49 protein-coding genes, 8 tRNA genes and 1 other RNA gene (1 of these 58 cut by a window edge) are annotated in these 54,819 nt (G+C 69.6%); 37 read left to right on the top strand and 21 right to left on the bottom strand.

Features of this window, described 5'->3' with window-relative positions:
- Positions 1-569: 569 nt before the first annotated feature.
- The 4 genes from K4B79_RS43745 (at position 570) to K4B79_RS43730 (ending at position 4,915) form a co-directional block, all read left to right on the top strand.
- The gene (locus K4B79_RS43745; RefSeq protein ID WP_232033021.1) at positions 570-1,208 is read left to right on the top strand and encodes a hypothetical protein; all 639 of its coding nucleotides are present in this window, start codon (positions 570-572) and stop codon (positions 1,206-1,208) included.
- Positions 1,177-2,370: a helix-turn-helix domain-containing protein gene (locus K4B79_RS43740; RefSeq protein ID WP_232033020.1), complete on the top strand. Its 1,194-nt coding sequence runs from the start codon at positions 1,177-1,179 to the stop codon at positions 2,368-2,370. The genes K4B79_RS43745 and K4B79_RS43740 overlap by 32 nt, the downstream gene beginning before the upstream one ends.
- Before the next feature lie 1,193 nt (positions 2,371-3,563).
- A complete protein-coding gene (locus K4B79_RS43735; protein WP_232033019.1) occupies positions 3,564-4,016 on the top strand; it encodes a GntR family transcriptional regulator in 453 nt (150 codons plus the stop codon).
- A complete protein-coding gene (locus tag K4B79_RS43730; protein ID WP_232033018.1) occupies positions 4,013-4,915 on the top strand; it encodes a phosphotransferase enzyme family protein in 903 nt (300 codons plus the stop codon). The genes K4B79_RS43735 and K4B79_RS43730 overlap by 4 nt, the downstream gene beginning before the upstream one ends.
- Positions 4,916-4,920: 5 nt before the next feature.
- On the opposite strand, the gene K4B79_RS43725 is transcribed toward K4B79_RS43730, so the two are convergent.
- Positions 4,921-6,294: a hypothetical protein gene (locus K4B79_RS43725; protein WP_232033017.1), complete on the bottom strand. Its 1,374-nt coding sequence runs from the start codon at positions 6,292-6,294 to the stop codon at positions 4,921-4,923.
- A gap of 574 nt (positions 6,295-6,868) precedes the next feature.
- Between K4B79_RS43725 and K4B79_RS43720 the strand changes: the two genes are divergently transcribed.
- The 14 genes from K4B79_RS43720 to K4B79_RS43655 all read left to right on the top strand — a co-directional run bounded on the left by K4B79_RS43720 (position 6,869) and on the right by K4B79_RS43655 (position 17,530).
- Positions 6,869-7,099 (top strand): hypothetical protein, encoded by a 231-nt coding sequence (locus tag K4B79_RS43720; protein ID WP_232033016.1) that lies wholly within the window; start codon positions 6,869-6,871, stop codon positions 7,097-7,099.
- A gap of 5 nt (positions 7,100-7,104) precedes the next feature.
- Positions 7,105-7,554 (top strand): DUF3307 domain-containing protein, encoded by a 450-nt coding sequence (locus tag K4B79_RS43715; protein ID WP_232033015.1) that lies wholly within the window; start codon positions 7,105-7,107, stop codon positions 7,552-7,554.
- A gap of 93 nt (positions 7,555-7,647) precedes the next feature.
- Positions 7,648-7,938, top strand: a complete 291-nt coding sequence (locus tag K4B79_RS43710) for a hypothetical protein (protein WP_232033014.1) — start codon at positions 7,648-7,650, stop codon at positions 7,936-7,938.
- Positions 7,935-8,813 (top strand): protein spdB, encoded by an 879-nt coding sequence (locus K4B79_RS43705; protein ID WP_232033013.1) that lies wholly within the window; start codon positions 7,935-7,937, stop codon positions 8,811-8,813. Before K4B79_RS43710 ends, K4B79_RS43705 begins: the two co-directional genes overlap by 4 nt.
- Positions 8,813-9,226: an RRQRL motif-containing zinc-binding protein gene (locus K4B79_RS43700; protein WP_232033012.1), complete on the top strand. Its 414-nt coding sequence runs from the start codon at positions 8,813-8,815 to the stop codon at positions 9,224-9,226. Before K4B79_RS43705 ends, K4B79_RS43700 begins: the two co-directional genes overlap by 1 nt.
- The gene (locus tag K4B79_RS43695; protein WP_232033011.1) at positions 9,223-9,426 is read left to right on the top strand and encodes a hypothetical protein; all 204 of its coding nucleotides are present in this window, start codon (positions 9,223-9,225) and stop codon (positions 9,424-9,426) included. Before K4B79_RS43700 ends, K4B79_RS43695 begins: the two co-directional genes overlap by 4 nt.
- A 3-nt stretch (positions 9,427-9,429) precedes the next feature.
- Positions 9,430-9,747 (top strand): hypothetical protein, encoded by a 318-nt coding sequence (locus K4B79_RS43690; RefSeq protein ID WP_232033010.1) that lies wholly within the window; start codon positions 9,430-9,432, stop codon positions 9,745-9,747.
- A gap of 2 nt (positions 9,748-9,749) precedes the next feature.
- Positions 9,750-9,920 (top strand): pRL2-8, encoded by a 171-nt coding sequence (locus tag K4B79_RS43685; protein ID WP_232033009.1) that lies wholly within the window; start codon positions 9,750-9,752, stop codon positions 9,918-9,920.
- 147 nt (positions 9,921-10,067) lie between these two features.
- Positions 10,068-12,197: an FtsK/SpoIIIE domain-containing protein gene (locus K4B79_RS43680; protein ID WP_232033008.1), complete on the top strand. Its 2,130-nt coding sequence runs from the start codon at positions 10,068-10,070 to the stop codon at positions 12,195-12,197.
- A gap of 204 nt (positions 12,198-12,401) precedes the next feature.
- Positions 12,402-12,869 (top strand): hypothetical protein, encoded by a 468-nt coding sequence (locus K4B79_RS43675; protein WP_232033007.1) that lies wholly within the window; start codon positions 12,402-12,404, stop codon positions 12,867-12,869.
- Between the two features lie 91 nt (positions 12,870-12,960).
- Positions 12,961-13,878: a DNA primase gene (locus K4B79_RS43670; protein ID WP_232033006.1), complete on the top strand. Its 918-nt coding sequence runs from the start codon at positions 12,961-12,963 to the stop codon at positions 13,876-13,878.
- A gap of 157 nt (positions 13,879-14,035) precedes the next feature.
- On the top strand, positions 14,036-15,598 hold the full coding sequence (locus tag K4B79_RS43665) for a YfjI family protein (RefSeq protein ID WP_269464668.1): 1,563 nt from the start codon (positions 14,036-14,038) through the stop codon (positions 15,596-15,598).
- A gap of 336 nt (positions 15,599-15,934) precedes the next feature.
- Positions 15,935-16,162 carry a helix-turn-helix domain-containing protein gene (locus K4B79_RS43660; protein ID WP_232033005.1) on the top strand — a complete coding sequence of 76 codons (228 nt, stop codon included), beginning with the start codon at positions 15,935-15,937 and terminating at the stop codon, positions 16,160-16,162.
- 84 nt (positions 16,163-16,246) lie between these two features.
- Positions 16,247-17,530 (top strand): tyrosine-type recombinase/integrase, encoded by a 1,284-nt coding sequence (locus K4B79_RS43655; protein ID WP_232033004.1) that lies wholly within the window; start codon positions 16,247-16,249, stop codon positions 17,528-17,530.
- 62 nt (positions 17,531-17,592) lie between these two features.
- On the opposite strand, the gene K4B79_RS43650 is transcribed toward K4B79_RS43655, so the two are convergent.
- Positions 17,593-17,680: transfer RNA gene (locus tag K4B79_RS43650), tRNA-Ser, on the bottom strand.
- A gap of 72 nt (positions 17,681-17,752) precedes the next feature.
- Between K4B79_RS43650 and ffs the strand changes: the two genes are divergently transcribed.
- The 6 genes from ffs (at position 17,753) to K4B79_RS43620 (ending at position 26,588) form a co-directional block, all read left to right on the top strand.
- Positions 17,753-17,851, top strand: an RNA gene (gene ffs / locus K4B79_RS43645) — signal recognition particle sRNA small type.
- A gap of 46 nt (positions 17,852-17,897) precedes the next feature.
- Positions 17,898-20,246, top strand: coding sequence for a DNA polymerase III subunit gamma and tau (locus tag K4B79_RS43640; protein ID WP_232033003.1), 2,349 nt, complete (start codon positions 17,898-17,900; stop codon positions 20,244-20,246).
- Between the two features lie 166 nt (positions 20,247-20,412).
- Entirely contained in the window at positions 20,413-21,666 is a 1,254-nt protein-coding gene (purD, locus tag K4B79_RS43635; protein ID WP_232033002.1) for a phosphoribosylamine--glycine ligase, read from the top strand.
- A 322-nt stretch (positions 21,667-21,988) separates the two neighbouring features.
- Positions 21,989-23,860, top strand: coding sequence for a hypothetical protein (locus K4B79_RS43630; RefSeq protein ID WP_232033027.1), 1,872 nt, complete (start codon positions 21,989-21,991; stop codon positions 23,858-23,860).
- A gap of 255 nt (positions 23,861-24,115) precedes the next feature.
- Positions 24,116-25,606 carry a N,N-dimethylformamidase beta subunit family domain-containing protein gene (locus tag K4B79_RS43625; RefSeq protein WP_232033001.1) on the top strand — a complete coding sequence of 497 codons (1,491 nt, stop codon included), beginning with the start codon at positions 24,116-24,118 and terminating at the stop codon, positions 25,604-25,606.
- An 82-nt stretch (positions 25,607-25,688) separates the two neighbouring features.
- Positions 25,689-26,588: a phosphoribosylaminoimidazolesuccinocarboxamide synthase gene (locus K4B79_RS43620; RefSeq protein WP_232033000.1), complete on the top strand. Its 900-nt coding sequence runs from the start codon at positions 25,689-25,691 to the stop codon at positions 26,586-26,588.
- 47 nt (positions 26,589-26,635) lie between these two features.
- Here K4B79_RS43620 and K4B79_RS43615 read toward each other — a convergent pair.
- The 8 genes from K4B79_RS43615 to K4B79_RS43580 form a co-directional block, all read right to left on the bottom strand.
- Positions 26,636-26,708: transfer RNA gene (locus tag K4B79_RS43615), tRNA-Gly, on the bottom strand.
- A 23-nt stretch (positions 26,709-26,731) separates the two neighbouring features.
- Positions 26,732-27,340: a response regulator transcription factor gene (locus K4B79_RS43610; protein ID WP_232032999.1), complete on the bottom strand. Its 609-nt coding sequence runs from the start codon at positions 27,338-27,340 to the stop codon at positions 26,732-26,734.
- The gene (locus K4B79_RS43605) at positions 27,337-28,530 is read right to left on the bottom strand and encodes a sensor histidine kinase (protein ID WP_445276267.1); all 1,194 of its coding nucleotides are present in this window, start codon (positions 28,528-28,530) and stop codon (positions 27,337-27,339) included. Before K4B79_RS43605 ends, K4B79_RS43610 begins: the two co-directional genes overlap by 4 nt.
- Before the next feature lie 158 nt (positions 28,531-28,688).
- A complete protein-coding gene (locus K4B79_RS43600) occupies positions 28,689-29,471 on the bottom strand; it encodes an ABC transporter permease (protein ID WP_232032997.1) in 783 nt (260 codons plus the stop codon).
- Positions 29,468-30,433, bottom strand: coding sequence for an ABC transporter ATP-binding protein (locus tag K4B79_RS43595; protein ID WP_232032996.1), 966 nt, complete (start codon positions 30,431-30,433; stop codon positions 29,468-29,470). Before K4B79_RS43595 ends, K4B79_RS43600 begins: the two co-directional genes overlap by 4 nt.
- A gap of 138 nt (positions 30,434-30,571) precedes the next feature.
- A tRNA-Gly gene (locus K4B79_RS43590) sits at positions 30,572-30,644 on the bottom strand.
- Positions 30,645-30,724: 80 nt separating this feature from the next.
- Positions 30,725-30,796 (bottom strand) — tRNA-Gly (locus K4B79_RS43585).
- Positions 30,797-30,957: 161 nt separating this feature from the next.
- Positions 30,958-31,275: a histone-like nucleoid-structuring protein Lsr2 gene (locus K4B79_RS43580; RefSeq protein WP_232032995.1), complete on the bottom strand. Its 318-nt coding sequence runs from the start codon at positions 31,273-31,275 to the stop codon at positions 30,958-30,960.
- Between the two features lie 278 nt (positions 31,276-31,553).
- Here K4B79_RS43580 and purS point away from each other — a divergent pair, with 278 nt between their 5' ends.
- The 4 genes from purS to K4B79_RS43560 all read left to right on the top strand — a co-directional run bounded on the left by purS (position 31,554) and on the right by K4B79_RS43560 (position 35,401).
- Entirely contained in the window at positions 31,554-31,817 is a 264-nt protein-coding gene (gene purS / locus K4B79_RS43575; protein WP_067445574.1) for a phosphoribosylformylglycinamidine synthase subunit PurS, read from the top strand.
- Positions 31,814-32,494, top strand: a complete 681-nt coding sequence (gene purQ, locus K4B79_RS43570) for a phosphoribosylformylglycinamidine synthase subunit PurQ (protein ID WP_232032994.1) — start codon at positions 31,814-31,816, stop codon at positions 32,492-32,494. Before purS ends, purQ begins: the two co-directional genes overlap by 4 nt.
- Positions 32,491-34,749: a phosphoribosylformylglycinamidine synthase subunit PurL gene (purL, locus tag K4B79_RS43565; RefSeq protein ID WP_232032993.1), complete on the top strand. Its 2,259-nt coding sequence runs from the start codon at positions 32,491-32,493 to the stop codon at positions 34,747-34,749. Before purQ ends, purL begins: the two co-directional genes overlap by 4 nt.
- 175 nt (positions 34,750-34,924) lie before the next feature.
- Positions 34,925-35,401, top strand: a complete 477-nt coding sequence (locus tag K4B79_RS43560; protein ID WP_232032992.1) for a hypothetical protein — start codon at positions 34,925-34,927, stop codon at positions 35,399-35,401.
- 27 nt (positions 35,402-35,428) lie between these two features.
- On the opposite strand, the gene K4B79_RS43555 is transcribed toward K4B79_RS43560, so the two are convergent.
- Together K4B79_RS43555 and K4B79_RS43550 are read right to left on the bottom strand one after the other, a co-directional pair.
- A complete protein-coding gene (locus K4B79_RS43555) occupies positions 35,429-36,802 on the bottom strand; it encodes a protein kinase domain-containing protein (RefSeq protein WP_232032991.1) in 1,374 nt (457 codons plus the stop codon).
- Positions 36,799-37,527 carry an FHA domain-containing protein gene (locus tag K4B79_RS43550; protein ID WP_232032990.1) on the bottom strand — a complete coding sequence of 243 codons (729 nt, stop codon included), beginning with the start codon at positions 37,525-37,527 and terminating at the stop codon, positions 36,799-36,801. The genes K4B79_RS43555 and K4B79_RS43550 overlap by 4 nt, the downstream gene beginning before the upstream one ends.
- Positions 37,528-37,654: 127 nt before the next feature.
- Here K4B79_RS43550 and K4B79_RS43545 point away from each other — a divergent pair, with 127 nt between their 5' ends.
- The 4 genes from K4B79_RS43545 (at position 37,655) to purM (ending at position 41,682) form a co-directional block, all read left to right on the top strand.
- The gene (locus tag K4B79_RS43545; protein ID WP_232032989.1) at positions 37,655-38,452 is read left to right on the top strand and encodes a maleylpyruvate isomerase family mycothiol-dependent enzyme; all 798 of its coding nucleotides are present in this window, start codon (positions 37,655-37,657) and stop codon (positions 38,450-38,452) included.
- A gap of 36 nt (positions 38,453-38,488) precedes the next feature.
- Entirely contained in the window at positions 38,489-38,953 is a 465-nt protein-coding gene (locus K4B79_RS43540; protein ID WP_232032988.1) for an META domain-containing protein, read from the top strand.
- A gap of 72 nt (positions 38,954-39,025) precedes the next feature.
- Positions 39,026-40,552: an amidophosphoribosyltransferase gene (gene purF / locus K4B79_RS43535; protein ID WP_232032987.1), complete on the top strand. Its 1,527-nt coding sequence runs from the start codon at positions 39,026-39,028 to the stop codon at positions 40,550-40,552.
- Positions 40,553-40,614: 62 nt separating this feature from the next.
- The gene (gene purM / locus K4B79_RS43530; RefSeq protein WP_232032986.1) at positions 40,615-41,682 is read left to right on the top strand and encodes a phosphoribosylformylglycinamidine cyclo-ligase; all 1,068 of its coding nucleotides are present in this window, start codon (positions 40,615-40,617) and stop codon (positions 41,680-41,682) included.
- Positions 41,683-41,843: 161 nt separating this feature from the next.
- Here the strand turns inward: purM and K4B79_RS43525 are convergent, their stop codons facing one another.
- Together K4B79_RS43525 and K4B79_RS43520 are read right to left on the bottom strand one after the other, a co-directional pair.
- Positions 41,844-42,098, bottom strand: a complete 255-nt coding sequence (locus K4B79_RS43525) for a DUF3073 domain-containing protein (RefSeq protein WP_164434362.1) — start codon at positions 42,096-42,098, stop codon at positions 41,844-41,846.
- 293 nt (positions 42,099-42,391) lie between these two features.
- Positions 42,392-43,501: a Leu/Phe/Val dehydrogenase gene (locus K4B79_RS43520; RefSeq protein ID WP_232032985.1), complete on the bottom strand. Its 1,110-nt coding sequence runs from the start codon at positions 43,499-43,501 to the stop codon at positions 42,392-42,394.
- Between the two features lie 222 nt (positions 43,502-43,723).
- Between K4B79_RS43520 and K4B79_RS43515 the strand changes: the two genes are divergently transcribed.
- Together K4B79_RS43515 and bldC are read left to right on the top strand one after the other, a co-directional pair.
- Positions 43,724-44,566, top strand: a complete 843-nt coding sequence (locus K4B79_RS43515) for a hypothetical protein (protein WP_232032984.1) — start codon at positions 43,724-43,726, stop codon at positions 44,564-44,566.
- Positions 44,567-45,106: 540 nt separating this feature from the next.
- Positions 45,107-45,313, top strand: coding sequence for a developmental transcriptional regulator BldC (gene bldC, locus K4B79_RS43510; protein ID WP_003949541.1), 207 nt, complete (start codon positions 45,107-45,109; stop codon positions 45,311-45,313).
- 455 nt (positions 45,314-45,768) lie between these two features.
- Here the strand turns inward: bldC and K4B79_RS43505 are convergent, their stop codons facing one another.
- The 7 genes from K4B79_RS43505 to K4B79_RS43475 form a co-directional block, all read right to left on the bottom strand.
- Entirely contained in the window at positions 45,769-45,972 is a 204-nt protein-coding gene (locus K4B79_RS43505) for a DUF6274 family protein (protein WP_232032983.1), read from the bottom strand.
- Between the two features lie 137 nt (positions 45,973-46,109).
- Positions 46,110-46,184 (bottom strand) — tRNA-Asp (locus tag K4B79_RS43500).
- Between the two features lie 93 nt (positions 46,185-46,277).
- A complete protein-coding gene (gene hrpA, locus K4B79_RS43495; RefSeq protein WP_232032982.1) occupies positions 46,278-50,237 on the bottom strand; it encodes an ATP-dependent RNA helicase HrpA in 3,960 nt (1,319 codons plus the stop codon).
- A 131-nt stretch (positions 50,238-50,368) separates the two neighbouring features.
- A tRNA-Phe gene (locus K4B79_RS43490) sits at positions 50,369-50,442 on the bottom strand.
- A gap of 24 nt (positions 50,443-50,466) precedes the next feature.
- Positions 50,467-50,541, bottom strand: a tRNA-Asp gene (locus K4B79_RS43485).
- A gap of 35 nt (positions 50,542-50,576) precedes the next feature.
- Positions 50,577-50,649: transfer RNA gene (locus K4B79_RS43480), tRNA-Glu, on the bottom strand.
- Between the two features lie 80 nt (positions 50,650-50,729).
- Entirely contained in the window at positions 50,730-52,313 is a 1,584-nt protein-coding gene (locus K4B79_RS43475) for a metallophosphoesterase family protein (protein WP_232032981.1), read from the bottom strand.
- A gap of 86 nt (positions 52,314-52,399) precedes the next feature.
- Here K4B79_RS43475 and K4B79_RS43470 point away from each other — a divergent pair, with 86 nt between their 5' ends.
- From K4B79_RS43470 to K4B79_RS43460, 3 genes are all read left to right on the top strand, one after another.
- Positions 52,400-52,750, top strand: a complete 351-nt coding sequence (locus K4B79_RS43470) for a metallopeptidase family protein (RefSeq protein WP_067435541.1) — start codon at positions 52,400-52,402, stop codon at positions 52,748-52,750.
- Between the two features lie 153 nt (positions 52,751-52,903).
- A complete protein-coding gene (locus K4B79_RS43465; protein ID WP_232032980.1) occupies positions 52,904-53,428 on the top strand; it encodes a hypothetical protein in 525 nt (174 codons plus the stop codon).
- A 355-nt stretch (positions 53,429-53,783) separates the two neighbouring features.
- Positions 53,784-54,819: the beginning of a DEAD/DEAH box helicase gene (locus K4B79_RS43460; RefSeq protein WP_232032979.1), read on the top strand. The gene runs 1,100 nt beyond the window's last position; 1,036 of the gene's 2,136 nt are visible here — the first part of the coding sequence; the start codon lies at positions 53,784-53,786; its stop codon lies off the right edge, out of view.

Genomic DNA, 54,819 nt, shown 5'->3' with positions numbered 1-54,819 from the left:
CCTCACCCGCCGCCGCGTCGACGTCCTGCACGCCATGCTCAAGCACAGCACCCTCTACCAACCCGGGCACCAACAAACAGCCTGACCAAGCCCACAGACCTTGACCGAACAGATAGAAGCACCCCCCCGGACACCACACACGACGAAGGGCCCCACCGCGAACGGTGGGGCCCTTCGACATCGTGCCCGGTGAGGCACTGGCGGAGGATACGAGATTCGAACTCGTGAGGGGTTGCCCCCAACACGCTTTCCAACTGTCCGCAACGCCGTACGGGAGCGTTCGCAGGGGTTCGCTCGCCAGGTCATGGCCAGTGCGCGCACTTCGGCGAACGCTGGCAGCTGGTGGCGCACTGGACAAAGACCAGGACAACAAGCGGTGGGCAAGGGACCCATGCGTCCGGCCCAGCTGGTCGCGCGCGCGTGGCTCCCGATCGGGGGCTTCGACGTGCGCCCCTTCGGCAGGGGAGCTCTGTCAGTGCCATCTGTTCCACTAGGGATGCCGCCCCACTTCAGGTGGCGCGCGCCACAGAGTGTGGACCCTTAATTTTCCGTGTGATATTTTCGCGCCTATGGTTAATGCCGAGGTGGAGCGGATCTGCGGTGCCATGGCGGATCTGTGCGAACCCCTGCACGACGCGTTTGCGCGCGCAGGCGAAGAGAACAAGAAGCGCAACGGTGACCTGACCGGCCGCGACTACGGTTGGCTCACTACGCACAATGTCCGTGGCCGCGCCCACCTCTACCTGACCGGGGCGGAACTTGGGGTGTGGAGCCTCACCGGCAAGCACCGGCGCAACGGTGAGCTGTGGGTCTCGGACGGCAGCTACAGGGCTCGCGTCCTGCACGCCCCCTCGGAAAGGGACGTACCTCCGCCGGGGCATAACGCCCAGCGGCGTGCCTTCTACGCCAACGAGCCGTTGTCCATCTTTGAGGGCATGGAGCCTCTCTGGGGACCCGCCAATGACCGCCTGCTCGTCCTGTGGCGCCTCGATGCCGAGACGGGAGCGCCGGCGTTCCGTGTGGTGCGCCCGATCGGAGAGTGGAAGTACGGTCGGAAGGAGAAGATCGACATTGACTTCCCGTTGCCCCAGACTGCTTCTGCCATGAGTGATCTGGAGTTCCGGCCTACGGATGCAGGTATCCACCTGGACATCCCTGCAAGCAAGGAGGAGGGCAATGCCTACGGTGCTGGCGGCATCTCCGGGTGAACGCCTACGCACGCTTCGAGAACTACTGGGCCTGACACAGGCCCAACTGTCGAAGATGTCTGGGGTTGGCGCGTCGTGGATTTCTGAAGTCGAGAATGGCTACAAGGAGCACGACGATGCCAAGCTTCAGATGATTTCCGACGCAACCGAAACGCCCTTCGGGTTCTTTTACGTTCAACCGAAGTCTGTTCCCCTCGACTCACTTCGGTTCCGAAAGCTGGCCTCTGCCAAGCGATCGGTAACCAAGCGCGTGCACGCGTTCTACAGCGAGAGTTATCGAGTCGCCGAGGACATGTTGACCTCGGAGAGGTATCCAACCCCGCCTCTGCCGTATGCAACGGCAGATGAAGTAACTGACGAGGAGATCGAGAAGCTAGCCGAAGAGACCCGCCAAGCGCTCCGGCTGGCGCCAGATCTACCTATTCCACATCTGACTCGCGCCCTAGAGCGGGGCGGTATCGCGGTGGCTCCCATCGTGCTTAACGACCCAGCTGGAGGGGAAGAGCAGGCTACTAGTAACCATTTCGGAGTCTCTTATTGGGGAGGCCTAGGGGACGCTGCACTCATCGGTTACTTCCCAGGTAGTCACGGCGACCGTGACCGTTTCACGCTGGCGCATGAGGTCGGGCACCTAGTACTTCATACCTTCCGTCCCCGGGTGGGAGATCCGGAAGGTGAGGCCAACAAATTTGCGTCGGCCTTGCTGGTGCCGCGTGAGCGAGCTGTTGAAGCAATCTCGGAACGTATGACACTGAATGAATATGCGCGCCTCAAAGCGAATTGGGGCGTCTCTATTCAATCCCTGATCATGCGTGGTGCTGCCGTCGGTGTAATCGACGAAACAAGAAAACGCTCACTCTACGTGCAGCTTTCTCAGCGTGGCTGGCGCAAGCAGGAACCCGTTCATGTTGGCCAAGAAGAGCCGCTTCTCTTGTGGACGTTGCTTACTCGTCAATTCGGGATTAAGCCGTATGTTCCGGCTTCGGAGAAGCTAGCTATTCCTCCTGCTGTCCTGCGTTCAATTGCTCCAACTCCCGAGAAGGATAGGATGGGATCTCCCTATCCTTCCAGCACGCATGTCGGGGCAGGTCAGCAGAATGTTGTTGACTTTCGTTCCCGAAAGCCCCGATCGAACTTAGACGTCCCTCGCATGGTCCAGTAAGGGATGTTGCCGCGCGTCGGGTGGTGGTTCTCGATATATAGAGCCTCATATTCTGACACGTGGACGCGCGTAGACAGTCTAGGATCTAGCGAATTGAGCAGAGGGCCCGGACGAACCGTCCGGGCCCTCTGCTCATCTGCGGCACGACTTATCGACCTGGTCCGCTAGGCGGGCCACAAGCTCTTTGGAACGAAGCACCCTACTGCCTGGAGCGACCTTCTTCCATGGCTGCCAAAGCTGCATAACGGGCTATGCGTTCAATAGCAGCATAGTCCCAGCCGCCCCACCCTCTCCTGCAATTCCTGTGGTTGGCGTCGCACACTTCAAAACATGCTTGACGCATTTCTGCATTGAAGCTGTTCGGAGAGTCCTCATCGTATGGATGCCGAAGAGAGCAATCGATGTAACAATCTCCGTAACGCTCGTCGCAGGAACGCCCTCCCCCTCCTCCTCCGTTATTTCGTTGAGCAATTGCGAATGCGGCGCGCACGGCGCGCTCGATGGATTCGCTCTGAGCGCCTTCCTTGGACTGGCTGCGAATATCCTGTCGGCAGTGCTTGCAGCGTACGGCTTGCGCATTGATTGATTCTTTGCAGAACGGGCATACGCCGCCGTGTCCAGGATCTGTCGGCTCCAAGTCAGCCTGACAGTACTTGCAGCGGAGTGCTTCCGCCTTGATCGATTCCTTGCATAGGGGGCACTCGCGAGTGTTGCCTTGGGTCATACCGTCACCCCCCTTAAGGTTGGAGTCCTGCCGTTAGGTATCCCACGGCGGTTTAGGTACGTCAACTGTCTTGGTGAAGCAACCCGGGTCGCCAGACGCCCCAATGGTTTCGAAAGAACTCCCCCGCAACTTCAGTTCGGGATGTTGGTTGCGTGATCACCAAAGGAGCTGCGGCAGATTTAATTTAGATCGGCATCTCTAGGCTGCTCGACGCTAGATACTGGAATGCGAGGATTTTTGGAGGCGGTAGCGGAGTCTGCATCCAAGGGTAAATTGGAAATGATTCTGCGAAGATTTCATGGACTGATGTCGTTCAGTGGAATGGATATGAAGAAACTAGTCAATTCGTCCAGTGTGCTGCGTGGGATAGCGAGGTGTTTGAAGCAGCAGCCAGGCGTGGGCCGGACATGGGAAGCTGGAGGCACGAGTGGGAAGATGTCGACCTGGTCAACGGAGAAGGGGAGGCCACGTGCCGCAGGGCAGTCCACGAGGTACGTACCTAGACGTCTCGGAATCTCTCCGCGAGAAGATCGAGAAGGGCGAGATCACGGAGGCACTGCCGTCTCAGTCGGCACTCATGAGCGAGTACGGCGTGAGCCGCAGCACCATCGAGCGGGCCCTCGCCGCGCTCAAGGCTGAGGGTGTCATCGAGTCGGTACAGGGCGCCGGGTGGTACGTCTCCGGGAGCGGCGATCGCCGGCCGTTGGTCGAGAAGGTCACTGACCTGTTGCGGGCCGATGGGGTCAGGGTTGGCGACCGCTTCCCCACGGAGAAGGAGCTGTGCGAGAGGTTCGGAGCGTCGCGGACTGCTGTCCGCTCCGCCATCGCGCAGATGGAAGGGCAAGGCCTGATTGGCAAGGGCGCCGCGCGTGGGCGGGAAGTTCGTGCGTTGCCTGTCGGACGGGGGACTCAGACGGCATGACGACGACTGAGCGGACCGAGTTCGACGCGGACGCAGCCGCCACCATCCTGCGCAAGGCCTGCGAAGTGGCTGGCGTGGACCTGGACGGAAGCGAGATGTTGAGGTTCGGGGACCATGCGGTGTTCCGTGTGGACGGCGGCCGCATCGTGTCGCGGGTTGGCCGGAGTCCGGATCGGCTCGCCTCCGTGCGGCAGGAAGTAGCCGTGGCGAAATGGCTCGCAGATCAGGCATATCCGGCAGCGCGACTCGTCACGGCAGCCGAACAGCCGGTCGTTGTCGAGGGGCATCCCGTGACGTTCTGGGAAGGGCTCGCGGACGGCGAGGAGTACGCGAGCACGGGCGAGATGGGTGTTCTGCTGCGGCGACTCCATGCATTGGAGCCACCGCCTTTCTCGTTGCCGGTCCTTCAACCCTTCGACAAGGTCGAACACCGTCTGGAACGTGCCGCCATTCCCGATGCCACCCGTGAGTTTTTGCGGTCCATGGCCGACGGTTTGGCCGCTGAGTACGACCGCCTCCAGTTCGCGCTTCCGGCTGGACACCTGCATGGTGACTTCAACGTTGGCAACGTTCTGCACGATGCGGCTGGCCAACCGAAGGTCATCGACTTGGACGGGTTCGTCACGGGTCCGCGGGAGTGGGACCTCATGCAAACGGCCATGTACTACGACAGCTTCGGCTGGCACACGGAAGCCGAGTACGCCGACTTCGTTACCGGATACGGTTTTGACGTGCGGAAATGGTCTGGGTACACCGTTCTCCGGAGCGTCCGGGAGCTGCTGATGGTGACGTGGCTCTCGCAGAATGCAGGCACCAACCCGCGCGCCGCCGAGGAAGTCGAGAAGCGCGTGGAGAGTCTGCGCTCAGGTGGCTCTCGCCGGGATTGGGCGCCCTTCTAGACGCGTCAAGCAGCCTCCTGCCAGAGGCGGAAACCTCGGGCTTGTTCCTCGAACTCACCGAACTCCGCCGCTCGTTTCATCCCGCCTGTGAGGCGTCCTTGAAGCTCCCGCACGTACTGAACGCAGCGAGCTGACTTCAGTCCTTCGCCGAGCCGTAGCGCGCTCAGGGCGAACTCGAAGCCCCGGCCAATCTCGCCTTGGATGATGTACGACTCGGCCTGAACCATCGTTGCGAAGAAGTCACTTCGATTGTTGAGGCCGTCACCGAAGATGGAGCCCGCGCCGCGCTCCGTGGCTTCGACAGACCGCCCCAGATCACGGAAGCAGTGGCCTATCTCGGCTGCAAGCTCCACTTCGTCGAAGTAGGCGATGTATGGCGGGTCGCTGTCGGCGGTCCGCTGGCTGAGCGCGCGTTCCGCCTCCGCAAGAGCGAGGTCGCAGCCACGTGCGTCCCCGAGACGGGCCAGGGCCCGTGCCTCCATTGCCAGATGGTGCGCTGCCATCGTCGGTCCCAGACTGCCGGCCGGACCTGTGTACGCGGCGCGGGCGAGGGTTGCAGCATCCCGGTATTGCCCCAGGAACGTCGCCTGGTGGCTCATTGCAGAGAGAATGCTGCTGCCGAGCAGCCGGTCACCGGCCGCCTGTGCCATGCGTAGTGCCTGGATGAAGTACCGCTGTGCGATGCCGTGCAGGCCGCTGTCGTACGACATGAATCCAGCGAGCAAGAGAGCTTCGGCAACCGCGGAGTGGAGCTGTTGGCCCACGGCATCGGAGTATGCCCCGCTCAGCATCGGCCGGACGTCTGTGTGCAGGTACTGAATCAGGGCACGTCGGGCGTGGCCCCCGCCGAACTTCCCATCGAGCATGCTGAACGCGTCGGCTGTCGAGCGCACCATTTCCACGTCCATGGTGCCAACGGCACGGCTGCCCACTCGGGACAGTTCCCCATCCGGTGGGGCCACGATCCACCGCAACGACGCGGCGGTCCAAGCCGCGGAATCTGGCAGTGCCCGAACCAGCGTTTCGGCGTCGGCCAAGTCGGCACGCCAGAGGTCCGCGACGGTCGCAGCTGTGCTCTCCGGCTTGTCCGCGAAGTCAAGCCCCAACTCTGGCTGTACGGCGGACACTGCCGCGGCACCCATCCCGATGTCGTCGATGGTGAGTTGACGTCCCAGCTTGCGCCCGATCGCGTCTGCGATGAACTGCGGCATGTTGCCGCGTGGGATGGAGCCCTTAAGCCACCTGGACACGTAGGTGTGGTCACAGGTGATGTCCTCACCTGAGCGAGCAGCAGAGGTGACTACCGCGCGGGCAAGCGACTTGTGCGAGAAGTTGGCTTCCTGCATGAGCGCGGCCAGTCCGGCGTTCCGGTCTGCCATCGAACCCCCAGAGAGCGGCCGTAGTACCAGCTTGACTCAACGTCACTCTACGCAGGTCAAGGCCGGGGTGTAGAGGGAACCGTGGGGGAGTGCACGAGTGCACCCCCAAGTACACGCTCCCGAAGTTCCCGCCGTTTGGCGACAGTTGAACCAACACCGCACGGGAAGAGCCGGCGGCCCCGAATCGAAAGCGACGGGGTTGACGGCGCGGAATCTCTCTGCCAACGTGAGTGGTAGGTAATACACACCACGCATTAACAGTGTGTGACACCGACCGTGCAGCGCCCGGAGGAAAGCCCGCAGGGGTGATTACGAAGGAAGTGCCGGTTCCTTGAGAACTCAACAGAGTGCTTTGAGAACGACGGGGCTTGGCCCCGTCCCCGTGGCGGCCGGGTGACGTCCGTCGGCCCCGGTATCCAGCCGTGAGGGCGCGAAATCGACTTTCGCCCGGGGCACTTGGCCGATCGCTGCCTGCGGTTTCGGCCTCTCGTACTGGGTGCGGCGGCACTCCCCGGACAAGGACAACCCGCCGTCCCGGTTTCCCTTCCCGACCTGCTCAAGGAGTGGAAGCACCATGGACCAGCACGACCTGAACGACATCGCCCACCGCATCGCGTCGGCCGCTGCCCAGTTCGGGCCCGGCTACCGGCCCACCGGCGCGCAGAAGGCGGACGCCGCGTCGGTGTTGCGGGACATGATCCAGGCGGCCGAGACGCACGGTGTGACGTTCGCGGACTTCGACGGCGTCGCGGACTTCCCCCGGCTGGCCATCCAGCTGGTGCAGACGCGCGACGCGAGCCGGTGACCGCGATGGAAGCCACCGTCTTCGCCGCTGTGTTCGTTGCCCTGTACGTCGCTCACAGCGTGGGTGACCACTGGGTGCAGACCTCCTGCCAGTCCGCGCACAAGGGCCGTCCCGGCTGGGTCGGCCGCCTTGCGGACGCCCGGCACGTCGCCACCCTGACGCTCACCAAGCTCGCCGTCCTGCTGCCGGTCGCATGGCTGCTGAACCTGCACCTGACGGTGTCCGGCATCCTCGCCGGACTCGGTATCGACGCCGCCACGCACTGGTGGGCCGACCGACGCAGCACGCTGGCCCGGCTTGCCGAGGCGCTCGGACTCGGTGGCTTCTACCGCCTCGGAACTCCGCGCGCCGGCCACGACGACAACCCGAGCCTCGGCACCGGCGCCTACGCGCTTGACCAGTCATTCCATCACCTGTGGCTGCTGGTCGCAGCGCTGATCATCGCCACCGTCTGACCCCCGCTTCTTCGTGGGGCGGTCGCACTCCCGGACAAGGACGCCGACCGCCCCACGCCTTCTTCCCGACGCAGCACTGAGGAGAGATCCACCATGCGCACCTACATCGGCCGCCAACAGGCCATCTCTGCCGAGGACTTCGCGGAACTCGCACTCGGCACCCCGCTTGAGCTGTGGCTCGGCGTCGAGGGCGAGACGCACGAGGAGCGCGCGGCCCGCCTGGACGCCGCCCGCGACATCCTCGCCGACGACCCCGACCTGCCCGACCACCTGATCCGCATGGCGGCGCAGGCCATCGAGGAGCACCCCGACCTGTTCGACGTCATCCCGCTGGCCCGCCCGGTCCGGCGCCGCCGCCCGGCCGCCAAGGGGGTCGCGGCATGAGCACCAAGTCCACCAAGACCGTGTTGCCCGCCGTCGCGATGACGACTGTGTCCATGGTGCTCACCCTGGCCGTGGTCGTGATGTGGCTGGGCACGGCCGTGCCGTGGCCCGTCGCGCTGGTCGTCGGTCTCGGGATCGACGGCGGCTGGCTGGCCACCCTCGCCTACGAACGCCGCCTCGCAGCCCAGGGCGACCACAACCCCGCCGTAACCGTGGTGGGTTGGTGCTTCGGTCTGGTCGCCTCCGGCGTCCTGGTGGCGCACGCACTGACCGCCGAGACGTCCGCCGCCGCGTGGCTGGCTGTCGCCTGGCTGCCGATTGCGGCCAAGGCTCTGTGGCTGGTGCACGGGCTGTGGGAGCGGACCGCGCTGACCTCGATGGCGCTGGACGCGATCCGCGGCATCCAGCAGGAAGCCCGCGACGAAGCGGCCGTGGCCCGCGCCCGGCTGCGTGCCGAAGCCACTACGGAAGAGACCCGGCTTACGGCCGTGACGGCGTCCGGGGCCCGCGTCGCCCGTGTCCAGGCCAAGACCGCAAAGACCCTCGCGGGGGCGTGGTCGACGCTGGAAGAGGCGCGGCAGGGCGAGGACACCTCTCGGGCGCTGACCTGCGTGACGAGCCGAGTCACGCCCGGCGTCACACCCTCCTGGGAGCTTCCCGTGTGGGGTCCCACGGAGCCGGTTACGGCCCTGTCGCTGGAGACGGCGCCCGCGCTCACCGATGCCGCCCTGGACAGGCTGGTCGAGGAGATCCGTACCAGCGAGACGCCTGCCCTGTCCTACCGCGAGATGGCCAAGCGCTTCCGCGCGGCCGGACACTCGGCTTCCGAAGTCCGCCTCCGCGCCGCGTGGAACCGCGTCCTCGGGGTGGCCTGATGCCCACCGCCTACAGCAAGTGCTACGACCCCACTGGCGCCCGCTACGGCATACCGACGTACCCCTGGCGGTACGCCCCGGACGGGTTGGCCACGCGCCGGCAGTTACGGGCCAAGGGGCTGCGGCCGGGCGGTCAGCCCGTCTGCGCTCAGCTGATGATCCGCCACCGGGGCCGCAAGTCCGGCGCGTCGGTCGCCTACCTGTACCGCATCGACCTCGCCAAGCCCGTGCGGCCGATGACCTCGCGCAAATGGGGCGCCCTCGCGCTGGCGATGCTGGCCCGCCGCACCTGCCCCCTCTGCGGCGTCATCTACAGCTACTGCCTGCCGACCTCGCTCGGCTGCTGCGTGCTGTGCGCCCACCCCAACCCTTCTTCCGCTGTTCCGGCTTCTGACCAGGGAGGTCAGCCGTGAAGCGCATCACCTGCGAGACCCGCCGCGAGGACGCCGACCGCACGGAGCGCCTGCTGGACGCCGCCGACCTCGCGTTCGAGTCTGAGCCGCTCTCCGAGCTGCACGCGGACTTCGAAGCGGTCGTCATGGAGGGCCTGCTCACCGACCGGGCCGTGCCGGTCTACCCGCCCGCCGGCCACACCTACCCGCGAAGGGGCTAAGCCATGGCCAAGCCCAACACCCGCCGCCTGGACAAGGAAATCGAGAAGACGCGGGACAAGATCGAAGCGGTTCACAACGACCAGTGGTGGCCGCTGACCGGTTCCGAGCGTCGCCAGATCATGGGCGCTCTCGCGGGCGGCTCTTACCGGGTGGTGCGGGGCAAGAGCACCGACCGCGCGGAACGGAGGCTGGAGTCGCTGAAACAGTCGGTTCTCACTCGGTTGACCACTGAGATGACAGCGTTGCAGACCGAGCGGCAGCGCATCGTCAACGAGTACGCGCAGGCCAAGGCCGCGCGGAAGTCCTCGGGGTGGTGGTGACCATGGCGGCAAAGCAGACGCCTCCGGGTGAGTGCCCGCAGTGCTGGCAGCACGCCCACGATCGCAGCATCCACCGCAGGCTCAAGCCCCGTCAGAACTGCCCGGCGTGCGTGGATCACATGGTCAACGGATGCCCGAACCCCGTGCCGAAGAAGAAGCGGAGTTGGTGGTGAGCACCCCCACCGCGCGTCCCCTGCATGTCGCTTGACCTGCACGTTCCTGCCTTGAGCGTCGGGGCGGCCGTCCCTGCCACGGTCCTGACCGCCCCGGCTCTTTCTCTCAACTCCCGCCCCGTGAGGGCAGTCAGGAGCAGTACCAGCATGACTGAGAACGTCATCAACCTGCACAAGGACACCGACCCGCCCGCGGATGCGGGCAGCGTGACCACGCTGACCGTGGTCCCCGACCCGGCACCGGCCCCGATCGTGCCCTTGTGGGTGCGCTCCGGCCGCGCGATCCGGACCGCCGTCACGCACGAGCGCACCACGACCGCCGCACGCGTCGTCGCCCGGCACGGCCTCTACACCTTCAACGGCGGCCGGATCATCACCCGCCGCGCGTGGGACGGCCGTACCGGGGCCCGCTACGAGCGCATGCTCCGCGCCGCCGAAGCGCAGGGCAACCTGGAGGTCGCGGAGGAATGGGAGGAGCGTCTCCAGCGCTTCCGTGACGCCCGCCACCGCCGCCGCATGGACCTGCTCCACTCGCCCGAGCAGGTAGCCAAGGGCATCGCCGTGGGCACCGGCGTGAGCATCGGTGTCCTGGTCGCTCTCGGGGTCGTGATGGCCCTGAACACGAAGGAAGTCGGGGACGTCATCACGCCGTTGAAGGCGACCATCGAGTTCATCGGCGCCCTGATCCACATCGTTCAGGTGGTCTGGCCGTACGCGGTCGTCCTCGGCCCGCTGGTCGCCTTGCTCGGCATGTGGTCCGTCGGCCGGCACCAGCAGGCGGCACCGCAGTGGGCGCTTCCCGCCAACATCCGCTCCGGCGAGGGAGAGCCGATCACCCCGTCCATCGTGGTCAAGGCCCTGCGCGACCTGGGCGTTCCCGCTCTCCGTAGGGCGATCGACGAGATGGGCGACGTGGGCGCGTCCATGCTGTCGCCGATCGTGATCGCCGGGTGCGGTGTCGAGGTCGACGTCACCCTGCCATCCGGGGTGTCGACGAACGAGGTTCAGAACAAGCGCCGCAAGCTCGCGGAGAACCTCACCCGGCACGAGCACGAAGTGTTCATCACCATCCCGCAAGCCGCCCGCACCGTGCGGCTGTGGATCGCCGACTCCGGCGCCCTCGACGAGCCGATCGGCCCGTCCCCGCTGGTCACCGACGACACCATGACCGCCGACTACGCCAAGGGCAAGGCCCCGTGGGGTCAGGACCTGCGCGGCGACGCCGCCGCCCTGAGCCTGTACCAGCGCCACCTGCTCATCACCGGCCTGTCCAACCAGGGCAAGACCGTCGCCCTGCGCTCCCTCGCGCTGTGGCTGTCGCTGGACCGGTCGGTGCAGTTCCTGATGGGCGACCTCAAAGGCGTAGGCGACTGGGCCATGTTCGACGGACTCGCCGACGTGCTGATCCAAGGCCCCACCGACGAACACGTCATCCAGGTGACCGAGATGGTCGAGAGCGCGGTGGACGAGATGAACCGCCGCATCCAAGCCCCACCCGGCACCCAGTTCCCGCCTCTGATCGTGCTGGTCGACGAAGCACAGGTGGCGTTCATGTGCCCGGCCAAGGACGACGAGAAGCGCCCTTACGGCGGCTCGAAGGCCAACTCCCGGTACTTCATGGCCGTCCGTAAGATCCACAACCAGGGTCGTGCGGTCAACGTCCTGATGTGGCAGGGCACCCAGGACCCCACCAACGAGAACCTGCCCAAGCTCGTACGCGAGGGCGCCCACACCCGCGCCTCCCTCGCCCTGGGGACCGAGTCTCAGGCCCGTATGGCGCTGGGGGACAAGGCCGTCGACGGCGGGGCCGCGCCGAACCTGCTGCGTCCGGGCCTGGATCGGGGAACCTTGGTCGTCGCCTCCGACGGCATCTCGATTCCGGCCGGGCAGTCGTCCATCACGGTGCGCACGCACTACATCGACGATGACGCAGCCGTCGTCATCACCGACCGCGCCAAGGCCATGCGTGACGGCGTCACCACCTTGACCCTCATCGAGCGGGGCGAGGAACGCGACCAGCTCGCCGACATCGCGGCCGTGGTCGGTGACGTGCCCCGGGTGCGTACGCAGGACGTCCTGAAGCGGCTGGCGATGCTCAGCGAGGACGCGTACGGCAAGTGGTCGTTCTCCGACCTCAAGCGCGTGCTCGAAGAGGCAGCGCCGGACGGGCCTGACATCGCCTACAAGTCCGACGGGGTCATGGTCGTCCACCGCGACCGCCTCGCCCGTGCCCTCGCCAACCGCGACGGCGAGGGTTCCGCTTCCGCCTCCGAGTGACAGGGAGGAAAGCCTCTCCGGGTCAGGGAGCCAGGGAGAACTCCCTGAACCCCTCCCTGACCCCCCTCCCTGGCTCTGACCTGCACTAATGATCATTCAGGGAGGCAGGGAGGCGCCCCAGGTCAGACCCCGAAAACCCCCTCCACAGTGCACCCCGAAGGGGGTGCCCCTGCCTCCCTGACCCACGCTCGGAAGGGATTCCGCATGTACCCCGAACCTGCCCGCCCCACGGCCGCTGAGCGGTCCGTGGAAGTCCACCACCCCACCCCGATACAGCCCGTCGTCGTCCCACAGGCGACGCCGATGGTGCCCGTCCAGCCGGGCCACATCCCGACCGTGGCAAGCATCGTCCTGCCCGACGGCCGCGTCGTCACCGGCTACACCATGAACCACGCACAGCCCGAACCGGTCGCCGCCAAGCCGCCTGTCTCCCGCGCGGCGGTCAACGTCGCCCTCGGGGGCGTCGGCTTCGTCGCCGTGTGCGGCGGACTGCTGATGCTCACCACGTTCATCGCGGCCCTCACGGCGCTGATCACTCAGCTCATCACGCTCGCCGCCATCATCTTCGGCGGATACGTCGCCGTGCAGATCTTCAAGGGCAACGGCAGCAAGAGCGGCAACACGTTCCACATCCGCAAAGCCGTCTTCAAGCACAACCACTTCAACGGCTAGCTGTGCCCGAGGGCGGCGGCACTCCCGGACAAGGACAACCCGCCGCCCCCGGCCTCGCTATCCCGACGTAGCAGAACAGGAGATCTCCAGCATGACACCTGACTGCAAGACCCGGCGGCGCGCCAGCGGGAATCACCCGGACGGGAGCCCTCTGGACACTGCCCTGCACCTCGCGGCGGCCGGCGTCCCGGCCCTGCCCCTGCGAGCGGGCAAAGTCCCGTTCGGCAACTGCCGCACCTGCAAGGGGAACGCCTGTGGCGGACGCCCCAACATGAAAGCGGCAGGTCCCTGCCGATGCCCTGCGCCCTGCCACGCGTGGGCCGCCGCGACCACCGACCCGCGCGTCCTCACCTCGCCCGTGTGGGCGGCGGTGTGGCGTGAGGCGGTAGCGGTCGCCTACCACCCCGGCGGGGCCGGACTGACCGTGGTCGACCTCGACAACGCGGCGGCCGTCGCATGGGCCCGCGCAACCCTGCCCGCCACCCGCACCGTGCCGACGACGCGGGGCGAACACTGGCTCTACCAGGGCGCGATGCCGTCGGCGAACGCGGTCCGGCCCGGCGTCGACATCAAGTCCCTCATGCAGTACGCCCGTTGGCTCGGACCCGGCACCGGCCGCATGGCCGTTCTCCCGGCCGCCGTGCGCGCCCTGCTGGTGAAGGAAGACACCACCCCCGCCCGCGGGGAGGTGGCCTCTTCTCTCCCGACGCGCGCCCCGTTGTCGCGTGAGGTGGCCACCGGGTGCCGCCACACCGAACGCTACGTCCGCACCGGCCTGGAACGCGGCCTCGCTCTCGTGCGGGCCCGCACCGAATCCGGCGCCGGATCACAGGCGTTCGGCGTCGCCCGCTTCCTCGCCGCCCAACACACCGCCTGCCCCGGACCCTGCGGCCTCGCGGCCGTCGGTGAGGAGATCGTGACCGCCGCCGTCTCGGTCGGCGTCCCGGAGGCCTACGCCCGCCGCGCGGTCGCCAACGGCCTTGAGGCGGCCGTGGAGCGCGCGGCATGAACAAAGCACCACGAATCACTATGAACAGCTCTCAGGGCGCCGTACAAGGCTCGCCACGGCCGACTGTGGGCGAACCGAAGGGCGTCGCCCGTAAGGGCGTCCTTTCTGCCGTTGGTTCTGGCCCGCACACGGCCACCGTCGAAGGGAGGGCCGCCTCATGACTCCACAGCCTGTGGACAGCCCCGACCTGTGGGCCGGACTGCCCACCCTGCAAGAACCGCCCGGCGAGGACGACGCGGCACCGGACGTGTGGGAGGACCCCATTCCCCTCACCGGCCGCCGCGAGCGGCCGCCGTTCCCCGCCCACGTCCTGCCCGCATGGCTGGGCCAGTTCGTGACGGCCGTCGCGCAGGAGACGCAGACCCCGGTGGACCTCGCCGGATCGATCGCCCTCGCGGTGCTCGCCACGGCGGCCGGCGGCCGGTCCGTGGTCCACGTACGCGGCAACTGGCGCGAGCCCACCAACCTCTACACCGTGGTGGCGCTCCCGCCCGCCAACCGCAAGTCGGCCGTCTTCGCCCTGCTGACCAACCCCTTGTATGAGGCGGAGAAGCAGCTCAAGACCGCGATGCAGCCCGTGATCGTGGAAGCGGAGCTGACGGCACGACTGGCCAAGGAAGCAGCCGACAAGGCCGCCGCGAAGGCCGCGTCCGCTGACGGCGACAAGCGCGACGAGATGGTGGCCACCGCCGTGGGCCTCGCGCAGACCGCGGACACGCTCACCGTCCCGGCCGAACCGGTCTTGCTGGCGGACGACTCGACACCGGAGACGGTCACCTCGCTCATGGCCGAACAGGGCGGCCGGTTGTCGGTGATGAGTGCCGAGGGCGGCATCTTCGACATCATCGCCGGGCGCTACTCCGGCGCCCCCAACATGGAAGTCTTCCTCAAAGGCCATGCCGGGGACCGGCTGAGGGTGAACCGGCAGACCCGCCGCGAGTACATCGACGCCCCCGCGCTGACCATCGGCCTCGCCGTCCAGCCGGACGTGTTGCGGGACATCGGGAAGGTGAAAGGGTTCGAGGGGCGCGGACTGCTGGCCCGCTTCCTGTACTCCCTGCCGGTCTCCACGGTCGGCGACCGCGAGATCATCACCGACCCGGTCCCGGAACAGACGGCCGCCACCTACACCGCGAAGGTCATCGACCTCACCCTGTCCCTGGCGGAGTGGACCGACCCGGCCGTCATCCAGCTCACCCCCGAGGCGGACGCGGCCCTGATCGCCTATCAGCAGCGCATCGAACCGCAGCTCAAGGCACGCGGCGGCAAGCTGGGCCACATCTCCAACTGGGCCGGAAAGCTCGCCGGAGCGACCGCCCGCATGGCCGCACTGCTGCACCTCGCCCACCACGGCGGCAACGGCTACGCCCACCCGGTCACCGAAGACACCATGCGCGCGGCCATCGAGCTGGGGGAGTACTACACCGCCCACGCCCTCGCCGTGTTCGACGTCATGGGCGCCGACCCGGTCCTGTCCCGCGCCCGCAGCGTGCTGGAAGCACTTCGGGACAACGGATGGGAGGACGTCAGCCGACGAGACGTCTTCACGGTTCTGTCCCGCAGCGAGGTCCCCACCGTCGCCGACCTCGAACCGGCCCTCGCGCTGCTGGAAGACCACGGATACCTGCGGTCCTACCAACCCGAGCGCACCGGCAAGCGCGGACGCCCCCCGGCACCCCGCCTACAGGCCCATCCCACCCTGCGCCACGGCGGCCGGTGAGCCCTGTCCGCCCACCCAACCCCTCGCACAAACCGCAATATCCGCAGAAACCCCTGGCAGCCCCGCTGACCTGCGACGGGCCCAACGCCGACCCCGGCCGGGGGCCCGTCGCACAATTCCGCGATATTCCGCAAAAAACCGACGCCACCGCACCCACGGGCGGGCCGACCGGCCGTCCCTGATTTTTGCGGAATATCGCGGGTTTCTGCGGAGCGTCACCCGTCACCAGTCGCACACCGCAACGTCGCAGGTCAACGACCCTCCCCGGGGTTTCTGCGGATATTGCGGTTTGTGCGGCGGCACTTGCCCCTGAACTCAGCCCTACAGGAGTGAGCCGTGGACGAACCCACCACCCTTCCCGTGGCCGCGACCGAGGACCCGACCCTGGTTCTCCTCAAGGTCGAAGAGGCCGCTCGCCGCCTCCGCATCGGCCGCACTACCTGCTACGCGCTCATCCGTTCCGGAGAGCTGGAGTCCGTACCCGTAGGCCGCCTCCGCCGCGTCCCCGCTGACGCCCCGGCCGCGTACGTCGCCCGTCTCCGCGCGGCTCAGCGCACCACTTGACGATGCCGGGGCGGCGGCACTCCCGGACAGGACAACCCGCCGCCCCGGTCTCCATCCCGACGCATCAGAAACAGGAGCCTGCCTGTGGCAGAGAAGAAGAAGGGCACCCGCCGCGCAAACGGCGAATCGGCGATCTACCTAGGGGCGGACGGTCGTTGGCACGCCCGGGTGCCGATGGGCTACAAGGACAACGGGGAGCCGTACCGCAGACACCTGACCCGCAAGACGCGCGATGATCTGGTTGAAGAAGTCAAAAAGCTGGAGAGGCAGCGTGACGCGGGTTCGGCCCAGCAGCCGGGCAAGGCGTGGACGGTTGAGAAGTGGCTTCAGCACTGGGTTGAAAACATCGCCAAGCCGACCGTCAGCGAAAACACCTACGACGGCTACGAGGTAGCCGTTCGCGTTCACCTCGTGCCCGGCATCGGTAGGCACCGCCTAGACCGCTTGCAGCCCGAACACCTGGAGAGCCTGTATCGCCGCATGCAGGCGAACGGGGCGCGCAAGGCCGGTACGGCTCATCAGGCACACCGCACCGCCCGCACCGCGCTGGGGGAGGCGGTGCGGCGCGGCTACGCAGCGAAGAACGCCGCTGCACTGGCCAAGCCGCCACGGATGGAAGAGGACGAATCCGAGGTTGAGCCCTACTCCGTGGAAGAGGTTCAGTGCCTACTCCTGGAAGCCAACAAGCGCCGGAACAGTGCCCGCTGGATGCTGGCCCTGGCGCTCGGACTGCGGCAGGGCGAGACGCTCGGACTGCGCTGGGCTGACGTCGACCTGGCCAACGAGTACCTGAAGCTGCGCCGGAACCGTCTGCGCCCCCGGTACGAGCACGGGTGCCCGGAAGCCTCGCCGTGCGGCCGGAAGGCGGGGTACTGCCCGGACAAGGTGCAGGTCCGGCGGGAGACCAAGAACACCAAGTCCCGCGCCGGCCGCCGTGCCGTACCCCTGCCAGGCCCGCTGGTCGCCATGCTCCGTGCACACCGTGAGGCACAGGAGCGGGAGCGCAAGGCGGCCGGTGACCTGTGGACAGAATCGGACTACGTGTTCACAAAGCCGCTGGGGGGCCCGCTGAGCCCGAACACGGACTACCACGACTGGAAGCGGCTACTGGAAGACGCAGGGGTCCGGAACGCCCGGCTGCACGATGCCCGGCACACGGCCGCAACGGTGCTCATGCTGCTCGGGGTCCCGGATCGCGTCATCGACCAGATCATGGGGTGGGAGCCGGGCACCTCCGCGAGCATGCGAGCCCGGTACCTCCACGTGCCCGACGCCATGCTCAAGGACGTGGCCCGGAAGATCGCCGAAGCCATCTGGGGACCCCCGGAAACACCCGCTGTGGACAAAAACCAGGACAACGGCGCCTGAGGACAACGTCGAAGGGCCCCCTGTTTCCAGGGGGCCCTTCGACATCGTGCCCGGTGAGGCACTGGCGGAGGATACGAGATTCGAACTCGTGAGGGGTTGCCCCCAACACGCTTTCCAAGCGTGCGCCCTAGGCCTCTAGGCGAATCCTCCGCCGCAAACAATACAAGACGTTGAGGAGTGCTCGCGAACTCGTTCCCACCCCCTGCCATCGGGTACTGTTTGGGCAGCCCCTCACGCGGCGCTATCTGACTGAACTCCCCCAGGGCCGGAAGGCAGCAAGGGTAGGTTGGCTCTGGCGGGTGCGTGGGGGGCGTTCGCGTTCCCTGCGGGGGTCGGGTTGTCAGTGGGCGCCTATAACCTCGTAGACGTGTCGTCTCTCGCGCTGTACCGCCGTTATCGCCCGGAGTCGTTCGCCGAGGTCATCGGGCAGGAGCATGTCACCGACCCGTTGCAACAGGCGCTGCGGAACAACCGGGTCAATCACGCGTACCTGTTCAGTGGTCCGCGCGGCTGTGGCAAGACGACCAGCGCCCGCATCCTGGCCCGCTGTCTGAACTGCGAGCAGGGGCCCACACCGACCCCGTGCGGCGAGTGCCAGTCCTGCCGTGACCTGGCGCGCAACGGCCCCGGTTCCATCGACGTCATCGAGATCGACGCGGCATCCCATGGTGGTGTGGACGACGCCCGTGAGCTGCGCGAGAAGGCCTTCTTCGGGCCCGCGAGCAGCCGGTACAAGATCTACATCATCGACGAGGCCCACATGGTCACGTCGGCCGGTTTCAACGCGCTGCTCAAGGTCGTCGAGGAGCCCCCGGAGCATCTGAAGTTCATCTTCGCCACCACCGAGCCCGAGAAGGTCATCGGGACGATCCGCTCCCGGACCCACCACTACCCCTTCCGGCTCGTGCCGCCCGGCACCCTGCGCGAGTACCTCGGCGAGGTGTGCGGCAAGGAGAACATCCCCGTCGAGGACGGCGTCCTGCCCCTCGTCGTGCGCGCCGGCCAGGGATCCGTGCGTGACTCGATGTCCGTCATGGACCAGCTGCTCGCGGCGGCCAAGGAGGACGGCGTGACCTACGCCATGGCCACCTCCCTCCTCGGCTACACCGACGGCTCGCTCCTCGACTCCGTCGTCGAGGCGTTCGCCACCGGTGACGGCGCCGCCGCCTTCGAGGTCGTCGACCGCGTCATCGAGGGGGGCAACGACCCCCGCCGCTTCGTCGTCGACCTGCTGGAGCGGCTGCGCGACCTGGTGATCCTCGCCGCCGTGCCCGACGCGGCCGACAAGGGGCTCATCGACGCCCCGGCCGACGTCATCGAGCGCATGCAGGCCCAGGCCGGCACCTTCGGCGCCGCCGAGCTCAGCCGCGCCGCCGACCTCGTCAACCAGGGCCTCACCGAGATGCGCGGCGCCAACTCACCCCGCCTCCAGCTCGAACTCATCTGCGCGCGCGTGCTGCTCCCCGCCGCCTACGGCGACGAGCGCTCCGTCATGGCCCGCCTCGACCGCATCGAACGCGGCGTGAACTTCTCCGCCGGCGCGGGCGCCCCCGCCATGGGGTATGTACCGGGCCTCGAGGCCCACGGCGGCCACGCCACCATGACGCCCCCGCCGCCACCCCAGGCACAGGCCCACGCTCCGGCTCAGCCCCCGGTCCCGCCCGGCGGCGGCCCCGCCGCGGCCCGCGCCGCGGTACGCGCGTCCGGCGGACCCGGAGAGGGTGCGCCCGGACAGGGAGCCGCCGACCAGCACGTCCCCGCGAACCACGGTTCACCCGGCGGACCGACCGAGGGTCAGCCCAGCGCCGGCCTGCCCGACCACACCGAGCAGCAGCCGCGACAGCAACCCCAGTCACAGCCGACGACCCAGCAGCCCGTCGCCCCGGCCGCCCCCACCCCCGGCGCTTGGCCCACGGCGGCCCCCGCGGGCGGTGCTCGGCGCCCGGGCGGCTGGCCCACCGCCGCCACCGCGGGCAGCGGCCGACCCGCGACCCCACCGACCCAGGCCGCACCCACCCCCCAGCCAGCGGCCCCGGCATCCCAAGCACCCCGGTCGAACCCGGCGTCGGCCCCGGCCGCGTCCGCCTACGCGCCCCCGGCCGGCGGCGTCGACCCCCGCATGCTCTGGCCGAACATCCTGGAAGCGGTCAAGAACCGCCGCCGCTTCACCTGGATCCTCCTCAGCCAGAACGCCCAGGTGGCCGGCTTCGACGGCACCACCCTCCAACTCGGCTTCGTCAACGCCGGCGCCCGCGACAACTTCGCGAGCAGCGGCAGCGAGGAGGTCCTGAAGCAGGCGCTCGCCGAACAGTTCAACGTCCAGTGGAAGATCGAGGCGGTCCTCGACCCCTCGGGCGGTTCGTCCCCCGCCCCGACCGGCGGCTACGGCGGAGGCGGCGTCGGCTACGGCGGTGGCGGCAACGCCGCTCCCAGCGCCGGAGGCGGCGGCTACACCCCCACGAACATCGGCCCCGCCTCCTCACCCACCCCCCAGCACTCCTCGCCCGCCCGGCCCACCCCCCCACCCCCCAGCACGCCTTCCACCTCGGCCCCGACCCCCCAGCCCCCCGCCCCCGAGCCCCCACCGCCGGTCTCCATCGAGGACGACATCCCCGAGGACGACGACCCCGACCTCGACGAGTCCGCCCTCTCCGGCCACGACCTCATCGTGAGAGAACTGGGAGCGACGGTGGTGGAGGAGTTCACGAACGAGTAGGGACCGGCGCCTTCCCCTTGAGAGGCCGGCGCCTCTCAGCACCGGTCCGGGCAATCCCAGCCCGTCCGGCGTTTGAGGACGAGGCCCCTTCAGGGCCGACAGCGGGGGTCTGGGGGCGGCAGCCCCCAGGGACGCCCACTCCGACAAACCCCGTTACGCTGACCCCGTGAAGGTCCTCGTCATCGGTACCGGCGCCCGCGAACACGCCCTGTGCCGTTCCCTGTCCCTCGACCCCGACGTCACCGCTCTCCACTGCGCCCCCGGCAACGCCGGCATCGCCGAGGTGGCGGAGCTGCACCCGGTCGACGCCCTGGACGGCAAGGCCGTCTCCGCGCTGGCCGAACAGCTCGCCGTGGACCTGGTCGTCGTAGGCCCGGAGGCGCCGCTCGTCGCGGGCGTCGCCGACGCCGTCCGCGAGGCGGGCATCCCGGTCTTCGGCCCCTCCGGGGAGGCCGCGCAGCTGGAGGGCTCGAAGGCCTTCGCGAAGGACGTCATGGCGGCGGCAGAGGTCCCCACCGCCCGCTCGTACGTCTGCACGAACGCGGACGAGGTGGCCCACGCGCTCGACGCCTTCGGCGCCCCGTACGTCGTCAAGGACGACGGCCTGGCCGCAGGCAAGGGAGTCGTCGTCACCAGCGACCTCGCCGAGGCGAAGGCGCACGGCGCCGCCTGCGACCGCGTGGTCATCGAGGAGTTCCTGGACGGCCCCGAGGTCTCCCTCTTCGCCATCACCGACGGCGACACGGTCCTGCCCCTCCAGCCCGCCCAGGACTTCAAGCGCGCGCTGGACGGCGACGAAGGCCCGAACACCGGCGGCATGGGCGCGTACTCCCCGCTGCCCTGGGCCGACCCGAAGCTGGTGGACGAGGTCCTGGAGACGGTCCTCCAGCCCACCGTCGACGAGATGCGCCGGCGTGGCACGCCGTTCTCCGGCCTGCTCTACGCGGGTCTCGCGATCACCTCCCGGGGCGTCCGCGTGATCGAGTTCAACGCCCGCTTCGGCGACCCGGAGACCCAGGTCGTCCTGGCCCGGCTGAAGACCCCGCTGGCCGGTGTCCTGCTGGCCGCCGCGACCGGCAACCTCGCCGACCTGGAGCCCCTGCGCTGGAGCGAGGAAGCGGCGGTCACCGTGGTCGTCGCCTCGCACAACTACCCGGGCACCCCGCGCACCGGCGACCCGATCACCGGCCTCGACGAGGTGGCCGCCCAGGACGCCCCGCACGCGTACGTGCTGCACGCCGGCACCAGGAACGACGGGGACGCCGTCGTCAGCGCGGGCGGCCGCGTCCTGTCCGTCACGGCCACCGGCAAGGACCTCACCCAGGCCCGCGACCGCGCGTACACCGCCGTGGGCCGCATCCGTCTCGACGGCTCCCAGCACCGCACGGACATCGCGGCGAAGGCGGCGTCCGGCGCCTGAGGCGCCCCGGCCGCAGGAGCGAACCGGGCTGTTTCTCCCGGTCCCGAACAACCCGACAGGCCCCGGATCCGTCTCAGGATCCGGGGCCTGATCCTTGCTTTACGTCATCCACCTCTCCCCAGAGCCATTCCATCGAGTGACCGGTGGTCTATACGGCTGACGGGGGCCCGGGCCCCAACTAGGGTGCGGCGCAAGCGGTCCGGCACTTGGCCCACCGGCATTGCGATGTCAGTGGTCGGTGCCACAGTGGGGGAGTGAGCAACGCCAGAAGTGCCAGGCCGTCGGGACAGCAGGGAGGGGGCGGGACCAGGCCGTGACCGGTATGGGTGTGGAAGCGGGCGCGCAGGCCGCGCGGCACCGAGCCCTCGCCGTGCTGCGCATCCGCAGCCGTGCGCTGGCGGTGGCGCTGCTGCCCGCGGCCGTCGCCGTGGTGCTGCTGGCGGGCGGCTCCACCGGCCATCTCGTGGGCCCGGGCTGGGACGCCTCCCGCTGGGCCGTGTCCGCGCTCGCCGTACTGGTCCTGCTCGCCGCCGGCGGCATCGCGCTGGTCGTCTCCCGCGCCCGCCCGGCCGTCAGCCCGACGGTGGCGATCGCCGAGGAGTCGGCCCCGGACCTGTACCGGATGGTGCGCGACCTCGCCGACCGCCTCGACGTGCCGGCCCCGTCCGCGATAGCGCTCACCCCGGACTGCGACAGCTGGCTGGAGGACCGCACCCACCCGTCCCACGGCCCGCCCCGCGCGGAGGACCGGGACGAGATAGCGGGCGCCCGGCCCCCGCACCGCCGTGCGGCGGCCCGTACCGACACCGCCCCCGTGCTCGTCATCGGCTCCCCGTTCCTGTGGTGGATGCGCGTCGGCGAACTGCGCGCGGTCCTCGCCCCGGTCGTCGCCGGTACGGGACCCTCGGCGCAACCCGACATAGCCGCGGCCCGCCGCTTCGTCCGGGGCCTGGACGCGGCGGTGGCCGTGGCCTCGGCCCCCGGCCGGAACCCGGTCTTCCGCACGGTGCTCGCGGGCGTCGGCTGGGTCGCCCGTCTGCTGCTGCGCAGCTGCCGGGGCCATGCCGCCGAGATGGAGCGCGGGGTCGCCGCCGCGGCCGCCGAGCGTGCACAGGCTGTGGACTACGGCCTGCGGATCGTCGCCCAGGAACAGGTGGGCCTGGCCTACGCCGGCTGGGACCGCCTGCTGACCAAGGTCGCGCTGCCCGCCTGGCGCATGGGCCGCTGGCCCTCCCGGCTGGACGCGGGCGTCGTCGCCGCCCTGACCGAGCTGTCCCGCCGGGACCGCCTGGCCGAGGGCTTCGCCTCCCGACTCGGCGAGCGCCCCGCCTGCGACCTGCTCGAAGAGCCCGGCGCGGTGGACGAGGCGGCCTCGCTGCTCGCCGCCCGCCTCTTCCACGGCGGCCCGGCCGAGACCGGACCGGACTGGTCCCCGGTGGGCTGGCAGGAGTATCCGGACGAGGTCGTGGACCGCAAGTGGCGCACCGACGCGGCCCGCCTCCACCGGGTCCTCGACACCCTCGGCGTCCGCCGTTCCCCCGACCCCGCGTCCCCGGACCCGGACGGCCCCACCCTCTCCCGGGTCATCGACCACCTCACCGACCCCGACCCGCGCCCCGGCCTCCGACAGACCGAGCCCCGGCCGTACGACCCCGAACAACCCCGGCCGTACGACGGCGAGCAGCCCCCCACCGACCACCCCTCCGACGGCACCCGCCCCCTCGAAGGCGAAGACCACCCGGGAGAGGACCCCCCGGAGGAAGCCCCCGGCACCGAGCGCTCCACCGCCCTCGCCGCCCGCCTCACCGCCGAGATCGCCCGCGAGGACGCCGCGGCCACCCCGCAGGGCAGCACCCCCGCCTCCGCCCCGCCCGCCCCGGGACAGGGCAGCCCCGACACCGCCCTGTGGGACGACGGCATGCTCCCGCTCTTCCCGCTGCAACCGCCCCGCACCGGCCGCGAACTGCTCGCCGACCACGTCACCGCGATGGTGTGCTGCGCCGCGATCGACACCGCCGGCGCGGCCCCGGGCCTCGACTGGCTGGACGGCCCCTCCCTCCTCGTCAACGGCGAACGGGCGGCCGACCTGGCCCCCCGCGTCCTCAGCCTCGTCGAGGACGGCGACCCGGGCCCCCTGAGAGCCTGGCTGATCGCGTCCGGCATACGCCCGGAGAAGCCGGTACGGCTCGTCTGACGGATCCACGACACCGCCCCACCAGCCCGCCACACCAGTTCGCGCCTCCAGTCCGCCCCTCCGGGACCGGAACCCCTGCTTCCACTTTCGGCCAATTCGCAACGAATAGTGACAGCGTGAGTGCGTAATGTGATGTGCTGGGACCGATCGCGCACATGGCAAGGGCTTACGACATACGACAAGCACACAAGCCACAAGCCTTCAGACAGCGCCACGCACACCGCACACACGGGGGCACGAGGGAGGGCAGCCACCATGGGGTCGGAGCAGATCCACCGCTGGGAGTCGGGAGCGCTCGCGCACGCCGTGACGGACCCCTTCGGCCAGGGCCCCGTCCCCTGGCTCCGCGGCAACGTCACGTACTTCGACGACGGCCAGGTCGTCCCCTGGTACATGGACGGTCAGGCACATCCCCCCACCGACACCTCCCGCGTCCCGTCCCCCCGCCCGGCCGCCGGAGGCCCCCGCTCCGCCGACGACGTGCACCGCCAGATCAAGGGCTTCGCCTCCACCGGCGCGGCCGCCCCGGGCGAGGCGATCGACTTCCACGTCACCGTCGACCCGCCCCAGGAGTTCGGCGTCGACATCTACCGCATCGGCCACTACGGCGGTGACGGCGCCGCGAAGATCACCACCAGCCCCCGTCTGTCCGGCATCGTGCAGCCCTCGCCGCTCACCGCCGACCGTACGGTCTCCTGCCACCACTGGTGGCTGTCCTGGCGGCTCCAGATCCCGTCGTACTGGAGCATCGGCGCGTATGTCGCCGTCCTCACCACGGCCGACGGCTACCGCTCGCACATCCCGTTCACCGTCCGCGACGACCACCCCGCGGACCTGCTCCTGCTCCTGCCCGACATCACCTGGCAGGCCTACAACCTCTACCCGGAGGACGGCCGCACCGGCGCCAGCCTCTACCACGCCTGGGACGAGGACGGCCGCCTCCTCGGCGAGTCCGACGCCGCGACCACGGTCTCCTTCGACCGCCCGTACGCGGGCGCGGGCCTGCCCCTCCATGTGGGCCACGCCTACGACTTCATCCGCTTCGCCGAGCGCTACGGCTACGACCTCGCCTACGCCGACGCCCGCGACCTGCACGCGGGCCACATCGACCCCACCCGGTACCGCGGCCTGGTCTTCCCGGGCCACGACGAGTACTGGTCGGCCACCATGCGCGGCACCGTGGAGCGCGCCCGCGACCAGGGCACCTCCCTGGTCTTCCTCTCGGCCAACACCATGTACTGGCAGGTCGAGTTGGGCCCCGCCCCCTCCGGCGTCCCCGACCGCCTGCTGACCTGCCGGAAGCGCAGGGGCCCGGGCAAGCCCGTCCTCTGGCGCGAGATCGACCGCCCCGAGCAGCAGCTGATCGGCATCCAGTACGCGGGCCGCGTCCCCGACCCCCACCCCTTAGTGGTCCGCAACGCGGAGCACTGGCTCTGGGAGGCGACCGGCGCGCACGAGGGCGACGAGATCGAGGGCCTGGTCGCGGGTGAGGCCGACCGCTACTTCCCGCGCACCCCGCTGCCCGAGCACGACGAGCGCATCCTGCTCGCCCACTCCCCGTACACCGACACCGAGGGCGCCCTCCGCCACCAGGAGACGTCCCTCTACCGCGCCCCCTCCGGAGCCCTGGTCTTCGCGTCCGGGACCTTCGCCTGGTCCCCGGCACTGGACCGCCCGGGCCACGTCGACGCACGCGTCCAGCGCGCCACCGCCAACCTCCTGGACCGCATCTGCAAGCGTGACTGAGCTCACCCAGCGCACCCCAAGTCCAAGGTCAGCGGCCCGTACGGGACAATCGAGCCATTGGACAGAGCCACGGGGAGGAACCGTGTCCGGATTCGTAGAAAAGCCCGAGCCGATTCAGGTTCCGGGCCTGGTGCATCTCCACACCGGCAAGGTGCGCGAGCTGTACCAGAACGAGGCGGGCGACCTCGTGATGGTCGCCAGCGACCGCATTTCCGCTTACGACTGGGTGCTGCCGACCGAGATCCCCGACAAGGGCCGGATTCTCACCCAGCTCTCCCTGTGGTGGTTCGACCAGATCGCCGATCTGATCCCCAACCACGTCCTGAGCACCGAGGTGCCGGCCGGCGCCCCCGCCGAGTGGGCGGGCCGCACCATGGTCTGCAAGTCGCTCCAGATGGTCCCGGTGGAGGCCGTGGCCCGCGGCTACCTCACCGGTTCCGGCCTGGTCGAGTACGACGAGTCCCGCACGGTCTGCGGCCTCGCCCTGCCCGAAGGCCTCGTCGACGGCTCGGAGTTGCCCGCCCCGATCTTCACCCCGGCCACCAAGGCCGCGGTCGGCGAGCACGACGAGAACGTCTCCTACGAGGAAGTGGCCCGCCAGGTCGGCGCGGACACCGCCGCCCAGCTGCGTCAGGCCACCCTCGCCGTCTACAGCCGCGGCCGGGACATCGCCCGGGACCGAGGGATCATCCTCGCGGACACCAAGTTCGAGTTCGGCTTCGAGGGCGAGACCCTCGTCATCGCGGACGAGGTCCTCACCCCGGACTCCTCCCGCTTCTGGCCGGCCGACCAGTGGGAGCCGGGCCGCGCGCAGCCGTCGTACGACAAGCAGTTCGTCCGCGACTGGCTGACCTCGGCGGAGTCCGGCTGGGACCGCAAGAGCGAGCAGCCCCCGCCGCCGCTGCCGCAGCAAGCCGTGGACGCGACCCGCGCCAAGTACGTCGAGGCGTACGAGCGGCTGACGGGCACGAGCTGGTCGTAGAACACGAAGAAGCCCCCCGGAGAACCGGGGGGCTTCTTGCTGAAGAGAGCGGACGACGAGGTTCGAACTCGCGACCTCAACCTTGGCAAGGTTGCGCTCTACCAACTGAGCTACGTCCGCAGTGCGCCGTGGCGCGAGAGCAACTATACCCAACCTCGCTCGCGGGCGAGACGCACAGCCGCGTGACGGTTCTCCGCCCCGAGCTTCGACACGACCGACGACAGGTAGTTCCGCACGGTCCCCTGGGACAGCGCGGCCCGCTCGGCGATCTCCGCGACGGGCGCTCCGTCGGCCGCGAGCTCCAGGACCTCGGCCTCGCGGGCGGTCAGCGGTGAGTCACCGGCGGAGATCGCGTCGGCGGCCAACTCGGGGTCGACGTAGCGGTTTCCGGCGTGGATCGTGCGGATGATCTCCGCGAGCCGCTGCGCGCTGACGGTCTTCGGCACGAAGCCGCGCACCCCCGCCTCCAGCGCCCGCTTCAGATGACCGGGCCGCCCGTGACTGGTCACGATCAGCACCCGGCAGCCGGGCAGCGTGGCCCGCAGCGATGTGGCGACCTTCACACCGTCCGCGCCGGGCATCTGGAGATCGAGTACGGCGACATCGGGCTCGTGCGCCCGCGCCATGGCCAGCGCCTCCGGCCCCGTGGCCGCCTCGGCGACGATCACGAGATCGTCCTCCAACGCGAGCAGCGCGGCCAGCGCCCCCCGGATCAGATGCTCGTCATCGGCAAGCAGCACCCGCACACTCACGCGATCACCTCCCCGCCCACCAACGGCACCTTCGCCACCAACCGGAACACACCGTCACGGACCGGCCCCGCCTCCAGCGCCCCGTCCACCGCGGCCAACCGCTCCCGCAGCCCCGCGAGCCCCGAACCGGAACCGCCAGAGCCCGAGGCCCCCGAAGCACCCACGACGCCCCCACTCACCCCATCGTTCTCCACCGTCAACACCACCCGCCCCTCCGCCACCCGCACGGCGACCACACACCGCTCGGCGTCCCCGTGCCGCAGCACGTTGGTGGTCGCCTCCCGGACCACCCACCCGAGTGCCGACTGCACCTCGGCGGGCAGCCCGGCCGCCTCGCCGGTGACCTCGCAGCGAATCCCGGCGGCCGTCAACACGCCCTGCGCACCGGCGAGTTCGACGTCGAGGTCGGCCTCCCGGTACCCCCGTACGACATCGCGCACCTCGCGCTGGGACTCCTGCGCGATCCGCTGCACCTCGGTCATCTGGTCCACGGCCTCCTCGCGCCCGCGCCGCGCCAACCGGACGGCCAGCTCGCTCTTCAGCGCGATCACGGCGAGGTTGCGCCCGATGACGTCGTGCAGGTCCCGCCCGAACCGGAGCCGTTCCTCGGCGACGGCGAGCCGGGCGCGGGTCTCACGGCCCGCGTCGAGTTCGTACACGACGTCGAGGAGCCAGACGGAGAAGACGGACGTGAAGGCGAGGAATCCGCCACCGACCAGGACCCCCACTCCGACGAACAGCGCGCCGCGAACGGAGCCGCCCAGGGGGAACCCGCCGGCCACGGCACCCGCCGCGTAACCGCTCACGAGGGCGAAGATCCGCCGGCGTCGGCGGACCCCCAGCGCGCCGATGCCGGCCGCGAAGACCAGCACACCGGCGAAGACCGTCCCCGTCGCACCCTGGACGTCGTCGCTGTCCGGACCGCGCTCGGCGATCGCGATCGCCGCGACGGTGACGGCGAGCGTGACCGCGCCCAGCCCCCACAGCAGCGCCACCGGCTGCTCACGCCGCCCGCGCGTCCAGTCCAGCGCCCGTGACGCGGTCACCGCGCAGACCACGGCGTGCGCGCACACCAGGAGCAGCAGCCAGGCCGCGAGCCCGCCCCCCACCTGCCCCCAGGCCGCCAGCCCGATCCCGGCGATCTCGGCCACCGCGAAGAAGTGGAACGACCACCGCGTGTACGTCTCCACCTTCCCCGGCGTGCTCTTGCGCCCCCACCAGCCACCCGGCGCCCCGCTCAACACCGCCCCCAGCGCCTCACTCCTCGCCGCACCCGGCACCCCGCCGAACACCCCACCCGACGCCCCACTCCTCGCCCCACCCATCAGCCCGCCCGACCCCCGTGCGTTCAGCGCCTCGGCTCCCACCGGAACCACCGCCGTACAGCAAACACGGCGAGCACGGTCCAGGCCAGCGCCGTCAGCACGGGCCCGATCGACGCGGACACCGACAGCTCACCGCTCCAGCCGCCCCGCAGCAGGGTGATCACCGGGGTCAGCGGCAGCAGTTCGAGCACGGTCGCCACCCGGTCGGGCATGAGTTCCAGCGGTACGGCCAGCCCGGAGCCCGCCATCGAGACCAGCATCAGCGGCATCCCGGTGACCTGCGCGCTCTCCACGGTCCGGGTGAAGCTCGCCGTCAGGGCGGCCAGCGCCGCGCACATCACGAGCCCCAACGCCAGCCCCAGGACCGCGAGATGGGGCGCCTCGGGAGCGGGCACGTCGAGCAGGACGGCACAGCCCACCGCCAGCAGCAGCGACTGCACGAGCCCGGTCCCGACGGACGGCAGCGCCGACCCGGCCAGGATCTCCCGGTCCCGCAGCTCACCGGTCCGCAGCCGCTTCAGGACGAGTTCCTCGCGCCGCCCGACGAAGACGCCGATCAGCGCCGAGTACACCGCGACCAGCAGCGAGAACCCGATGGCGCCCGGCAGCAGGACCAGGCCGACGTTCAGTCCGGCCCCGCTCAGGTCCATGTCCTTGACCACCGTCCGCGCGCTGAACGGCAGCACCAACGGCACGAACACGGCCGCGACGATCATTCCCTTGCTGCGCCCGAACAGCGTCAGCTCGGCCCGCGCGAGGGCGGCCACGCGCCCGGCCGGGGTGGTGGTGAGAGCCGTCCCGCTCATGCCGCGTACTCCTTCACATCCGCGGCGCTCCCGGCGGCCGCCTGCCGGGCGATCCCGAGGAACGCCTCCTCCAGCGAGGCGGACCGCACGTCCAGCCGCCCCAGTTCGACCCCGGCCTGCTCGGCCCACCCCAGCAGCCCGGTGGCCGTCCGCTGCAACTCCCGCGTCCGCAGCCGTACGAGCCTGCCCTCGACCTCGTGTCCGAGGACCCCGAGCCGTCCGAGCGGCGGCAGGTCTCCGACGAAGTAGCCCTCGGGCAGCTCGAAGGAGATCCGGGACGGCTGGGCGGCGGTCACCTCGGCCGGGGTGCCGGTGGCCGCGATGAGCCCCCGGTGCAGGATCGCCAGCCGGTCGGCGAGATCCTCGGCCTCTTCCAGGTAGTGGGTGGTCAGCAGCACGGTCGTACCGCCGTCGCTCAGCTCGCGCACCAGGTCCCAGGTCTCCCGGCGCCCCTCGGCGTCCAGGCCGGTGGTCGGCTCGTCCAGGAACAGCACCTCGGGCCTCCCGAGCAGCGCCAGCGCCAGGTCGAGGCGCCGCCGCTCGCCGCCGGACAGCTGCTTGACCCGTACGCCGGCCCGGTGCTCCAGTCCGACCAGGCCCAGTGCCTGAAGCGGCGGGCGCGCCCCGCTCACGCAGCCCGCCCACATCCGCGCGGTCTCCGCGACGGTCAGCTCGGAGGGGAAGCCGCCCTCCTGGAGCATCACCCCGGTCCGGGGCCGTACGGCGGCCCGCTCGGTGTGGGGATCGCGCCCGAAGATCCGCACGCGTCCGGCGGTCGGCGGCGCGAGCCCTTCCAGCAGTTCGACGGTGGAGGTCTTGCCGGCGCCGTTGGTGCCCAGCAGCGCGAAGACCTCGCCGCGGCGTACGGAGAAGGAGATGCCGCGCACCGCCTCGAACCCGCCCCCGTACACACGTCGCAGGTCGGTGACCTCAATCACGTGTTCGTGTCCGTTGGTGTTCATGTCTTCAGCGTTCCGGCGATCCGGGGCCGGCGGCAGTGCGCGCTGTCATCACCGGACATGACAAATGTCAGAGGCCCTGTGCAGGGCCTCCGGGCGCACGAAAAGACCCCGGTCCGAGGGACCGGGGTCTGATTCCCGAGCGGACGACGAGGCTCGAACTCGCGACCTCAACCTTGGCAAGGTTGCGCTCTACCAACTGAGCTACGTCCGCATTGCATCCGACCGGCTCTCACCGATCGGCGCGAACATCATCCTACCTGATCCACAAGAGTGGTCGGACCGGCGATGCAGAGCGGGTGACAGGAATTGCACACTGCGCCTTCCCCCTGGAAGGGGGATGTTCTACTACTGAACTACACCCGCATGTACTCCGTGGGCTGGGCTTTTCCGTCCCCGCCCCTCGGCGTGCTCCAGACTCTAGCTGACCAGGTGGGGTGCAACGCAAGTCGGTTGTCCCGAGGGGCGGCTGACCTGTCGTCGGCCGGGGATCGGGCCGCGGACCGGCCCAGGGATCCGGCCGGCGGTCACCGTGCCTCGGCGAACGCCTCGTAGACCTTCTTCGGGATCCGTCCGCGCGCCGGGACGTCCATCTTGTTGGCCTGCGCCCAGGCCCGCACGGCGGCCGGGTCGGGAGCGACCTCCGTCTGCTGGTACGCCTTGCCCGAGCGAGAGCGCTTGCGGCCGGCCTCCACGTACGGTGCGAGCGCCTTACGCAGTTCCTTGGCATTCGCTTGGTTAAGGTCGATCTCGTACGACTTGCCGTCGAGTCCGAAGGCGATCGTTTCCGCCGCTTCCGAGCCGTCGATGTCGTCAAAGAGGGTGACCACGACCTTCTGCGCCACGAATATCGGTCCCTTCGTACGGCACGCTGACAATTCATTTGTACCGTGTCCGACAATGCATTCCAAAGCTCGACTAAATCCTCCCGCGTGTCCGAGCGCAATAGGTTTCGGGTATCGATCTCAGATCTTTCCCCGAACTTTTCGCGGTCGGCCGCCTCGTCATCGGATCGTGACAGCCATCACGTAGATTCCTACAAGTCGACGCGCGTAGAAATTTTGTGCAGGTAGTCTGAAACCACTGCAGGAACCTGCTCAGCACCACACCACCGGGAGTGCACGTGGCACGCGTCGTAGTCGACGTCATGCTCAAGCCGGAGATCCTCGACCCCCAGGGCCAGGCGGTGCAGCGCGCACTGCCGCGGCTGGGTTTCGAGGGGATCTCGGACGTACGTCAGGGAAAGCGATTCGAACTGGAAGTTGACGGCCCGGTTGACGAGGCCGCGCTCGCCCGCATCCACGATCTTGCGGAATCCTTCCTCGCCAACACCGTGATCGAGAACTTCACCGTCCGGGTCGAGGAAGTCGCGGAGGCCGTGAAGTGACCGCTCGTATTGGCGTCGTCACTTTCCCGGGCAGCCTGGACGACCGGGACACCCAGCGCGCGATCCGCCTCGCGGGCGCCGAACCGGTCGCCCTCTGGCACAAGGACAAGGACCTCCACCAGGTGGACGCGGTCGTCCTGCCCGGCGGTTTCTCCTACGGCGACTATCTGCGGGCCGGCGCCATCTCCCGCTTCTCGCCGGTGATGGAGACGGTCATCGAGCAGGCGAAGGCCGGGCTCCCGGTCCTCGGTATCTGCAACGGCTTCCAGGTCCTCACGGAGGCCCACCTCCTCCCGGGCGGGATGCTCGGCAACGACCACCTGCACTTCATCTGCCGCGACCAGAAGCTGCGGGTGGAGAACACCTCCAGTGCGTGGACGGTCGACTACAGCGCGGGCCAGGAGATCCACATCCCGCTGAAGAACATGGACGGCCGGTACGTCGCCGACGAGTACACGCTGGACAAGCTGGAGGCCGAGGGGCGGGTCGCGTTCCGTTACGTGGACTTCAACCCCAACGGCTCGCTCCGCGACATCGCCGGCATCACCAACGAGGCCGGGAACGTCGTAGGCCTCATGCCGCACCCGGAGCACGCCGTCGAGCCGCTCGTCGGCACCGGCCGCACCGACGGCCTCCCCTTCTTCACCTCGATCCTCAAGAAGCTGGTCAACGCATGAGCCGGACGCCTCTGGACACGGTCGAGCACGCGACCGCGACCCCCGACGTCGAGCTGCCCTGGGCCGAACTGGGCCTGAAGAAGGACGAGTACGAGCGGGTGGTGGAGATCCTCGGCCGCCGCCCGACCGGCGCCGAGCTCGCCATGTACTCGGTCATGTGGTCCGAGCACTGCTCCTACAAGTCCTCCAAGGTGCACCTGCGCCAGTTCGGCGAGAAGGCCCCCCGGTCGGACGCCCTCCTCGTCGGCATCGGCGAGAACGCGGGCGTGGTCGACGTCGGCCAGGGCTACGCGGTCACCTTCAAGGTCGAGTCCCACAACCACCCGTCGTACGTCGAGCCCTACCAGGGCGCCGCGACCGGTGTCGGCGGCATCGTCCGCGACATCATCGCGATGGGCGCGCGGCCGGTGGCCGTGGTCGACCCGCTGCGGTTCGGTGCGGCTGACCACCCCGACACCAAGCGCGTCCTTCCGGGCGTCGTCGCCGGCATCGGCGGCTACGGCAACTGCCTGGGCCTGCCGAACATCGGCGGCGAGGTCGTCTTCGACGCCTGCTACCAGGGCAACCCGCTGGTCAACGCCGGTGCCATCGGCGTGATGCGGCACGAGGACATCCACCTGGCGAAGGCGTCCGGCGCGGGCAACAAGGTCATCCTGTACGGTGCCCGCACGGGCGGCGACGGCATCGGCGGCGCGTCGATCCTGGCGAGCGAGACCTTCGACGACGCGAAACCCTCCAAGCGCCCGGCCGTCCAGGTCGGCGACCCCTTCCAGGAGAAGCTCCTCATCGAGTGCACCCTGGAGGCGTTCCAGGAGAAGCTGGTCGTCGGCATCCAGGACCTCGGTGCGGCCGGTCTGTCCTGCGCCACCTCCGAGCTGGCCTCGAACGGCTCCGGCGGCATGCGCGTCACCCTGGACGACGTACCGCTGCGCGACTCCACGCTCTCGCCCGAGGAGATCCTCATGAGCGAGTCGCAGGAGCGTATGTGCGCGGTCGTGGAGCCGGAGAAGGTCGACCGCTTCCTGGAGATCTGCGACAAGTGGGACGTCATCGCGACCGTCATCGGTGAGGTCACCGACGGCGACCGGCTGGAGATCTTCTGGCACGGCGGCAAGATCGTGGACGTCGACCCGCGCACGGTCGCGCACGACGGCCCGGTCTACGAGCGCCCGTACGCCCGCCCGTCCTGGCAGGACGCCCTCCAGGCGGACGACGCGAACAAGCTGCCGCGTCCCCAGAGCTCCGGCGAGCTCAAGGACCAGGTCCTGAAGCTGGTCGCCTCCCCGAACCAGGCCTCCAAGAAGTGGATCACCTCGCAGTACGACCACTTCGTGCAGGGCAACACGGTCCTCGCCCAGCCCGAGGACTCGGGCATGATCCGCATCGACGAGGAGACCGGCCTCGGCGTCGCCATCGCCACCGACGGCAACGGCCGGTACGCCAAGCTGGACCCGTACCACGGCGCCCAGCTGGCCCTGGCGGAGGCGTACCGCAATGTCGCCACCACCGGCGCCAAGCCCCTCGCGGTGTCCGACTGCCTGAACTTCGGCTCGCCCGAGGACCCGGCGGTGATGTGGCAGTTCGCGGAGGCCGTGCGCGGTCTGGCGGACGCCTGCCTGCAGCTCGGCACCCCGGTGACCGGCGGCAATGTCTCCCTGTACAACCAGACGGGCGAGGCGGCGATCCACCCGACGCCCGTCGTGGCCGTGCTGGGCGTCATCGACGACGTCGCCCGCCGCACCCCGGTCGCCTTCCAGGAGGAGGGCCAGCTGCTGTACCTCCTCGGTGACACCCGCGAGGAGTTCGGCGGTTCGGCCTGGTCGCAGGTGGTCCACGACCACCTCGGCGGCCTGCCCCCGAAGGTGGACCTGGAGCGCGAACGCCTACTGGCCGAGATCCTGATCTCCGCCTCCCGCGACGGCATGATCGACTCCGCGCACGACCTCTCCGACGGCGGCCTGATCCAGGCGGTCGTGGAGTCCGCCCTGCTGGGCGGCAAGGGCGCGCGCCTGATCGTCCCGGACGGCCTGGACGCCTTCACCCTCCTCTTCTCCGAGTCGGCCGGCCGCGCCGTCGTGGCCGTCCCGCGCTCCGAGGAACTCCGCTTCAACGACATGTGCGGCGCCCGGGGCCTCCCGGCCACCCGCATCGGTGTCGTCGACGGTGACACGGTCGAGCTCCAGGGCGAGTTCACCCTCCCCCTGGAGGAGCTCCGCAAGGCCCACGAGGAGACGATCCCGGCGCTGCTGGCGTAAACGCCTGTGCCGTACGGCGATGAAGGCCCCGACCGCTTGGGCGGCCGGGGCCTTCGGCGTCCTCCCACCTCTGACCCTTGCTCCTGCGAGGTACCGCTCCTCGTGATCCCCCGAGAAGCTGACTGCCGTACGGAGCAAGGCAGTTGAGCAGGTCAACCGAGCCAGGGAGAGGGACATGACCGGTAGGACATCGACCCGCAGAACCGCCGCGGCCACCACCGCCGCACTCATGATGGGGGCGGCGCTGATCACGGGAGCGTCGGCGGCCCCGGCGGGCGCGGCGACGGCAGCTGTCGCCTGCAGCAGCCTCACGATCCTGAGCGACCCGGGCGTGGTCCCCGGCCCCCAGACGGCGAAGACGGCCACGGGCAGCACGGGCACCGCGCAGGTCCGCTACGGCACCTACAACGGCAAGCAGTACGGCTGGGCGCGGACGACCGACTACAACTACACCGACCTGTACATCAAGTTCGAGGTCGACACCAACGGGGACCGCGAGTCCGACTGCTCCTACTACCGGGCGGTCACGAGCCGGACGTACACCACGGCGAAGGCCACGCACTCGTCGAGCGACGTCGCCTTCCGGGCCTGCCTGCTGTTCAACAGCGGCTTCGACTGCGACGCGGCCGCCACCAAGACCGGTTGGTGGTAGGAAGCGGTGCCCGCCCCGGTCGTACGCCTAACAGGCCTTGGCCCAGGTGTGCGACCGGGGCTTCGTCCCGGCCGGCAGGTTTGCTCGGGTGCCGTTCTCCACGCAGCCCAGACGGGCGCGCAGGGAGGGCTCGGAGAAGTAGACGACGTCGACGTACGTCTCGCCGGCGGCTGTTCCGAAGCCGTTGTTGAACACGGATCCGGCGCTGTCCGCGGCGGCCCAGGAGCAGGACTGCGCGCCGTCCTGCCAGTTGGTGTCGTCGTGCGTCCAGGCGCACATCCGGCCCCGGCCGTCCGGTTCGGTGAAGAAGCACACGTCGCCCTGGAGACACCGGGCGTAGCCGGCCGGTTCGGCGGCACCCGCTTCGACCGGTCCCCGGTCGTCGGGCCAGGCGAGCAGCCCGAGGGCGAGAGCACCGAGGACGGCGGCGGCCGGCGCGACCGACAGGAACCGCCGGCGCGGGGCGGCACGGTGGGGGAGTGCCGCCTCGCGTGCGGCCTCGACGACCCGGGGCAGCAGGGACTCGGCGTCGTGGGCGGCGCGTTCGGCGTGGGTGCGGGCCAGGCAGTCGGCCACGACCGGCCGCCACGCGGCGGGCAGCCGTGGCGAAAGGCGCAGGTCCTCGGCGCGCCGCGCGTAGCGCACGGCAGCCTCCTTGCGGGCGGCGACCGTCGCGCCGGGCAGCGGGTGGGTGCCCGCGAGGACGAGGTGGGCGAGGACTCCGAAGGCCCAGATGTCGGCGGTGGGCCGGGTCCGGGTACCGCGTTCGCCGTGCGTGGGCCGCAGCAGCTCGGGCGGTGAGTGGTCCGGGGTGGCGAAGGGCGGGGCGTAGGCGTGGGTGCCCTCCAGTTCGGCGGCCGTGCTGAAGTCGGCGAGCCGGGCGGTGCCGTCCGCCATGAGCAGGACGTTGGCGGGCTTGAGGTCGCCGTGCACCCAGCCGGCCCGGTGCAGCTGGACGAGCCCCTCGCAGACCTGGGCGAGGAGGGCCGGGCCGGCCTCGCGGGCGGCTTCCGGGCGCTCGGCCAGCAGGTCCTCCAGTGACCGCTCGGCGCGTTCGAGGACCAGGACGGTGGCGCCGTCGAGGTCGGGGTGGTCGGGGTCGTCGACGGTGAGGACGTCGTACATCCGGATCAGCCGGGGCTCGCGCACCCTCCGCAGCAGTGCCGTCTCGCGCTCCGCCAGGTCCCGCAGATGCCGCAGCTGGCGCGGGGTACGGGTGCCGGTCGGCAGGAACTTCAGGGCGGCCCGCGACGGCGTGCCGTCGTCCCCGCCGGTCTCCCGGGTCGCCGCGCACACCGTGCCGAACGCGCCCGAGCCCACCGTCGCGCCGACGGTCCAGGGGCCGACCCGGTACCCCTCGGGGACGGTCAGGGTGTGCGGCGGTCGCGTGCCGGACGTCATCGCAGCACCTCTCCGGCCAGCAGGTGCAGGTCGTCCTCGCGTACGAGGTCGAAGCGCAGCGCCAGCGACACCAAGGTCTCCTTCTTGCCGTGCCGGCGGGGCGCGCAGGCCTCGCTCGGCCGCAGGCGCAGCTTCTCGGCGAGGTAGTCGACGTTCCACTGCACGGATCCGCGGTTGGCCTCCGGCCACACCCCGCGCAGCCGCTCGACCAGCTGTTCGGCGGTCGGCAGCGGGGCGTACGGCTCTCCCCGCAGCCGGGGTTCGCACAGCGCGGCGAGCACCAGGAAGTAGCGGGCGCCACGGTCGAGCGGGAACGCCGACGCGGTCGGGGCTCCCACCCGGCCGGGGCGGTCGCGGTCGAGGTAGTCGTGACCGGGTGCCCAGACGTCGAAGGCCACCAGGTCGTGGGTCGCGGGCAGGACGACGCGGGCGAACTCGAACGACACGGGCGCGCCCAGCCGCCCCGGCGCGATCTTGATGTGCTCACCGGCCCCCTCCGGGTTCTCGACCACATAGGTCCGGTCGCGGCTGAGGTTGCTGAGGGACCAGAACGTCGGGTGCGCGGTGATCTCCCCGGCGACCCGTGAGACCCCTTCGTGTGCGATCACCATGCCGCCGCGCGGCACGGCCCGCCCGAAGGCCAGGGAGTCCCCCGGCAGGAGACGGATCTGCTCCTCGGGGCCGGTTCTGCCGTCGTGCGGCGGTACGACGATGACGGTGTCCACGCAGGACCTCCCCCTGTAGTCCGGCCCATGGGCACTCATCAAGGTAAGGACCCCGCCCGCCCCACGCACACCTCTGCGCCGCACTGGCGTGTCCACCCGCCTGCTCTCCGGCAACTAGGATCCCGCCATGCCTCCGGCCAAGAAGCGCGCCCGTACCTATGACCCCATGAAGATCCGCGCCGCGGTCCTCACCCAGTTCGGACATGTCCGGGAGGCCGTCCGGACCCTCACCCCCGAGCAACTCGCCGCCCCCACACGCCTGGGGCAGTGGACCGTACGCGACCTGGCCGCCCACGTGACGATGGCCGTCGAGACGGTCAGCCGGAACCTGGCGCGGGAGGAACCGGCGAAGGCGGAACTCACGCTGCTCCAGTGGCCGTTCGCCACCGCCGTGCGGGCCGGGGACATCGCGGAGGGCACGAAGGAGCTGGCGGAGGCTGATCCCGATTTGGACGCCCTGTACACCCGTACCGCGGAACGCTTCGCGGAGGCCGTGGCCACCGCGCCCGACACCCGCGTCCTGGCAGCCCGCACCGGTGCCATGACCCTCGCCGACTACCTGGTGACCCGTACCGTCGAGCTCGTGGTCCACACCGACGACCTCAACGCGGCCGTCCCGGGCCTCGACATCCCCCAGGACCGGCAGGCCCTCGCCGCCGCCACCCGCCTCCTCGCCGACGCGCTCGCCGCGAAGGCGCCCGGCGGTTCGACCGAGGTGCGGATCCCGCCGTACGCCGTGGTGCAGTGCGTGGAGGGACCCCGGCACACCCGGGGCACCCCGCCCAACGTCGTCGAGACCGACCCGCTGACCTGGATCCGGCTCGCGACCGGACGGGTGGCGTGGAAGGACGCGGTCGACGAGGCGAAGGTCAGCGCGAGCGGGGAGCGGGCGGACCTCGGTGGGCTGCTGCCGTTGCTGGCGTAAGGGGAACCGGTCGTCCCGGGTGACCGTCGAATCGACATGTACAGGCAGAAGCAGCGACTGATGATCACGGCGACCGCCCTGGCGATCCTGCCGCTCGCCGCGGCCTGCGGCAACGAGAGGGCGGGACAGGAGCCCGGCAGCGGCACGGTCCGCGCCGAGCCACCGGTCACCGGCACCCGCTGGAACATCGCCACCGTCACGGCGGACGGCACGACCCACAAGACCAAGGGGGACGCGCAGATCGCCATCGACCCCAAGACCGGCAAACTCGGCGGCCGGCTCGGCTGCAACCACGTCAACGCCACCGCGACCGTCCGCGACGGACATATCACCCTGGGCGCCCCGGCCACCACCCGAATGATGTGCGAAGCCTCACTCATGGACACCGAACGCGCCCTGCTGAAGCTCTTCGACGGCAAGATCAGTTACCGGATCGATCAGAACACCCTCACGCTGACCAGCGCAAACGGCACGAGCATGCGCGCATCCGCGGCCGAGTGATCCACTTCCGTCACAGGTAGGGGACCATTCCCCAATTCGGACCAGTGGTCGATCTCGCCTACACTCGGAGCCGTGCCACGTGGTGACGGACGACTCAACCACGACCTGCTCCCCGGAGAGAAGGGCCCCCAGGACGCCTGCGGCGTCTTCGGTGTCTGGGCTCCGGGCGAAGAGGTCGCCAAGCTCACGTACTTCGGGCTCTACGCCCTCCAGCATCGGGGCCAGGAATCCGCGGGTATCGCGGTCAGCAACGGCTCCCAGATCCTCGTCTTCAAGGACATGGGCCTCGTTTCCCAGGTCTTCGACGAGACCTCGCTCGGTTCGCTCCAGGGTCACATCGCGGTCGGACACGCCCGCTACTCGACCACCGGCGCCTCCGTGTGGGAGAACGCCCAGCCCACCTTCCGTGCCACCGCGCACGGCTCCATCGCCCTCGGCCACAACGGCAACCTGGTCAACACGGCCCAGCTCGCCGAGATGGTCGCCGACCTGCCCAAGCAGGAGGGCCGTACCCCGCGCGTCGCGGCCACCAACGACACCGACCTGCTCACCGCGCTCCTCGCGGCCCAGGTCGACGAGGACGGCAAGCCCCTGACCATCGAGGAGGCGGCCCACACCGTCCTCCCGAAGGTGCGCGGCGCGTTCTCGCTCGTCTTCATGGACGAGCACACCCTGTACGCCGCCCGCGACCCGCAGGGCATCCGCCCGCTGGTCCTCGGCCGCCTGGAGCGCGGCTGGGTGGTCGCCTCCGAGTCCGCCGCCCTCGACATCTGCGGTGCCGCCTACGTCCGCGAGATCGAGCCGGGCGAGTTCATCGCCATCGACGAGAACGGCCTGCGCACCTCCCGATTCGCGGAAGCGAAGCCCAAGGGCTGTGTGTTCGAGTACGTCTACCTCGCCCGCCCGGACACCGACATCGCCGGCCGGAACGTCTACCTCTCCCGCGTGGAGATGGGCCGCAAGCTCGCGAAGGAAGCCCCGGTCGACGCCGACCTGGTGATAGCGACCCCGGAATCCGGCACCCCGGCCGCCATCGGCTACGCGGAGGCCTCCGGCATCCCCTTCGGTGCGGGCCTGGTGAAGAACGCCTACGTCGGGCGGACCTTCATCCAGCCGTCACAGACCATCCGCCAGCTGGGCATCCGACTCAAGCTGAACCCCCTCAAGGAAGTCATCAAGGGCAAGCGCCTGGTCGTCGTCGACGACTCGATCGTGCGCGGCAACACCCAGCGCGCCCTGGTCCGCATGCTCCGCGAGGCGGGCGCCGCCGAGGTCCACATCCGGATCTCCTCGCCGCCCGTGAAGTGGCCCTGCTTCTTCGGCATAGATTTCGCGACCCGCGCCGAGCTCATCGCCAACGGCATGACCATCGACGAGATCGGCACCTCCCTGGGCGCCGACTCCCTGGCGTACATCTCCATCGACGGCATGATCGAGGCGACCACCATCGCCAAGCCGAACCTGTGCCGGGCCTGCTTCGACGGGGAGTACCCGATGGAGCTGCCCGACCCCGAGCTGCTCGGCAAGCAGCTTCTGGAGACCGAGCTGGCGGCCGGTCCGGCGGCCACGGCCGCCTCCGACGCGATCCGCCGCCCGTAAGACGGCCCGTGCTGTGCTCTGTCACACAGCGCCTGCCGTACGAAACGAAAGTTCTCACCGTCATGTCTGAGACCACTGGTGCCAGCTACGCAGCCGCGGGCGTCGACATCGAGGCGGGCGACCGCGCCGTCGAGCTGATGAAGGAGTGGGTGAAGAAGACGCGGCGCCCCGAGGTCCTCGGCGGCCTCGGCGGCTTCGCCGGCCTCTTCGACGCCTCCGCCCTCAAGCACTACGAGCGTCCGCTGCTCGCCTCCGCCACGGACGGCGTGGGCACCAAGGTCGACATCGCGCGCCAACTCGGCGTCTACGACACCATCGGCCACGACCTGGTCGCGATGGTCATGGACGACATCGTGGTGTGCGGTGCCGAGCCGCTGTTCATGACCGACTACATCTGCGTCGGCAAGGTCCACCCCGAGCGGGTCGCCGCCATCGTCAAGGGCATCGCCGAGGGCTGTGTGCTCGCCGGCTGCGCCCTGGTGGGCGGCGAGACGGCCGAACACCCCGGTCTGCTCGGCCCGGACGACTTCGACGTCGCCGGCGCCGGTACGGGCGTGGTCGAGGCGGACCGGCTGCTCGGCGCGGATCGTATCCGTACGGGTGACGCGGTCATCGCCATGGCGGCCTCGGGGCTTCACTCGAACGGGTACTCGCTCGTACGGCACGTCCTGCTGAACGAGGCGGGTCTCGCCCTGGACGCCCGGATCGAGGAGCTCGGCCGCACCCTCGGCGAGGAGCTCCTGGAGCCCACCAAGATCTACTCGCTGGACTGCCTGGCCCTGATCCGCACCACCGACGTGCACGCGTTCTCGCACGTCACGGGTGGCGGTCTGGCCGCCAACCTGGCCCGCGTCATCCCCGACACCCTGCACGCGGTCGTCGACCGCTCCACCTGGACCCCGGATCCGATCTTCGACCTCGTCGGGAAGACCGGTCGGGTCGAGGGCCTGGAGCTGGAGAAGACCCTCAACATGGGCGTCGGCATGATCGCGATCGTGCCCGAGGAATCGGCGGACGTGGCCCTGGCCACCCTGGCCGACCGCGGGGTCGAGGCATGGGTCGCGGGCGAGATCACCGAGCGCGGCGACCACACGACGGGTGCCGAACTGGTCGGCACGTACGCGAAGTAGTCACCCAAGCAGTCGCGTCGCCTGAGCTGCCCGTGGGCCGGCTCAGGCCGCGGGCCGCTGCTCGACCGGCAGCTGTTCGCCAGTCCGCTGTTCGACAGGCAGCGCAAAACCCGGTCCGGTGGTGTGGACCACTCCGGACCGGGTCAAGCACAGCTAATGCGTCAAGCGCCGCGGCGGTGTTGGGACGTGGGACCGGACTCGTCGTCCTCGTCCTCATCGTCGTTGTAGAGATCCGCGTACTGGGCGTACGGGTCATCTTCCTCGTCGTCGTCCTCGAACGGCTCGCCATTCGGCGGCTGACTCGAAGTCGAAGCGCCCAGCTCATTGGCCAGACGCGACAGGTCAGTCCCGCCGCTGCTGTACTTCAGCTGGCGGGCGACCTTCGTCTGCTTGGCCTTTGCCCGGCCGCGCCCCATGGCTCGACCCCCTCGGATACGGGGCTCGGTGGCCCCAGAGTCTTGACACGCGTTCATGATCTGGAACGGACTCTCCATGGAGAGACCGGTCCGTAGGGCTTCCACGGTACCTGAGCCCACGCCCATACGGTACGTCGCCCGCAGGACGCGCCTGGCCCCAGAACCCTCGGGGAGCCCTTTCCCCGCTGGTCAACCGCGATTTTAACCACTTCTTGGCAGCCGACCCGCCGACGAACGTGAGAGTTCTCTCTAAGTGTGCGCCGACGGGTACCGGCCAAACCCGGGAAGGGGCCTCAGTGCGTCCTGCGCCCCTCGGCCGTCCGCCCCTCCGCCATCCGCTGCTCGGCGATCCGGTCGGCCGCGGCGGCCGGCGGAATCCCGTCCGTCTTCGCACGTGCGAATATGGCGAGCGTGGTGTCGTAGATCTTCGCCGCCTTGGCCCTGCACCGCTCGAAGTCGAACCCGTGCAACTCGTCGGCGACCTGGATGACACCGCCGGCGTTCACCACGTAGTCCGGCGCGTAGAGGATCCCGCGGTCGGCGAGGTCCTTCTCGACACCGGGGTGTTCGAGCTGGTTGTTGGCGGCCCCGCAGACGATGCTCGCGGTCAGCGCCGGCACGGAGTCGTCGTTCAGGGCCCCGCCGAGCGCGCAGGGGGCGTAGATGTCCAGCCCCTCGACCCGGATCAGCGCCTCGGTGTCGGCGACCACGCCGATGCCGGGGTGCCGGTCGGCGATCCGCCGCACGGCTTCCTCCCGTACGTCGGTGATCACGACCCGGGCGCCCTCCTCCAGGAGGTGCTCCACGAGGTGGTGGCCGACCTTGCCGACCCCCGCGACGCCGACCGTACGGCCGCGCAGCGAGGCGTCGCCCCACAGGTGCCGCGCGGAGGCCCGCATGCCCTGGTAGACGCCGAAGGCGGTCAGTACGGAGGAGTCGCCCGCGCCGCCGTTCTCCGGGGAGCGTCCGGTCGTCCAGCGGCACTCACGTGCGACGACGTCCATGTCGGCGACGTACGTGCCTACGTCGCACGCGGTGACGTAGCGCCCGCCGAGCGAGGCCACGAACCGGCCGTAGGCCAGCAGCAGTTCCTCGGTCTTGTCGCGCTCCGGATCGCCGATGATCACGGCCTTGCCGCCGCCGTGGTCGAGACCGGCCATGGCGTTCTTGTACGACATCCCGCGCGCGAGGTTCAGCGCGTCGGCGACGGCCTCCCGCTCGCTCGCGTACGGGTAGAAACGCGTACCGCCGAGCGCGGGGCCCAGAGCGGTGGAGTGGAGGGCGATGACGGCCTTGAGGCCGCTCTTGCGGTCCTGGCAGAGCACGACTTGCTCATGGCCACCCTGATCGGAGTGGAACAGGGCGTGCAGTACATCAGCAGGTGCGCCGGTTACATCGGTCACTGTGGTGACTCCTGAGTACATTGCGGCGGGTGGAGATCAGCTCCCGTGTGGGTGGCGGGGGCTGTGAGGATGAGATTAGGGCCTGGGAGGCCCGCCATCCGTGCAGTGCTCAGGATCACCTACGACCGGAGTACGTCCGTGCGACGATTTGCATAGTTTTCCCGCTCGTTCGTGTGCGGGTTCCGCAGGTTTTCCTGGCGGCGGGAGGGGGAGGGAGCAGGCGTGCCCAAGGTGTCCTCGGTGATCGTTCCGTACACGACCTATCTGCGCGTGTACGAGCCGCTGGCCGCCTTCCCGGAGCCCGAGCGCGGCCACTGGGAGCGCTACGCCCGGCGCCCCGACCGTCCCTCGTACCAGGACGAACTGCGCCGCTCCCTGGCCGACCTGCTGCCCACCCCGCCGGTCCCGGTGCCGGTGCACGAGAGCGGCGACGCGTTCGTGCTCGACGTGGACGGCGTCGTCTGCGTCTGCCCGTGGCGCACCCGGCTGCGCGGCTGGCAGGCCCTGGACGAACTCGCCGAGGAGCTCCCGCCGCCCGTCCTGGACGCCGTGCTGCCCCCCGTCGTACGACGTCAGGCGGCCCAGGACTACGAACGCTGGCTGGCCCGCAACCCGGACGCCCGGCCCTGGATCCGTACGGCGACCTGGCAGGTGCCGCTGAACTGGTTCGTGCTCGTCGGCGCCGAGGAGCGGCGGTTCGACAAGGGCTCCGCCGACACCCCGCCCGCGCTGCGCTACCGCACCCCGATGGTGCAGGCCCGGCGGCGCGTGGCACGGGCCCTGAGGACCCTGAAGGAAGCGGTCGACGAGGGGCCGCTCATCGACGGCCTGATCGACGTGGGGCGCTGGCTGGAGGAGTTCCACCCGCGCTCCCTGGTGGAGCTCGACTACGGCGGACTGGTGCACGTGCTGCCGGTCGGCGAGCTGGAGGACGACCACTCGGCCGCGGACGTGGCCGAGGGCATCGAGGCGCTCCGGCACGGCGACGGGGTCACGGCGGGCGAGGCGTACGGGCGGCTCGTGGAGCGCTGGCGGTCGGTGCGGGACCGGCGTTCGGCGAACTGAGTCAAGTGGCCGGAACCGGCCATTGGCCGACCCAAGTAACGAACTGACGTTTGACCTGACGCCCGTTTTGGGGTTTCGTCCTCGCTCTGAGGTACGTGAAGTTCCTGAGATTTCCCCAACAAGGGACGTAGGTCCCGATCCGGGCGTTCGTCTCAAGTGTGGGTCAAGCGTGATGGACCGCACGTACGAGGCTCTTGCGTCCCTTGCCCCTCCTCATGCCAAAATAGGACAAGGATCCCGGGGGAGGTTCCGTCTTTGGGGGGTCTGATGACTCCTGATCGCTCTGTGACTGATCGTCACAGTGGCGTGACTGTCCGCTATGGCATGGTCCATCGGCTTCCGTCGCCGATGAACGTCTGGGGGGCAAATCCATAGGTTTGGCCGACGCGGCTGGACAGATGGTGTAGTTGTAGTGCCGAGGACAAGCCGTTCGTCCTATAACCGACTCGACTCGCGTCCGCCATTTCGGGCAACGCGGGTCAAGGTGCAGAATTTAGAGGAAAGAACCGAGAAGGTTCGGTTCTCCCGAGGAGGCCGCTCATGACCGCTCGCACCCCTGATGCCGAGCCGCTGCTGACCCCGGCTGAGGTCGCCACCATGTTCCGCGTCGACCCCAAGACGGTCACGCGGTGGGCGAAGGCCGGCAAGCTTACGTCCATCCGCACGCTCGGCGGGCACCGCCGTTACCGCGAGGCTGAGGTCCGCGCTCTGCTCGCGGGCATCCCGCAGCAGCGCAGCGAGGCCTGAACAGCCTGAACAACTGAATACCGGGCAAATCGGCTGGTCCCCCACCGGTCGAGGCGTCCGAACCCTGGCTACAAGCGACGCGGGTCCTGCCCCAACAGAGCCCACGCCCAAGCCCCTCGGGGCATTTTGACCAAGCAACAAGGGTGCGTCGTCGATCGCGCTGGACTCCGCCGGGTCCAGCGCGATCTTTTTTGTGCGCGGGGCGCGTGCTCTGTGAGTGCCCTTGTCGGAGTCTGGGGAGGGCTGTCGGATCTCCTGTGGGCGACGCCTGTGGCTGGTGCAATTGCACATATTAAATTGACCAGTTGTAGGCGAGGTGTAAGTACCGCGGTTTCAAAAACTCATGCGGTGACACCCGTCACATGCCGGAGTCCTGTTGCTCCTGTCTCCCGTGCGCTAGTGGAAGCGCACGTTCCACCTTCCCGCGCCGGTACGGGGGTTGGGGCCGGCGCCGGTCACGCGCCCGCGGGACTCTCGTCCTCGGCGACGCTCTCGTCGGGTCCCTGCGCCGTCTGTGGCGCCTGCGGGGGCGAATCCATCGCCAGCCGCAGCAGGTGATGGCAGATGGGGCAATGACGCGTCAGATGACCGTAGGAGGAAGCGGCCGACAGATGCGCACGGAGCAACGCCCGCGTCTCGTGCCTGACCGAAGCCGCCATACGCCACCTCCGGGAAAGCGGGCCCTGGTCTCTGGGTACCGGGGTCTACGGACGCCGTCAAGAAGGCGTGGAGGCAAGCGACCCGCCACAGGCCACGCAAAAGAGCCCGGATCCGAGGATCCAGGCTCTTGTTACTGCGGTCCTGACGGGATTTGAACCCGCGGCCTCCACCTTGACAGGGTGGCGAGCACTCCAAACTGCTCCACAGGACCAGGTTTCGCGGCGCCATTCGTGCGTTGCGCTGCGAGAAGGACTGTACAGGAGGGGGTGCCCGCTGCGCGAACTCACCCAGGGTGTGCGAGCGGTTACGGTACGGCCGCGTCGATCGCCTTCACGATCCGCTTGTCGGAGACGGGGTACGCCGTGCCCAGGGCGTGGGCGAAATAGCTGACGCGGAGTTCCTCGATCATCCAGCGGATGTCCAGCACGGTGGAGGGGACCGGCCGGCCCCGGGGCATCTGCTCCAGGAGCCAGGCGTACTCGTCCTGCATCTCGTGGACCTTCTCCATGCGGGTGGTGTCCCGCTGGACGCCTGTCGGCATCTGCTGGAGGCGCCGGTCCGCGGCCACCAGATAGCGCATCAGGTCCGGCAGCCGCCGCAGCCCCGCCTCCGTGACGAACCCGGGCTTCACCAGCGCGTCCAGCTGCTTGCGGACGTCCTGGAGGTTCGGGAGCAGGGCAGGGCTCCGTGCGGCCTTCAGACGGCGCTCACAGGCCTGCCAGGCGGCCAGCACCTGCTGCACCTGGCCCACCGTACGGACCGTCGTGTCGACGATCTCCGCGCGCACCTTGTCGTAGAGCTTCCGATACGACTCCTCGTCCCACGCCGGGCCGCCGAAGTCGCCGATCAGCTTGTCCGCCGCAGCCATCGCGCAGTCGTCGAACAGCGCCTGGATCGAGCCGTGCGGATTCGCCGAGAGCGCCAGCTTCTGCGGGTTCGTCAGCTTCTCGGACGCGAACTTCGCCGGATTGACCGGGATGTTGCGCAGGACCAGCCGGCGCGTGCCCTTCCACATCGCCTCCGCCTGCTCCGCCTCCGTGTCGAAGAGGCGTACGGAGACGGTGTCGCCGTCGTCCACGAGCGCCGGGTACGCCTTGACCGGCTGGCCGGCCCGGCGGGTCTCGAAGACCCGGGTGAGGGAGCCGATCGTCCAGTCGGTCAGCCCCTTGCGCTCCAGGGACTCCCCGCCATGGCGCTCCGCGGTCGCCGCGGCCGCCTGGGAGAGGGCCTTGCGCGCCTTCGGCTTCAGCTGGAGCTGCAGCGCCTGGAGGTCCTTGTCCTCGGCCAGCTTCCGCCGCCGTTCGTCGACGATCCGGAAGGTGATCCGCAGATGCTCCGGAACCCTCGACCAGTCGAAGTCCTCGGCCTCGAACGGCACCCCGACCATGCGCTTGAGCTCACGGGCCATCGTGACCGTCAGCGGCTCCTGCAAGGGCACCGCCGAGTCCAGGAACCGCTTCGCGAAGTTCGGCGCCGGCACGTAGTTGCGGCGGATCGGCTTCGGGAGCGATCGGATCAACTCGGTGACCAGTTCCTCCCGCAGCCCCGGGATCTGCCAGTCGAAGCCCTCGTCCGTGACCTGGTTGAGGACCTGGAGCGGGATGTGGACGGTCACACCGTCGGCGTCCGCACCCGGTTCGAACTGGTAGGTGACCCGGAACTTGAGCTGCCCCTGCCGCCAGGAGTCGGGATAGTCGGCCTTCGTGACCGCCTCCGCCGACTCCCGGATGAGCATCTCCCGCTCGAAGTCCAGGAAGTCGGGCTGCTCGTGCCGCTTGTGCTTCCACCAGGAGTCGAAGTGGGCGCCGGAGACCACGTGGTCGGGCACCCGCTGCTCGTAGAAGTCGAAGAGGGTGTCGTCGTCGACCACGATGTCCCGGCGCCGGGCGCGGTGCTCCAACTCCTCGACCTCGCTGAGGAGTCTGCGGTTGTCGGCGAAGAACTTGTGGTGGGTACGCCAGTCGCCCTCGACCAGGGCGTTGCGGATGAAAAGCTCGCGGGAGGTCTCCGGGTCGATCCGGCCGTAGTTCACCTTCCGCTGGGCGACGATCGGCACGCCGTACAGCGTGACCTTCTCGAACGCCATCACCGCGGCCTGGTCCTTCTCCCAGTGGGGCTCGCTGTAGGTGCGCTTGAGGAGATGCTCGGCGAGCGGCTCCACCCACTCCGGCTCGATCTTCGCGTTCACGCGGGCCCAGAGCCGGGAGGTCTCCACCAGCTCCGCCGACATCACGAAACGCGGCTGCTTCTTGAAGAGCGCGGAGCCCGGGAAGATCGCGAACTTGGCGTTGCGGGCGCCCAGGTACTCGTTCTTGTTGCCGTCCTTCACGTCCTTCATACCGACGTGCGAGAGCAGACCGGCGAGGAGGGAGACGTGGATGCTCTGGTCGGCCGCATCGTCCTCGTTCAGATGGATGCCCATCTGCTTGGCGACCGTACGCAGTTGGGAGTAGATGTCCTGCCACTCGCGGATGCGCAGGAAGTTCAGGTACTCCTGCTTGCACATGCGACGGAAGGACGACGAGCCGCGCTCCTTCTGCTGCTCCCGGATGTACCGCCACAGGTTCAGATAGGCGAGGAAGTCGCTGGTCTCGTCACGGAAGCGGGCGTGCTGCTGGTCGGCCTGGGTCTGCTTGTCGGCGGGGCGCTCACGCGGGTCCTGGATGGACAGCGCCGCCGCTATGACCATGACCTCCCGGACACAGCCGTTCTTGTCGGCCTCCAGCACCATGCGCGCCAGACGCGGGTCGACCGGCAGCTGCGCCAGCTTCCGGCCGGTCTGGGTGAGCCGCTTGCGTACGTCCTTCTGCGCCGGGTCCAACGCGCCCAGCTCCTGGAGGAGTTGGACACCGTCGCGGATGTTGCGGTGGTCCGGCGGGTCGATGAAGGGGAACTTCTCGATCTCGCCGAGGCCGGCCGCGGTCATCTGGAGGATGACGGAGGCGAGGTTCGTCCGCAGGATCTCCGCGTCGGTGAACTCCGGGCGGGCCTCGAAGTCCTCCTCGCTGTACAGCCGGATGCAGATGCCGTCGCTGGTCCGGCCGCAGCGGCCCTTGCGCTGGTTGGCGCTGGCCTGCGAGACCGGCTCGATGGGCAGCCGCTGGACCTTGGTGCGGTGGCTGTAGCGGGAGATCCGGGCGAAGCCCGGGTCGATGACGTACTTGATGCCCGGCACGGTCAGCGAGGTCTCGGCGACGTTGGTCGCCAGAACGATCCTGCGGCCGGTGTGCGGCTGGAAGACCCTGTGCTGCTCGGCGTGCGAGAGCCGGGCGTACAGGGGGAGGACCTCGGTGAAGCGGTAGTTCTTCTTCACGAGCGCGTCCGCGGTGTCCCGGATCTCCCGCTCACCCGAGAGGAAGACGAGGATGTCGCCCTTGCCCTCCCCCTGGAGCTCCTCCACGGCGTCGCAGATCGCGGTGATCTGGTCGCGGTCGGAGTCCTCGGAGTCCTCTTCGAGGAGGGGGCGATACCGCACCTCCACCGGATACGTCCGGCCGCTGACCTCCACGATCGGGGCGTCACCGAAGTGCCGGGAGAACCGCTCGGGGTCGATGGTCGCCGACGTGATGACGACCTTCAGATCCGGCCGCTTCGGCAGCAGCTGGGCCAGGTAGCCGAGGAGGAAGTCGATGTTGAGAGACCGCTCGTGGGCCTCGTCGATGATGATCGTGTCGTAGGCGCGCAGCTCGCGGTCGGTCTGGATCTCGGCCAGCAGGATGCCGTCCGTCATCAGCTTGATGAACGTGCCGTCCGGGTTCACCTGGTCGGTGAACCGCACCTTCCAGCCGACGGACTCCCCGAGTGGGGTGTCCAGCTCCTCGGCGACCCGCTCGGCGACGGTACGGGCGGCGATACGGCGGGGCTGGGTGTGCCCGATCATGCCCCGGACCCCGCGCCCGAGCTCAAGACAGATCTTCGGGATCTGGGTGGTCTTGCCGGAGCCGGTCTCACCGGCCACGATGACGACCTGGTGATCACGGATGGCGGCCGCGATGTCGTCCTTCTTCTGGCTGACGGGCAGCTGCTCGGGATAGCTCACCCGGGGCACCCGCGCCCGGCGTGCGCCCATCCGCTCCTCGGCCCGCACGACCTCCGCCTCGACCTCCGCGAGAACGGCGGCCAGGGCCTCGGGCTTACGGATCCGGCGCGCGCCTTCGAGCCTGCGCCCGAGCCGGTGCGCGTCGCGCAGGGACAGCTCGGTCAGGCGGGCGGCGAGATCGCCGAGAGCGGGGGTACCGGGGGCGGGGGCAGGGTGCGTAGACATACGCGATCCAGGATCTCATCCCCGGGAAATTCCTGGCGAACGCTTTTGCCGCAGCGGCTCGCGGGGAGCCCCCCATGGGAGCCTCGGGAACGTCGAAGGCCCCGATCCGGAGATCGGGGCCTTCGAGAGGGTGGCTGGGGCCGGGATCGAACCGGCGACCTACCGCTTTTCAGGCGGTCGCTCGTACCAACTGAGCTACCCAGCCACGAGACTTCCGAGGAAGTCTCAGCGGTCCTGACGGGATTTGAACCCGCGGCCTCCACCTTGACAGGGTGGCGAGCACTCCAAACTGCTCCACAGGACCAAGCGATGTACGACAGTGTCGCACACGGTGTTGCGTGCCCCCAACGGGATTCGAACCCGTGCTACCGCCTTGAAAGGGCGGCGTCCTAGGCCGCTAGACGATGAGGGCTATCGGCCCGCCTGGGCGCTTCGCAGCGCGTCGGGGACGTGAGAAGCATATGGGATGCCGGGAGGGATCGCCAAAACGGTTTACGGGGAGCTGGTGGCCGGGCTCGGGGAGGGGCTGGGGGAGGGTGAGGGCGACGGGGTGGCGCCGGGCTGGTTCTCCTCGGCGAGGTGGCGGCTGACCTCGGCGGTCGTCAGGCCCAGGCCGCCCAGTTCGATCGCGTCCCAGGCCTGGAGGCGGCGGGAGTCGCGGTCGACGTAGAGGATCGAGGCCTCGATGGGGTCGGGGTACTTGCCCTCGATGGCGCGCAGGCCGCTGCCGCCGGTGGAGCCCTCGACGCGCAGCCGGGTGCCGTTCTTCATGATCTCCATCTCCTCGTGGTGGAGGTGGCCGGACAGGACCAGGGGCACCGTGCCGTCGACCATCCGGGCCGCCGCGGGCTCGTGGGCGACGGCGATGTCGACAGGAGTGCCCGCGGTGCGCTGGTCGCGCAGGGCGGCGGCGAGGCGGGCGCCGGCCAGTTCCTGGGACTGCGAGGCGTCGGGCCGGCCGGAGCGGTCGGGGGTGAACTGGGGGTCGCCGATGCCCGAGAAGCGCAGGCCGGCGATGGTGGTCGCCTTGCCGTCGTCCAGGACGTGGACGTTCTTCAGGCCCTCCAGATAGCGCTGGGTCACGCGGGAGTCGTGGTTGCCGCGCACCCAGACGTAGGGCGCGCCGAGGTCCTCGATCGGGTCCAGGAAGCCGTTCTCGGCCGCCGTGCCGTGGTCCATCGTGTCGCCGGAGTCGACGATGACGTCGACCTTGTACTGCTCCACCAGTGAGGCGATGATCTTCCAGCTCGCCGGGTTCAGATGGATGTCGGAGACGTGCAGGACGCGGATCGTGGTCGGGTCGGGCGCGTAGGCCGGGAGCGTGGAGGTGGCGTCGTAGAGCTTGGTCACGTTGGTGACCAGGCGGGCCAACTCCTTCTGGTAGACGTCGAATTCGGTGACGATGCTGCGGGCGTTGCCGACCAGGGACGGGGCCGAGGAGAGCAGGCCGGAGAAGCGCGGTTCGAGGACCGAGCCGGGGTTCCAGGTGGCGTAGGCGGTGCCGCCCGAGGCGGCCAGCAGGGTCAGGGCGAGGCCGCCGCAGGCCAGGGCGCGGCGGGGGCGGCGGTAGACGGCGAGGCCGAGGGTGGTGGCGCCGGCGACGACGGCCACGCAGGAGCGCACGGCGAGGTCCAGGGTGCCGTGTCCGACGTCCCGGGTGACCTCGTCCTGGAGGCCGGAGAGCCGCTCGGGGTGGTCGACCAGGGCCTGGGAGCGGACCGGGTCGAGCTGGTCGACGTTGACGTCCAGGCGGACGGGGGCGTGGTGGCTGTCCAGCTGGAGCGCGCCGAGCGGTGAGACGTTGATCTTCGTGCCGCCGGTGAGGGACGGGCGCAGCGTCATCGTCGTGTTCATGGGGCCGACCGGCACCCGGACGTTGCCCACGATCAGCAGGCCGAGCCAGGCGCCGAGGACGACGACGGTGACCAGGCCGAGGGCGCGGGCCCAGGGGTGCGGCTGGTGGACGAGTTCGACGGTCGGGTGGGGACGGCGGGTGCGGTAGTGGCGGGCCAGGGCACGCGGGGTCTTGCGCAGCTGGTGCACGGTGTTCCGGACGGCGAGGGGGACGCGGACCATTGGTCCCGTATGCCCAAGTCCGGATGCGGATATGCGGGCGTGCTCATGACTCTCGTACGTCCGTCCCGTACCGGACAATGGGGCCTGTGCTGGAGATGACGCGCGAGGAGTTCGAGGAATTGGTCGCCGAGGCGCTGGACCGGATTCCGCCGGAGTTGACGCGGCTGATGGACAACGTCGCGGTGTTCGTCGAGGACGAGCCGCCCGCGGACGATCCCGAGCTGCTCGGGCTCTACGAGGGGACTCCGCTGACCGACCGGGGCGAGTGGTACGCCGGTGTGCTGCCGGACCGGATCACGATCTACCGGGGGCCGACGCTGCGGATGTGCGGGTCGCGGGAGGAGGTCGTGGCGGAGACGGAGGTGACGGTGGTGCACGAGATCGCCCATCACTTCGGGATCGACGACGCGCGGCTGCATGCGCTCGGGTACGGGTGAGGGGCGCGGGTTGCGGCTGTCGGTCCGGCTGACGGACGCGGGTGAGCCGGTGGCGCCGTCGGCGTGCGCCGTCGGATACCGGTCGCGTGTCCTCTTGTGGGCGGCGGGAGTTGAACGGGTTGACTCCTTCATCCCACCCTCGGAGGTGGCCTCGTGCGCCCCTTGTACGTACCCGTTCGTCTCGCCGCCACGGTCATGGCCGTCGCCGCTGCCGCCGGCTGCATGAGCGTGGGTGACGGCGACGGCGGCAAGCGCGTCGAGCCGTCGCACTCGGCCGGGCAGCGGGGAGGTGCCGAGCCGGACGGTGGGACGGCGGTGTCGGGCGGCGGCTCGGGTCTCGACGCGGCGGCCGGTGACGGCAAGCACGGCCAGGGCCGGCACAAGAAGGGCAAGGGGGAGTCGGCGGCCCCCTCGGGTTCCCCGTCGGCCGAGGTCAGCGCCTCCGCCTCGGCCGGGACCAAGCCGGACAAGCCCCCGAAGCCCGGAGCGCCGACGCCCACCCGGGCCGAGCCGACGCCCACGCGCACGGTGGAGCCCCAGCCGACGCCCACGCAGGAGCCGCCCGCCTCACCGACGCCCACCCCGACCGTCGCCGAACCGTCGTCCTCGGCGCACCCGGAGACCCAGCCGCAACTCACCCAGCGCGAGCCGGCACCGGAGGCGGGCTCACCGGCGTAGGCCGCAGGTCGCCCGACCGCCGGCGCGGTCCCCCTCACCCGGAGACCCCCGCGGGAACAAAGTGGCGGCTCCGGTGTGTTGGTTCGGTTGCGTCCTGACAGCTGTGTGCGTCGGTGCGGTGGGAGACCCGGTGTGATCCGTGTGTGGCCCACGACTCCCTGGCTCGGTTTGCCTTCGGGGGTGGTGGGTGCGTATGGTGGTAGATCGTTTGATCCCATTGCCCGGCGCCATTGCAGAGAGCGCCGTGTGGCGCGTTCTCTCCCTTGCCGTGGCTGACCGCATAGAGGCGGTCGTATTGCGAATCACGGAGTTGACGGGCGCGTGCCGACGAGACTCCGGAAGGTTTCGCTTACGCATGTCCATTTCCAGTACTGATCACGTCGTCGTGCCCGAGAACGGCCCCGAAAACGGCCCCGAGGACGACGCGAACGAGACCAACGAGACCGTGGCGGAGACCCCCGAGGTCACCTTCGCGAGCCTCGGTCTCCCCGAGGGCGTCGTGCGCAAGCTCGCCCAGAACGGCGTGACCACCCCCTTCCCGATCCAGGCCGCGACCATCCCGGACGCCCTGGCCGGCAAGGACATCCTCGGCCGTGGCCGCACCGGCTCCGGCAAGACCCTCTCCTTCGGTCTGCCGACCATGGCGCGTCTCGCCGGCGGCCGCACCGAGAAGCACAAGCCGCGTGCCGTCATCCTCACGCCGACCCGTGAGCTCGCGATGCAGGTCGCGGACGCCCTCCAGCCCTACGGCGACGTCCTCGGCCTCAAGATGAAGGTCGTCTGCGGCGGTACGTCGATGGGCAACCAGATCTACGCCCTGGAGCGCGGCGTCGACATCCTCGTCGCCACCCCGGGCCGGCTGCGCGACATCATCAACCGCGGCGCCTGCTCCCTGGAGAACGTCGAGGTCGCCGTCCTCGACGAGGCCGACCAGATGTCCGACCTGGGCTTCCTGCCCGAGGTCACCGAGCTGCTCGACCAGATCCCGGCCGGCGGCCAGCGGATGCTGTTCTCGGCCACGATGGAGAACGAGATCTCCACGCTGGTCAAGCGCTACCTGAGCAACCCGGTCACGCACGAGGTCGACAGCGCCCAGGGCAACGTCACGACCATGTCGCACCACATCCTGATCGTGAAGCCCAAGGACAAGGCGCCGGTCACCGCCGCGATCGCCTCCCGCAAGGGCCGCACCATCATCTTCGTCCGCACCCAGCTGGGCGCCGACCGCATCGCCGAGCAGCTGTGCGACGCCGGTGTGAAGGCCGACGCGCTGCACGGCGGTATGACGCAGGGCGCGCGCACCCGGGTGCTGGAGGACTTCAAGAAGGGCTACGTCAACGCGCTCGTCGCCACCGACGTCGCCGCCCGCGGCATCCACGTCGACGGCATCG

Origin of the sequence: Streptomyces lincolnensis (assembly GCF_021173675.1) — a bacterium.
Taxonomy (GTDB): domain Bacteria; phylum Actinomycetota; class Actinomycetes; order Streptomycetales; family Streptomycetaceae; genus Streptomyces; species Streptomyces lincolnensis_B.
Note: the sequence above shows the minus strand (reverse complement) of the source record. Positions and strands in the feature narration are given on the sequence as shown.

Coding starts and splice junctions, on each gene's coding strand:
- K4B79_RS43745 (WP_232033021.1), top strand. CDS start 570: ATGGTTAATGCCGAGGTGGAGCGGATCTGCGGTGCCATGGCGGATCTG.
- K4B79_RS43740 (WP_232033020.1), top strand. CDS start 1,177: ATGCCTACGGTGCTGGCGGCATCTCCGGGTGAACGCCTACGCACGCTT.
- K4B79_RS43730 (WP_232033018.1), top strand. CDS start 4,013: ATGACGACGACTGAGCGGACCGAGTTCGACGCGGACGCAGCCGCCACC.
- K4B79_RS43725 (WP_232033017.1), bottom strand. CDS start 6,294: ATGGCAGACCGGAACGCCGGACTGGCCGCGCTCATGCAGGAAGCCAAC.
- K4B79_RS43720 (WP_232033016.1), top strand. CDS start 6,869: ATGGACCAGCACGACCTGAACGACATCGCCCACCGCATCGCGTCGGCC.
- K4B79_RS43715 (WP_232033015.1), top strand. CDS start 7,105: ATGGAAGCCACCGTCTTCGCCGCTGTGTTCGTTGCCCTGTACGTCGCT.
- K4B79_RS43710 (WP_232033014.1), top strand. CDS start 7,648: ATGCGCACCTACATCGGCCGCCAACAGGCCATCTCTGCCGAGGACTTC.
- K4B79_RS43705 (WP_232033013.1), top strand. CDS start 7,935: ATGAGCACCAAGTCCACCAAGACCGTGTTGCCCGCCGTCGCGATGACG.
- K4B79_RS43700 (WP_232033012.1), top strand. CDS start 8,813: ATGCCCACCGCCTACAGCAAGTGCTACGACCCCACTGGCGCCCGCTAC.
- K4B79_RS43690 (WP_232033010.1), top strand. CDS start 9,430: ATGGCCAAGCCCAACACCCGCCGCCTGGACAAGGAAATCGAGAAGACG.
- K4B79_RS43685 (WP_232033009.1), top strand. CDS start 9,750: ATGGCGGCAAAGCAGACGCCTCCGGGTGAGTGCCCGCAGTGCTGGCAG.
- K4B79_RS43680 (WP_232033008.1), top strand. CDS start 10,068: ATGACTGAGAACGTCATCAACCTGCACAAGGACACCGACCCGCCCGCG.
- K4B79_RS43675 (WP_232033007.1), top strand. CDS start 12,402: ATGTACCCCGAACCTGCCCGCCCCACGGCCGCTGAGCGGTCCGTGGAA.
- K4B79_RS43670 (WP_232033006.1), top strand. CDS start 12,961: ATGACACCTGACTGCAAGACCCGGCGGCGCGCCAGCGGGAATCACCCG.
- K4B79_RS43665 (WP_269464668.1), top strand. CDS start 14,036: ATGACTCCACAGCCTGTGGACAGCCCCGACCTGTGGGCCGGACTGCCC.
- K4B79_RS43630 (WP_232033027.1), top strand. CDS start 21,989: ATGGGTGTGGAAGCGGGCGCGCAGGCCGCGCGGCACCGAGCCCTCGCC.
- K4B79_RS43625 (WP_232033001.1), top strand. CDS start 24,116: ATGGGGTCGGAGCAGATCCACCGCTGGGAGTCGGGAGCGCTCGCGCAC.
- K4B79_RS43600 (WP_232032997.1), bottom strand. CDS start 29,471: ATGAGCGGGACGGCTCTCACCACCACCCCGGCCGGGCGCGTGGCCGCC.
- K4B79_RS43595 (WP_232032996.1), bottom strand. CDS start 30,433: ATGAACACCAACGGACACGAACACGTGATTGAGGTCACCGACCTGCGA.
- purL (WP_232032993.1), top strand. CDS start 32,491: ATGAGCCGGACGCCTCTGGACACGGTCGAGCACGCGACCGCGACCCCC.
- K4B79_RS43560 (WP_232032992.1), top strand. CDS start 34,925: ATGACCGGTAGGACATCGACCCGCAGAACCGCCGCGGCCACCACCGCC.
- K4B79_RS43555 (WP_232032991.1), bottom strand. CDS start 36,802: ATGACGTCCGGCACGCGACCGCCGCACACCCTGACCGTCCCCGAGGGG.
- K4B79_RS43545 (WP_232032989.1), top strand. CDS start 37,655: ATGCCTCCGGCCAAGAAGCGCGCCCGTACCTATGACCCCATGAAGATC.
- K4B79_RS43540 (WP_232032988.1), top strand. CDS start 38,489: ATGTACAGGCAGAAGCAGCGACTGATGATCACGGCGACCGCCCTGGCG.
- purM (WP_232032986.1), top strand. CDS start 40,615: ATGTCTGAGACCACTGGTGCCAGCTACGCAGCCGCGGGCGTCGACATC.
- K4B79_RS43525 (WP_164434362.1), bottom strand. CDS start 42,098: ATGGGGCGCGGCCGGGCAAAGGCCAAGCAGACGAAGGTCGCCCGCCAG.
- bldC (WP_003949541.1), top strand. CDS start 45,107: ATGACCGCTCGCACCCCTGATGCCGAGCCGCTGCTGACCCCGGCTGAG.
- K4B79_RS43505 (WP_232032983.1), bottom strand. CDS start 45,972: ATGGCGGCTTCGGTCAGGCACGAGACGCGGGCGTTGCTCCGTGCGCAT.
- hrpA (WP_232032982.1), bottom strand. CDS start 50,237: ATGTCTACGCACCCTGCCCCCGCCCCCGGTACCCCCGCTCTCGGCGAT.
- K4B79_RS43475 (WP_232032981.1), bottom strand. CDS start 52,313: ATGGTCCGCGTCCCCCTCGCCGTCCGGAACACCGTGCACCAGCTGCGC.